This is a genomic window from Chryseosolibacter histidinae (assembly GCF_018598225.1).
GTDB lineage: Bacteria > Bacteroidota > Bacteroidia > Cytophagales > Cyclobacteriaceae > Chryseosolibacter > Chryseosolibacter histidini.
The window spans coordinates 1-57671 of sequence record NZ_JAHESF010000011.1 but is presented as its reverse complement, the minus strand read 5'-3'; the positions used below and the strand labels follow the sequence as shown (position 1 = coordinate 57671).

The following is a 57671-nucleotide window of genomic DNA, read 5'->3' as shown; positions in this document are numbered from 1 at the left end:
AAGTTTTCTGAAATTGCCGCCCGTCATTTAGCCTTAGTTCGTAATAACGCTGTCGGCCTGCCATGTTACACGGAATGGATTGTGCTCGCTGTACTGAACGATCTTGTTCGGTGATACGATATGCATGATCCTGAAATTCACCTGCTCTTCCACCCTCTGGTTAGGCGCAAGCGCATTCAGGTATTTATACTCAACTTCATGCAACGTTTCTCCGAAGGCATCGATGAAAACGAATTTGCCTTTCAGCGCCCGGATGTTCTTTTCTGATGTGTTGTGGATGGACACTTTATATGGCAGCGAGCTTGACCATTCTGACTGCTGGATCTTTTTCGGATCTGGCGTCGCTTCTATTTGTACCAACGCATTGCTTTCACTGTGTTTTGCTTTTCCGTTCCGGGTATGCTCGGTCCTGTTCCAGTAGTTCCTGGATTCTGCGAGTATATCGCGATACGTGGCGCCGATCTCCAGCACCTGCGCGCCGATGAGCTCATGTTCAACCATAAAATGCGCCATGATCGAGGCGTCGGTTGAATCGAGCTTTCCGAGCTTCACCAATCGTGTGAAATCAGCTTCAGCAGTTTCGCGGTTGAATTCCTTGTCGAGCGGGTTGCTGCACGAAGCGAGCAGAAATGAAGCGCCGAGACAGGAGAGGGCGAGGTAAAATTTACGGCTCATGGGGTCAGGCTTTTACAAATTCGTTAACGGTGGGTTGGATCAATATTTCGTTCACTGATTTTTTCAGCGATTTGCAGATGGCATCGAAAGGAAGGTCGTTCTCGTCCTGGCCGAACGGATCTTCGATCTCTTCGCCGATCACATCGAGACCTACCATGGCATAGAAGATGAGCATCACAATGAGGATACACCAGTAACCGAGATCGTGAATGAAACCGAACGGCAGGATGAGCACGAACGCGAAGAGAAATTTTTTCAGGTGAATGGCGTACGAAAACGGGATAGGCGAGGTGTGGATCCGTTCGCAGCTGCTTACCACTTCAGAAGCATCGTCGATGTGTTTGCTGAGCTCCAGGAACTGCATGTCGGTGATGACACCTCTCTTGTACAGCTCGTTGAATCGGTTGCAGATGCCTGCTGCAAAATAATTCGGAACGTGGTAGATCTTGTCGAGGTTGTCAAGCATACCCGGCTCGGCTTCCACCAGCTCGTGCTTCTTCACACCATTGCGCAGACTCTCTTTCAGGGAGTAACTGTGGTTGGCGATCATGGCGGCGAAATATTTACGGTTCTCCTGGTCGTTGGCAGGCAGAAACGCATTGAGCTTCAGGGCTACATTCTTCCAGTTATACCCCAACTTGCTGAGCAGCTTGCGGCCTTCCCACCAGCGATCGTAGGCCGTGTTGGTCCTGAACACCAGCAGAATACCCAGCACAATGCCAAGCATGGAGTACACATACGAGGGCGGCCTGAAGTCGATGTGAAGCATTTCGCTTTCGATATAATCCACCACAAAAGCATATGCTCCTACCAGCAGCATACTCACCAAAAGCCTCTTGAGCGTTTTGGTGCGGTGAAAGTCAAAGAGTACAGAGAACCAAACGGATTTTTCTCTGTTTTTAAGTTTTGGGTCGTTCATATTGAGGGGGGTAGGGGGAGGTTATTGCATCTATCCTTTTTTCCACAAGGTCAGTGAGCTGCGCCACGGGTATGTCGTTCTCATCGAAGCCAAAGGGGTCTTCCATTTCATCACTCACCATTTCGAGCCCTGCATAGAAGTAAAAGAACACCACCAGGAACAACAGCACCCATGCTTCGAAATGCCCCATGAAACCGAAAGGGATCATGGCGGCGTAAGCGAGAATGAATCCACGGATGTGGAAGATATACGTTTTCGGTGGCGGTGAGTCTTGTAACGCCTCACAAGTGGATACAATTTCGGTATTCTTATGAATGATCCTGCTCAGGTCGAGGAACTGAATGCGGGTGAGCTTGCCATCGTTGTACAGCGCGTTGACCCGTTGCACGAGCAGGCTGGTAAGCCGGGTGGCCAGATGTTGCGAGCCTTCCATTTTGCTGCTGTAGCCCGGCCTGGGTTCGATCAGGTTTTTAGGATTTTGAAATCCGCGTACGAGGTCGCGCAGGGCACGGTAATGGTTCTTGACCATGGTGGCCAGGAATTTCAACTCCTCCTCATCGCCGCCAAGGTAGGTCCTGGCTTTCATCACGAACGATTCGTTCAGCGCCCGCAGCTGTGCCATGGCCTTGTTACCATCATTCCAGCGGTAGTAGGAATTATTGAGTCTGAAATAGAACAGGATGGCGATCACATAGCCCAGCGAATAGATCACGAAGCCAGGGATCTCAAATTCGAAATTGATGAAATGATTAACCAGGAAATACAGTGCCAGGTAGTAAGCTGAGATCAGCACCATGCTCAGGGCCAGCGCTTTCCAGGTGGGCGTCCGGAAGGCATGCCTTAGATCCAAAAACCAGATCGTATCCTTAAGCCTGGATTTCATAATACAAACGTATTAAACCCGGGCGTGTTATCAATACAGGATGCGGAACTTTATTGTGTGCTCGATCTCGCGCAGCGCTTTTACAACCTCCTTATCGTATTCCTTGTTGATATCAGTGATCACGTATCCGATCGATTCAGTGGTTTTCAGGTACTGGCCCACGATGTTGATACCATGGGCAGCCAGGATCTGGTTGATCTTGGCAAGGATACCCGGCACATTGTTATGGATATGGATCAGGCGGTGTGCATTTTCCAGTATGGGCAATGTCAGGTTAGGGAAGTTCACGCTGTTGGAAGTGCTTCCCGTGTTGATGTACTCCATGATCTTGCCCGGCACGAAATTGCCGATGTTCTCCTGCGCCTCCAGCGTGCTTCCGCCGATGTGAGGTGTCAGGATCGTATTAGGCAGTCCACGCAGCTCCGATTTAAATTCCTCGTCGTTGCTCACAGGCTCGTAAGGGAAAACGTCGATGGCAGCGCCTGCTACTCTTCCGCTGAGAATATTTTCACGCAGGGCCTGGATGTCTACCACATGGCCGCGGCTGAGGTTGATGAAGATCACACCTTTCTTCATGATGGCGAATTCTTTCGCACCGATCAGGTTGGTGTTGGATTTTCTTCCGTCAACATGCAGCGACACCACATCAACCTGCTCGAGCACCTCTTTCATGGATTTGCACTTGACAGCGTTTCCAAGTGAAAGTTTTTCTTCGGTGTCGTAGTAGTAGACCTTCATGCCCAGCGATTCAGCGATCACGGAAAGTTGTGTGCCGATATTGCCGTAACCGATGAGGCCCAGTTTCTTTCCGCGCACTTCGAAGCTTCCTTTGGCCGACTTGTCCCACACACCCTGATGCATCTTCACAGACTTGTCTACGATGTTGCGCATCAGCATGATCATCTCCGCCACCGCGAGCTCTACAACGGAGCGGGTATTGCTGAACGGCGCGTTGAACACGGCGATGCCCTTGCGGGTGGCCTCCTTGAGATCGATCTGGTTGGTACCGATACAAAACGCACCGATGGTCATCAGGCGGTTCGCGTTCTCAAGCACTTTGGCCGTTACCTGTGTTTTGGAACGGATACCCAGCACAGAGACGTTCTTGATCTTTTCACACAGCTCTTCTTCGGTTAACGCCGCGTGATACGTCTCTACATTGAAACCTTCGGCTTTCAGCAGTTCAATGGCTACCGGATGGACATTCTCCAACAGCAGCACGTTGATCCTGTTCTTGGGGTAGGAGATGGCGGTATTCAATTTGTTGAGGTATAAAAATTCGTCGAGGCTGGGGGTAATGTGGTCGGCCTTGCTCTTCACGTTCTCACGCGCCACGTTTTCAGTGAAGGCGTAGAACTTGTTGGCCAGACCGGCGTGTTTGATCTCGTAATCGGTATACCCGTCACCGATCACGTAAACGTCGCCCGGAAGATTAAGTTTCTTCAGCTGTGCCACTTTCCCGCCGTTGGCAGAAAGCGGGTTCTCCACATCGAAACCCACAACCTTACCTTCCTTGTCAAATTTAAACTCATTGGCCAGAATATTCTCCGATTTGATGCCGAATTCCGTCACGATCGGTTCAATGAACTCCCTGAACCCATTGGAGATAATGTAGATGTTATCCGCATACCGGGTGAAGAAATCGCGGTTGCGCTTGAATGATTCCGATACGCTTCCCTTCAGCTCGCTGATCAGCGGGTTGAGATGCTGCTTGCTTGGTGCGAGCAGGTTCAGCCTTCTTTCGAGCGATTCCCGGAAGGAGATCGAACCGTCCATACCCTGGTTCGTGATCTGAACGATCTGTTTTTTACGCTCTTCTCTCTCAGGATGGTCTTTCAACGAGATATCCGCCAGCACGTCAAACGCTTCTACTTTGGTGAATGTGCTGTCGAAATCGATTACGAAGTACTTATTCAGTTTCATGCAAGCTCTATGAACCGCAAATGTAATAAGCCCCGTGTCAACAGTCCACGGGAGAGGGAAATATTAATTGAAGGGCTAACGATTGATAGTTGACGGATGGTCCACGGTCCACTGTCGACGGACCACAGCAGGTTAGTGTGGAGTACCGAAATCGTACTTCGTAATTCGTACCTCGTACCTTCAATTTGAGAGGGCGCACCAGATGGCTGTGGACTGTCGACTGTGGTCTTTGGACTCTTCAATTAATTGGCAATACCATCACCACCGCTGTTACAGGGCACACCTGTGAGAACTCAGAGGAAGCCTTGACGTCGGCGGGGACTTCATCGCGCTGCACTTCTGTGAATCCTTTTTTCAGAAAAAAGCCACGGGCAGTTTCGGTGAGCAGGTAGATCGCTTTCAGTTTCTTCTTCCGGGCCTCATCGAGCAGGTACTCTGTGATGGTGGTACCCACGGACTTGCCGCGGATGCCGAGCTTCACTGACAATGATCGCAGCAAGGCATAGTTGCCATGGATCTCGAGCGCACCGGTGCCTACAAGCGAGTCCCCTTCGTAATAGCCCACGAGAAGGTCCCTTTTGTAGTTGAGGTCATCGGCTGGAAGGCTGGAGGCTTTCAGCAGCGAACGGAAAGCTTCGAAGCTCGCCGTGTCATCAATGAGTCTGTACGTCAGTTCCATACCGTTTCAGTTGCAGCATCAAGATAAACCGAGAAAACCTCATTTCGTAGCGTTATCTTTTTTCTTTTTGCTTCTCACCGGTCGCGAACAAAACATCGTTCTTACAGCGGTGACGGATCCTGGCCGCGTTGTCAACCCGGCTTGTATACGCTTCAATGGCCTGCGATACAACAGTGATCTGTTCCTGCGCTCCGGTGCAGTTGCGCTGTTCGGGGCTTTCTGATCCCCCGAAAGGGGTAACACCTGATGCCCAATTCCCAGTGCCTTTAACCGGGCATTAAATTATTAGTCAGTGATGGAAACAATCTTTGACTTGAGCCAGACTACGTCATCCAAGAAAAGCTGGGCCTGGGAAATCAAACCGGAATCGTTCTGGTGGAAAGGGCAGTTTTTGCAGTTGTGGAGCTACCGGCATCTGCTTCTGAGGCTTGTGCGAAGGGATTTCCTGATCCATCACCAGCAAACCCTGTTGGGACCTCTCTGGATCGTTTTTCAACCTGTGATCGTGCTGATCATCTATGTGCTGATCTTTGAAAAGGCGGTGGGACTTTCTACCGATGGCCTGCCACCTTCGCTTTTTTACCTGTCGGGCATCATCCTGTGGACTCTTTTCGCCGAATGCTTCACCGGCACCTCCTTCACTTTTATCCAAAACGGGTCGCTGTTCGGCAAGGTTTACTTTCCACGCCTCATCATGCCCCTGTCAGTGATGCTGGTCAACTTCATCCGCTTCGGCATCCAGTTCTTGATCTTCTTTGTGATGCTGCTGGTGGTAGACCCTCGCCAGGTGATCGACCATCCGCTGCGATGGTTCTCAGCCATGATATTTTCAACGGTTGTTGTTGCCAGCTTCGGCCTCGGCATGGGGCTGATCTTTTCGATCCTCACAGCCAAGTACCGCGACCTGGTCAACGTGATCCACCTGATTGTGCGGTTGCTCATGTTTGCCACACCCATCATTTATCCGTTGTCGATAGTTGACCCTGCTTTCCGCCTTTGGGTAAGCCTGAACCCGATGTGCCCCGTAGTTGAGTTCTTCAGGTTCGGGTTCATGGGGCAGGGCACTTTCACCGGCGTGCAATTGCTTTACAGCGCCGGAAGCACACTGTTGTTGGTGCTGGCGGGCTCACTGCTCTTTAACAAGTTCGGCAACAGGTTGCAGGATGTTATTTAACCATTAAACGTATGGCAGAACCCATCATCCAGGTTGAGGCACTTTCCAAGCTCTATGCGCTGGGAAAAGTAGGTACCGGGTCTTTCCGTCAGGATATCAAACGGTGGTGGCTCTCTTCGGTGCTGAAGAAAAACGATCCGTTCTTTTCGGAGACCGGTGCTGCAGACGATTCGCACATCTGGGCGCTCCATGATGTGTCGTTCGATGTCAAAGAAGGCGAGGTGTTCGGGATCATTGGCAGCAACGGCGCGGGCAAATCGACACTGCTGAAGATCTTATCGGGAATCATCAATCCTACGCGGGGCATCGTGCGCGGGAGGGGGCGCATCAACAGCCTGCTCGAGATCGGCACCGGGTTCAACGATGAGCTGTCGGGTCGCGAGAATATTTACCTCAACGGTTATTTTCTAGGTATGCAGCGCCGCGAAATAAAAAAGAAGTTCGACGAGATCGTTGCGTTTTCCGGGGTGGAGCAATTCATCGATACGCCGGTGAAACGTTATTCATCGGGCATGTATATGCGACTGGCATTTGCCGTGGCAGCGCACCTCGAGCCCGACATTCTCATCGTAGATGAGGTGCTGGCCGTGGGTGATGCCGATTTTCAGAAGAAATGCCTGGGCAAAATGCAGGAGGTGTCGTCGCGGCAGGGGCGAACCATTCTTTATGTGAGCCACAACATGCAATCGGTGATCAGCCTTTGTCATCGCGCCATGCATCTGCAGAAAGGAAAAATGATCGACATCGGTACGTCACTCAAAGTGGTTAACGCTTACATGAGTCGGCATCAGCAGAAACGTTATCGTCAGTCGTGGGATGATATCAACCACTCACCGGGAAATAACTTTATCCGGGTCAATTTCGTGGAGCTAATTCCACATTTAAAAAACGCAGATGACCCTGTCGATATTCGCACACCGATAACGATCCGCTTTAAATTCTGGAATTTGATAGAAGGCCAGAACATCTGCGTGGGGTTACACTTATTCACGCAGAGTCGGGAATGCATTTTTGATGTAAGCTCAACACCACAAGAATTTAGGAAGGGGTTGGCAGAAGGCCAGGTTGATATCCCCGGTAATTTTTTGAACGATGGCAGTTACTACTTTTCATTGATCTTCGTGAAAGACACATCAGTGGAGCTGTTCTATCTGGAGGATTGTCTTTCGCTGGAGGTTGAAGATTACCGGGAAAACATGAATTGGTTTGGGAAGTGGTCAGGACATGTTCGTCCGAAGTTTCCTTTTCGCGTGCGGCAGCTTGCCCACGCCAAGGAAGCGGTGCCAGGATCATGATCTTTAATACATATAAAATTCATCACCTCGATCTCGCAGCAGATAACGTGCGTGTTGACCTGGGCAGTGGCGCGCACTACTGCGTATTCTGGTACAGATCGATACCCCTGGGTGAGCGCTACCTGAGAGCATCCGTTTCAGAAGATCTTTTCTGGCGTGAATGCCTGGATGCCATCTGGCCGGCGTTGTCGTGGTATTACGATGAACAGGGAATATCACCATTACCCGCAAAGCCTTCATCGCCCAACGCAGCATCATTGAAAGCCTTGTGTGATGATGCCGTAGCGCACCTTCATCCCGTTAACATTCCCCGCCAATGCGATGTATCCATCGTCATTTGCACCCGTAATCGTGCTGCTTTTCTGCGCGAATGTTTAAAACACCTGCAGTTGCAGCAGTGCCGGCCCGCCGAAATTGTGGTGGTGGACAATGCTCCCTCCAACAACGACACAGAGAATGTTGTGGCGGAATTTGAAGGCGTTCGATATGTACGGGAAGACAGGCCGGGGCTTGACATTGCACGCAACCGCGGTGCATTGGAGGCGGAGAGCGCTATTGTAGCCTACCTTGACGATGATACCATTCCCGATATCCACTGGACTTACCGCGTCTTTGAAACATTCCGTGATCCGTCGCTGGCAGCCATGACGGGGCTGGTGATCGCAGCATCGCTGAGCACGGAAGCTGAAGTGATCTTTGAAAAGTACTGGCCTTTCAACCGCGGATACATCAGCAAACAATACGACCATCATTTTTTCAACGCAACGCTTGAAGCGGGACCACCGGTTTGGGAGATCGGTGCCGGCGCCAACATGGCATTCCGCAAAGCGATCTTTGAAGAGGTAGGGTATTTTGATGAACGACTGGATGCCGGCGCGGCGGGTTGCAACGGAGACTCGGAGCTTTGGTACAGGATACTCGCCAACGGTTTTACCATCCGGTATAATCCGAAAGCTGTGGTCCAGCATCATCACAGGCATTCTATCCAGGAGCTGAAAGGTCAGCTGTATGCTTATATGAGAGGATTCACCGTTGCCATACTGATTCAGCATCAGCGCTTCGGTCACCGTGGAAACTTACTGCACCTGCTGAAGGTGGTGCCGCTCTATTACCTGAGTCTGATCCGCAAAGGGTTTCCATATTACAAGTTTCAGTATCGCACATTGCTCTCGGAGATGCGCGGCATTGTGAGCGGTTTGTTTTATTACTGGCGCCATCGCAACACGAATTCGAAGATCTATGGATGATTATAGAGAGACAGCTCCGCAGATACAACCCGTGGTATCGGTCATTATCACCTGTTATAACCACGGGAGATACCTGGCTGACGCCATACAAAGCGCGCAACGGCAAAGCTATCCTCACATCGATATTGTGGTGGTGGATGATGGGTCGACAGACAACACACGCGAGGTGGCATCGTCATTCACCGGTGTGCATTACGTTCATCAGCCCAATGCAGGACTGTCAGCAGCGCGAAACAAAGGTATCGACGAAAGCACGGGAAGTTTCCTGGTGTTCCTCGATGCCGATGACTGGTTATATCCCGAAGCGGTTGCCACTCATTTGAAATACCTGGAGCAGCATCCCGGGTGTGCTTTTGTTTCAGGATGGCATGACAAGGTTGACGAGTGGGGTTATCCGCTGGATGATGAAGTACAACAGACGGTCAGTGAGAAACATTATCTGAGCCTGTTAAAAGGTAATTATATCGGCATGCATGCGGCGGTGATGTATCAGCGATGGCTCTTCCAGCACTTCAGGTTTGACACCACGCTGAAGGCATGCGAGGACTATGACCTGTATTTCCGGATCGCTCGCAGGCATCCCGTTGGATCACATGACCGGAAAATAGCGGCCTACCGTATTCACGGCACTAACATGTCGGCCAACGTTGTATTTATGCTGCGGCATGTGATGAAGGTATGCAGAAGGCAGAGATCGCTTCTGAAAAACCAGGAGGAGCGCGCAGCGTACCAGTCAGGGCTGAAGACCTGGCGTGCCTACTATGCATCACGCCTGTTCAGCAGATTGTGGGAGGAGGCAGGAGGAGGCCGCTGGCCATCGTTGCAATCGCTGACTCTTTTGGCCCGCGAAAAACCGAAGAAATTTCTCGTGTATCTGATCAAGAAAGCCGGCGTTTCCGCAAGGAGTGCGCTGAAGGGATCTCTGCCGGATGTATTGTTGAAGTTTTTGCATCGCAAGGGATACTACAGACAATACGTACCTGCGCAAGGGAATGTACAGCCCGGAGACTTTGACCGCATGACGCCGTTCAGCAATGATTTCGGTTTCGAAAGGGGTGGCGCGATCGACAGATTTTATATCGAGAGCTTCCTCGGCGCCAGCAGCGATCACATCCGGGGCTCGGTGCTCGAGATCGGTGACAATGAATATACGATGCGCTTCGGGAGAGACTGCGTTCAGCAAAGTGATATCCTTCACATCGACTCTTCCAATGCAAAAGCCACCATCGTAGGCGATATCAGTCACGTGCCGCAGATCCCGTCAGGCCGTTTTGATTGTATCATCTTCACACAAACGCTGCACCTCATCTATGATTTCAAAAACGCATTGAAGACCTGCTACCGCATTCTGAAACCCGGTGGTTGTCTTCTGCTCACGGTGCCCGGTATCAGCCAGATCGACCGCGGCGCATGGAAAGACTACTGGCTCTGGTCATTCACGGATACGTCTATGAAAAGACTGATGCAGGAAACTTTCAACGGTTCGAAAGTAGACGTCCAGACCTATGGCAATGTTTACACGGCGGCGGCATTCCTCTATGGCATGGGACTACCTGAGGTCAGAAAGGATGCGTTGTATCGTCACGATCCGGACTACCAGGTTATCATTTCAGTAAAGGCGGTTAAAGCTTAAAGTATGTTGTGTAACCTTTGGAACCGGATCAGGAATGCAGGCGCGAAAAAAGCCATTATACTGATGTATCATCAGGTATGCGAGAAGCGAAGTGATCCCTGGGAGCTGGCGGTGTATCCTGACAGGTTCGAGCAACAGCTTGACAGGTTGAAGCGAACGTTCGATGTAGTGTCCATCGACGAGCTTGTGCACAGCTTGCTTCAAAAAAGACTACGAAAAAATATGGTAGCCATTACGTTCGATGATGGCTTCGCAGACAATTACAGCAACGCCGCCCCGCTGCTGGAATGGTACCGGTTGCCGGCAACTTTTTATATCGCCACCCATGCGTTGAAACATCCGCAGATGTACTGGTGGGATGAGCTTCAGGCCATCATTCTCAATAGCCAGCACCTTCCATTCTGTCTCGACATCCGCATCGGCGGTGAGGATTTCAGTTTCCATTTCAGAAGACACTCTCACCTGAGCTGCAAGGTCATCCAGGAGATCAGCTGCTGGCGTTATGGTATGCAGGTGCCCAACGAGCGAATAGCCCTGTATCTTGGACTGTGGCAGCGGATGCAGCCCTTAACACACGAAGATCAGCGCGCCGTACTTGACCAGCTTCGTGCATGGGCGGGCACGTCAAGGGTTTGTGATACACACAGTGCTGTGATGGACACTTACCAGGTGCAGAAGCTCAATGCCAATGGGCTGTTTTCCATCGGCGCACATACGGTAAACCACGCCATGCTCGGGGAGCAGGATGAGGCAGTGCAAGCTTATGAGGTGCAGCAGAGCAAACGCGAAATTGAAAAGCTGCTGGGAAAAAATATCCATGGCTTTGCGTACCCCTATGGCAACTACAATGCCACGACAAAATCATTGCTGCGCGAGGCTGGATACCAGTATGCGGTTTCAACAGAATCGCGTGCAGTAACTTCCGCGGCGGACCTTTATGCACTGCCCCGCGTGCAGGTAAAGAATTGGCAGGCAGCGGAATTTTCTTTCAGGATACAGCAACTCATGAATTGATACGATATGGAAGCGACAGACAAACCACTTGTTTCGGTGATCCTTTGTTTTTTTAACGAAGAGCGATTTATCGAAGAGGCTATCGACAGCGTGCTTGCCCAGGATCATAACCGTTGGGAATTGCTTTTGGTGGATGACGGATCCGTAGACCGGAGCACCGCTATCGCAAAGCAGTATGCTGCGCGTTATCCTGACAAGATCCGTTACATGCATCACCGGGGGCACTGCAACGAAGGCCTCAGCGCAAGCCGGAACCTTGGTATCGAAAGCGCCCAGGGCGATTACGTGGCCTTCATCGATGCAGACGATGTATGGTTGCCCGACAAGCTCAGCGCGCAGCTGAAAATCTTCAGAAGAACCAACGTCACCGTGGTGCTGGAAGCTTCACAGTACTGGAACAGCTGGAACGACCCGTCTAAACCCGACGTGATCGTTCCGGTGGGTGCGCAGGAAGGCATCTACAGGCCGCCGCAGCTGAGCCTTACACTGTATCCGCTGGGGGCCGGTGCTGCGCCGTGCCCATCCGGTATGATGGTGCGCCGTTCAGTGCTGGATAATTATGGATTTGAAGAATCATTCCGGGGCATTTATCAGATGTACGAAGACCAGGCTTTTCTCTGCAAGGTGTATCTGAAGGAGGTTGTATACGTATCCGCCGCATGGCATAACCGATACCGCCAGCGCCCCACATCACTGGTGGCTTCCATCAGCAACGGTGGGAAGTATCACATGGTGAGAAGTTATTTTTTGCAATGGTTCTCTCAGTATCTGAAATATCAGAAGATACCTTACCGGCGGGTGAAAGCGCTGGTGCAGCGTGCCCGAATGCCTTACATTGAGCCGTTCAGATACAAGGTTATGGTTGATTACCCGAAGATGGCCAAAGCGCTGGCAGCAAGGGTGCTGGTCAAGCTCGGAATTCTTAGCTACAGCAAGACATGAGCACACCGAAGGTCACCGTTCTGATGCCGGTATACAACGCCGGACCGTTTTTACGTGAAGCGATGGAGAGCATTCTTCGCCAGACGTTTGCGGATTTTGAATTCCTGATCATCGACGACGGCTCTACTGACGATAGTGTAGCCATCGTTGAGTCGTATAACGATGCCAGGATCAGGCTGTTCAAAAACGAAAAGAACCTTGGCATTTCGGCCACCCTCAATAAAGGGATCGCGCTGTCATCGACAGAGCTGATCGCCCGTATGGACGCAGATGACATCAGCTATCCCACACGGCTTCAGAAGCAGTATGATTACATGTTGCGTCACCCTGCCTGCGCGCTTTTATCAACCTGGGCGAGGGTGGTCACCGAAGACAAAAAATTTGTACGCCTGGAGCGGTACAGAAGCAATTTTTACTACTACAACCTGACGTTCGAGTGCTGGATGTATCATCCCACGATCATGTTCAGAAAAAAGGCTGCGGAGCGCGTGGATATGTACAGCATGCCATACTCCGAAGATTACGATCTGTTCTGGAAGCTCTCCACCCGTTTCGAGATCGGCAACCTGGCAGAACCTTTACTGGATTATCGGCTCTCTTCTTCCAGCCTGAATGCCGTGACGAAGAAGAAGGAATATGACCTGGCCAATGAGCAGAATGTGCTCCGTAACATCCGGTACTATATGGGAGATGATTTTACCATCTCCATGCCCGTGCTGGAATGCCTCAGGCACAACTTCGGGCCGGTAGTTGAAACTGGAGATATGGCCGAGATTCTGGCGTGTTTCTCAGTGCTTGACGCGATCACTGAACGGATCCTGCGAACAGAAAATCCCAACGGGGATCCGCGCTCGATCAGGGCTGCACACTATTTCAAAAAAAGATTTATGCTCATGGAGCTGGGAAAGGCGCTGCCGAAAGCACAATCGGTTGGGCTGTTGCTGCGAACCAACGCATGGCCAATACTGTGTGCGTTAGCCCTGCATTCGCTGCGGTGGCGGATCAAGGAAGCCATCCGGATAGTAGGTAACCCTTTGAGGGTTCTGAACCCTCAAAGGGTTGTTTAGAAACAAAGCAGGAACAATGCGTACAGCAGAAAGAATACCGGACAAACCTCCTGTGATCAGGGCCATTCCACCGGGCGTGAAGAGGCCTACATGGTCGGTGATGATCCCTGTTTACAATTGCTCGGCTTATCTCCGCGAAACACTCGTGAGCGTTTTATGCCAGTACCCCGGTGCAGACCACATGCAGGTGGAAGTGATCGATGATGCGAGCACCGACGCAGATGTTAGAGCCATAGTGGAAGAAGTAGGGAAGGGCAGGGTATTGTATTTCAGGCAGCCGCAGAACGTGGGCAGCCTGAGAAATTTCCAGACCTGCATCGATCGTGCGCGCGGCCACCTGGTGCACATCCTGCATGGCGACGACCGGATCAGAAACGGTTTTTATAACCAGTTTGAACAACTGTTCACCAAATATCCGGAAGCTGGCGCCGGTTTTTGCCGTTACGCTTACATCGATGCCCAGGGTCAATTCATGTACAACCATGAGCAGGAGATGGATCAGGAAGGCATTCTGCGCAACTGGGTTTCAAAGCTCGGCGAGCATCAGCGGATCCAGTATGTGGCCATGGTGGTAAGACGCGCCGTATATGAAAAGCTGGGCAGTTTTTATGGCGTTGAATATGGCGAAGACTGGGAGATGTGGATGCGCATAGCCTCACAGTATCAAACGGCCTACATCCCGAACGTACTGGCGGAATACAGGAGGCATTTTTCTTCTATCTCGGGCAAATCGTTTCTCACCGGGCGGAATATGAAAGAGCTTTCGCTGGTGATGGAAAGGATCCAGCAGTACCTGCCCCCGGACAGGCGTACCACGATCATGAAGCGCAGCCGCAGGTTCTATGCGCATTATGCCCTGCGCACGGCCAACACGTTATGGAAGCATTTAAAGCACAGGGGCGCAGCCGTGGCACAAGCGCGTGCCGCCTGGACCATGAGCAGAGACTTCGGATTGTTCTATAAGATCCTCAAGCTTTATACACGAATGACCTTGAATTTATGAGCTGGCATGGCGTCTCCATCATCATTTGCTGCCACAACGGCGCAGCACGGCTTCCTGAAACCGTCAGGCACATAGCCCGTCAGGCAGTTCCGCGGTATGTGCCGTGGGAGTTTATCCTGGTTGATAATGCTTCCACAGACCAATCATCGGCGATCGTTGAATCGATCTGGAATTCCCTTGATCCTTCAGGGGAGTTGCGCATCGTGTACGAGCCTGCACTGGGATTGAGCCATGCCCGCGCCCGGGGATTTGCAGAAGCCAGGTATGAGTTTGTGATCTTATGTGATGATGATAACTGGATCGAAGAGAGCTACGCCGCCACGGCCTACGAGATCATGATGGGAAACGCCCGTATTGCCGCGCTGGGAGGACTCGGTAAGCTCGTGTTTGAAGTGGAGCCACCCGAGTGGGTCAAGCACGCGGGCATCTTTGCAGCGGGCGAGCAGGCAGACCGCCCCGGGAAAGTGATGAAGAACCGCATCTATGGCGCGGGTTGCGTGATCAGAAGGTCTGCCTATCTCCAGTTGAGGGAGCTGGGCTTCAGAAGCTTGTTGACCGACCGTAAGGGAACGGAATTAACCTCGGGTGGCGATCATGAGCTTTGCTTCGCGTTGTCCATCATGGGCTACGATATTTGGTACGACGACCGTCTTTGTTTTTCGCACTTCATCACCAAAGATCGCCTCACCTGGCAATACCTGATGCGGTATGCGCGCGAGAGCTCGCGTTGTTTTGATGTGCTTACTTCTTACAAGATGATCGCTGCTGACACGAGCACCAGTAAATTCTCCATCATTACCATGATCAGGGATTTCTTCTTCTGCTTGCGGCAATTCATCAGGGTCAATGGCAGGAGGCTGGTGACGGCGCCAATGTCTGTGCAGGGAAGGTTGTTATACTTCAGGCATGTGATCCTGAAATGCAAGCTGGTGGCCTATTTCAAGGAATTCAATGCCATTGTGAGAACGCACGAAGAGATCCTCAAATTCAAGGATGCGTGCGTTGAAGCGCAGGGGATAAAAAGAAAAGAGCCGCAATTTGCGGCCCGTTTCAGAATTACTTTCTTTTTAAAACTCTTTGCACTGCGTCAATGATATTCTCAGGACCCAGTCCGTATTTTTTCAGAAGCTGTGTAGGTGTACCGCTTTCGCCGAAAGAATCGTTCACGGCAACCATCTCCAGCGGAGCAGGAGCGAAACGTGACAGCACCTGGGCAACACTATCGCCAAGGCCACCATTGATCTGATGCTCTTCGCAGGTAACGGCGCATTTTGTTTTTTGTACCGATGCCAGAATAGCTTCCACGTCCAGCGGCTTGATGGTGTGGATATTGATGAGCTCAACGCTGATACCTTTTTCGGCAAGTTTTGCTTCCGCTTCGATGGCCTGCCATACCATGTGGCCACAGGCGAATATGGTTACGTCTTTGCCTTCGATCATCTTGTCTGCCTTACCGATGGTAAACGGGCGGTCAGGCGCGATGAAGATCGGCCAGCTGGGTCTTCCGAACCTTAAATAAGCTGGACCAACGTGATCTCCCAATGCCAGCGTGGCTTGTTTGGTCTGGTTGTGGTCGCAGGGAACGATCACCGTCATGCCGGGAAGCATTTTCATCATGCCGATGTCTTCGAGGATCTGGTGTGTGGCACCGTCTTCGCCCAGGGTAAGCCCGGCGTGCGAAGCACAGATCTTTACGTTTTTACCGGAATAGGCGATGGACTGACGGATCTGGTCATACACCCTTCCGGTGGAGAAATTGGCAAAAGTACCCGTAAAAGGGATCTTACCCCCGATGGTCATGCCCGCAGCAAGTCCCATCATATTGGCTTCCGCAATGCCCACCTGGAAGAACCTTTCGGGAAAATCTTTCTTGAAGGCGTCCATTTTGAGCGATCCGGTAAGGTCGGCACAAAGGGTCACTACGTTCGGATTTTTCTTGCCAAGCTCATGAAGGCCAGCGCCAAAGCCTGAACGGGTGTCTTTCTTCTCGGTAAAGGTGTATTTAGTCATGATTTTGTAAAAATGCTCCGCGAAAGTCGTAAAATAATTTTGAACTGCCAGCAGTCTGCCTGCCAATCTGTTAATGATTTGTTAAAGAACCTAATATACCCCAAAACGGAAGGAACCCGCTCCACCACAGCCCCGTAAAGGCATCCATAAGCGAATCCTTAACCTATGACTTCCACCGATAACACAAACCGCAAATATCTGCTCTGGTTTATTATAGGATTGATCATTATGCTGCTGCCCTGGTTCGTGCTGGATTAGAATGCATTGCCCGCAGATTGCGCAGAAATCCGCTGATAAATGCTCAACAAAATCTGCGCTCATCCCCGAAATCCGCGGGAGAAAATATCAGCACCCTTTTACTAATTAAACATATTCAGATTCAGCGTCTGTCCTGACTTCAGCTCAAAGGTCTTGATGGCGGTGTATTTGCTGCCCGCCGCCTGACGCACCCGGAAGGCGATCTTGTATTTTCCTGGCAGCAGGTTGTAGGAATGTTGCGCGGCTGTTTCTTCGAGGTGGCACACCCACCGCGTTTCGCCCGATTCCAGGATCTCGAACAGGCTGCCGATACCTGGTGATAGCGTATTGATATTCACCAGGCCGGTAGAAGGCAACATAATGGTTTCAGTCTGGTCTGCTTTGATAGAAACGGCAAAGATCCTTCGTGGCAGGGTGAGTGTTTCCACTTCGTATTCGCCTGCCAGGTACCGGTACAATTCTCCACTGCGCTGCTGGTTCAGGATCTCACTTCGCCCTTTCTGCCGAACCACGAACGAGAACGCGTTGCCTCTTCCTTCGGGCCGTGCTACGAGCCTTCCCTGAGGCACCGCGATGGTGATCACGTTATGTGTACCGTTAACGATCTCCGGATTTTTCACGATCACGGGGGGCACGGTGTTTACGGTGATGTCATAGGTAGGCACCGGGTCAACCTGCACCGAGTCGGGGCGGCCCTGCTTGTCGCGATAATGTACAAATTCATAGGCAGCTACATTCGTGATGGCATTGGTAAACGTTACGTTCACGCTGGTCTCCACAGGTTTGCCGTCACCGTTCAACAGCTCAACGCTCACGGTGGTCTTCGCAAGGCTGGTTTCGATGCTTTTGTTCAGCACTTTATTGAACGAGCGCGAGTTATCCGAATCGATATACTTCCCAACGCAGTCGAGCACCCTTCCGCCCTGAAGTCCCAGCCCGATAACGTAAGGTCTTAGAAAAACACCTTTGCGCTGAAGCTCCAGCGACACCGCGCAGGGATCGCCGCCGCACGACTCAATACCATCGGTGATCAGGATCAGGATATTCCGGTACCCCGCCGTAGCAGGAAAATCTTTCGCCGCCTGCAGCAACGAGAAAGTGATCGGAGTGACGCCCTTGGGTTTTATCGCTTTGATCTTGCCGATGATGGTGTTGTGATTCTTCGGCGCAAACGGTACCTCCAGATTGCTGTCCTGGCAATTGTTGGCCTGGCGTGAGAACCGGTGGCCATAGACCCTGAGGCCGAGCTCGAGGTCATTGTTGATGCGCAATGAATCGACCAGCTTCGTCAGGATATTTTTCGCCACATCCATTTTAGATTGCTGACCATGCCAAAGGGCTTCCATGCTGCCCGAGCCATCCAATACAAACAGGATCCGCGTTTTTTCCGGAACCTTCTGCTGCAATTTGTTCTGACCCCATGCGGCAGTGACGGCAAACGAGGCAGAAATAACGAAGCATAAAAAAAAGAAGCGGGGACGTTGTATGGTCTTGTAAAGTGGCTCCATGTTCAAGTATAACTCAAAAATGCGAACATCATTGCGTGGAGCGATGGGAAATAAAGATGCCTTCACAAGATCGGTCTCGTGAAGGCATCAGACTAAAGCAACTAAAACCGACTTTTAAATTATTCCTTTGATGGAAGTGGATACGTTGAGTGATGTAGCGGCCTTCACCTTGATAATGCTTGCTACCGTTCCATCGACACGTGTTTCGGATTGAAGCATGGCATCGAACGAAACCCTTCCTGTGGATGAATTTTTAGAGTACGCGGCAAAGTACAACTCATAATCACCTTCCTGCAAAAAAGCGAGGGTGTATACCTTGCCGGTGAGACCATCTTTCACTTCAGCGCTGGCAACGGCATTTTTAAAGTAGATGCCGTCGGTGCCTTGTGCCTGCGTTTCTGTGGTGGCGTTGAACGTTCCCTTTTTATAAGCGTACACAATGATCTTTTCGGCGTTCACTTCCGAGCTCTCCTGGAAACTTCCCTTCAGCGTGCCCGACTGCTCACGCGCCACCAATCTTACGGCAGCCTGCAGGTTGTTGTCGCTCACAAAGCTGTAACGAACCGCGGCATCATCTGAATAACGGATGGCTTTGCGCAGATCGAAGTCCATCACAATTTTTGTTTTCGTGTCTTTGGCCGCCCTCCACGACTGGTTGAGAATGATATCTGTTTTTCCGGTGGTGGTGCTCTTGAGCTTGTACTTCACGTTATCCTGACCCAGCACGTAACATCCAGGACTGTTACCTTGTGCATCGGCATCGAGGTCAAGCACGAGCGCAACATTGGAATACGCGCGGGCATCCATCACGGCGCTTCCAAGGATCTTGGTGTTGCCGTCGAAGTAAGCTTTCAGGTCAATGGTTTGTTTGGTGAAACCCGCCAGTGACTGGCCATCCACTTTTACATCGGCTACTGTCACCACCACACTCTTAACACTGGCATCGTCAACGGGGGCATCCGTGATCTCGAACTCAACTTCTCCCTGCCCCATGGGCTCATTTGAATCATTATCGCAGGCTGTGAACGTAGCTACTGCACAGCCAAATAAAAGCCCTGTAATCCAACTAAGACTGTTCTTTCTCATAAACATTGTTTGTTTTGGTTGTGTAATATTTATGATCACTTATACGGCAAAACATTGTGGCGTAACTGTGGAAAGCGGGTGCTGAGCGTCGAATCGTTGCTTAAAAACAACTAACAGCCTAAAACAGGCGTCGAGCTGCTGTCAGAAAATGGATGTAATAAATTTGGGGAAAAGTGTGGATATTTTCTACAGGGAAGAGAGGTACGAGGTACGAGGTACGAGGTACGAGGTACGAGGTACGAGGTACGAGGTACGAGATGGGGGCTGATAAGCAGGAGCAAAACAAGGACATGAGAATTTCCCGAGACTGCATTGTCTCAAATCTCATATCTAAAACTCATGTCTAATTTTAGTAGTCGCCGAGGGTTTCTTCGAGCTGTGCGAGGGCTTTCTTCAGCTCTTCGTCGTTGGGGGCAACGCCGTGCCATTTGTGAGAACCCATCATGAAGTCTACGCCGAAGCCCATTTCGGTTTTCATCAGGTTCATCACAGGCTTGCCTTGTTTGGCCAGCGATTTTGCTTTTTCAAGTCCTGCAATGACTTCTTCCATCTTGTTTCCGTTGAACGATTGTACGATCCAACCGAAAGATTCCCATTTCGCTTTCAGGTCGAGCAGTGACATGATCTTGTCTACGGGGCCGTCTATCTGTTGTCCGTTGACATCGATGGTGGCGATCAGGTTATCAACCTTGTGGTGGGGAGCATACATGGCGGCTTCCCAGATCTGACCTTCCTGCTGTTCGCCGTCACCCATCAGTACATAAACGAAACGATCGTCGTTGTTCAGCTTTTTTGCCTGCGCGGCACCGGTTGCCACAGACAATCCCTGTCCCAGTGAACCGGAGGCTACACGAATGCCAGGAAGGTGCTCATGTGTGGCAGGGTGACCCTGAAGCCTTGAGTCGATAAAACGGAATGTCGACAGCTCTTTCACATCGAAGTATCCGGCCCGTGCCAGCGTAGCATACCAGACAGGTGAAATATGGCCATTCGACAGGAAACAAAGGTCTTCGCCAGTACCATTCATGTTGAACTTCGGATCGTGCTTCATCAGGTGGAAGTACAATGCCACAAAATATTCCGTACAGCCCAGCGATCCGCCCGGGTGACCGGACTGGCAGGCATGTACCATACGTACAATATCCCTGCGGATCTGGGTAGCAAGTTTATTCAGGCGGTTCAAATCAGGTTGGCTCATGAATGGCAAATTTTGGCGCGAAGATGGAGGAAATTTAGAAACCACGCAAAGTTTTATGCGGCGAATGCCGTGTATTTCCCAAAATCCCCATCCCGGGGGCTAATCTGAGCCCGTTGCTGTGGCAATGCACAAAAAACTGCTACTTTGGAATAATAAACCACCTCCTCATCATGAAAAAGCTTGTCTTCCTGCTCCTGATCGTTCACGTTTCTTATTCCGGCCTGCACGCTCAGGCAGACCTGAAAAAACTGGATGCCTATTACAGCAAGGCCCTGAAAGACTGGGGCATACCCGGCATGAGCATCGCCATTGTAAAAGATGGCAAAGTAGTTTTCAGCAAAGGTTATGGAGTTAAGGAACTGGGCAAGCCTGAAGCGCCTGACGAACATACGCTGTTTGCCATTGCCTCTAACTCGAAGGCCTTTACCTCCGCGGCCATCGCGCAGCTTGTGGACGAAGGCAAGCTGGGCTGGAACGACAAGGTGAAAAAGCACCTTCCGTATTTTGAATTGTACGATCCCTGGGTCTCGCATGAGGCCACCATCCGCGACCTGTTATGCCATCGCGTGGGGCTCGGTACATTCAGTGGTGACCTCATCTGGTATCGTTCAACGCTCAATGCTGAAGAGATCATTAAACGTGTGAAGTATCTTCCGAGGGCATATGATTTCCGTTCCGGATACGGTTATTCCAACGTAATGTACATCACGGCAGGAGAGGTGATGAGAAAGATCACAGGCCAGTCATGGGGAGAAACCATCCGCGAACGTTTCTTCACGCCGCTGGGCATGAGCAGGTCTGTTACCACAACAAAAGACCTCGCTAAAAAAGGAAACTATGCCACGCCCCACGCTTTGTTCGACAATGTGCACAAGCCTATTTCGTGGGAAGATTGGGAGCACGTGGCGGCTACCGGCGGTGTCATCTCCAGCGTGAGAGACATGGCGCAGTGGATGATGTTTAACCTCAACCATGGTATCTGGAATGGCGATACGTTGCTTTCGAAACAAGCACGCAATATGGTGTGGACTCCGCACAATACCTTCACCGTTGACCATACCGGTAAAGACAAGTCGGTGCACATGAGGGCATACGGGCTGGGATGGACCATCAACGATTACCGCGGAAGGCTGCGGGTAGGGCATACCGGTGGATACTCGGGCATGCTGTCAGCCGTAGCGTTGATCCCCGATGAGAACCTTGGTGTTGTTGTGCTCACCAATGGCATGAGGTCCGTGTTCGCGCCGCTGGTGAACTACACCATCGATGCATTCCTGAAAGCGCCCGAAAAAGACTGGTCGGCGGAAGCCTTGGCCAACGCAGCCAAAAATAAGGATACCCGGGTTGAAGACCGGAAAAAAGCGCGGGTAATGAGCACGAAACCTTCGTTACCGCTTGATGCTTATGCCGGCACTTATATCAGCGACAGCTACGGCAAGATCACGGTGAAGCAAGAGGCGGGAAAGTTGAAAGTGTCATTCGAACATACGCCCGATCTTGCGGCCTCGCTGGAGCACTGGCACTATGACGTGTGGGAGCTCAAATGGGAAAATCCTGAAGTGCTGGCGTGGTTCTCATTTGGAACGGTGCGGTTTGATCTTGATAACAACAATAAGATCACTGGCCTGACCTTCGATGTGCCGAATGATGATTTCTTCTTCGAAGAGCTGAAGGTGAGGAAACAGGAGTAAGAAGCCAGGAGCAAGGAGTCAGGAGGAGCAACAGAACTTTACAATGTGCAGGTGAAATGCAGTAAGTGTTACAGTCACCTGCACATTGCGTTGGTTAATACACTTAGAGGTCTGACGGGTTCACGAGTTTTCCCATGAACAGGATGACGCCGGAGTGTTTTTCACGGATCATGAAGAGGAAGGGTCTGTCGATGGTGATCACGCGTTCTATTGGCGCAGAAGTCAACTGAATGCCTACTGTAGTTACGGCGGCTGCTTCCGTGCCTTCTTCGTTCACATCGAGATAGGCCTGGTGATCAACCTTTGAGATCTCCAGGTTGTCGGAGATGGACTCAAACAGATTCGGGAACCCGTTTATCTTCATTCCCATACTCATAAGCGTTTCTTTGAGGTCCTTTTGCCAGCGCATTTTAAACCGTGGCATCCTGAGCGTTATCTTTGTGCTGTCGGCATGGGAGATCCAGCCTGTAAGTTGTGCTGCATCGAGAACACCTGTCATTTCATTAAGATTTGAAAAGGGTGCCACAATGGTGAAGCTGAACTGTCCATTCCCGTAAGGCACGTCTACAACCTGCACCTCGTCATTTTGATAAAGCTGCACAACAGCGTCTTTCGCATGCATCATGTCTGCTGTAACTGATGTACCGTCAACGGTCTTGAAAGGTGCCACGCTGGTTCGGGTTTTATCGAACTGCTGCGCCCAGCTTCCCTTGAAATAAATAGCGTTGATCAGGAACATCACATCTTCAGGGGCGATTCTCTCGATAACCTTGGTGATCTTTTCACGGGTTTTGTTTGCCACCCAATTGTTGATCGTATTCTTCGCGTCATCCGCGGAAAAATTAAGTCCTTCAACTTTGGCATCGTACTGTTGCCGTACGATGGATACGAAATCCCGGTTTACGGCGTAGTTACGATTGTGCCATACCGAATTGGCAACGTCCATGGTTACTGTCCGATCCATAGAAAGCAGCAGTTCTGTAAGGTCTTTGTATGCCTGGTTTACTTCAGCGGCAGTAAATTCCGAATAGTCTATCGTATTGAGAATGCTTTGCCGGGTTTCATCCGACGTGCCGTTCATAACCATGCCCAGTGCCATGCTCACGCTCAGCGGCGACATGAAAGAATTTTTTGCAGGCTCGTCTATACGCTTGAAGAGATCGAACGTAAAGTCGTTGACGCCTCGGGTTATCTGCACTTCTGCCGCAGACATCGCCCGTAAATTCGGCGTATTGTCTGGCTGGACATGAGCGGACTCGCAGGCCATAACGAAAATGATCAGTACAAATGGAATTATCTTTTTCATGCATTTGGTGTTAGTCTGTTATTAAGACACGGCCGCTTGCTGAAAGGTTGGAATGCCCGCTTCGTTATTTTTTTCTCGCGATGATTTTTCTCATGTGATTCACATCACTTTCGTTTCGCGTGACTCATTTCTGCGGTACAAAATTTTATGCGAATCGAGTTTAAATTATAAATCATCAACTCATGTATTTTTATAAAAACCCTTCGTGGATCGACAAGCGCTTGCTCGCTGCCACTAAGCTTGAAGACTTTCCTGAATCTATTTTTTACGAGATCAATAAAAATCTCGGAACCATTCAAAGTGAGGATCCTATTGTATCGATCGTGATACCCGCGTTCAATGAAGAAGCGAACATCGTAAGAACAATTTATTCGCTGTCGCGAAACAGAACTTCTTTTCCTGCAGAGATCATCGTCATCAACAACAATTCAACCGACCGTACACAAGAAGTGTTGAATCGTCTCAACGTAAAATCTTTTATACAAACAAAACCCGGATGCGGACCTGCGAGACAACTGGGGCAACAGATGGCGAAGGGAAAATACATATTGATGGCTGACGGTGATTGCATGTATCCACCCGGATGGATCGAGAAAATGACCCGTACACTCGAGCGCGACAACACACCGTGCATCTACGGCCGCTATTCTTTTTTGGGAACAAAAGACAAACCGCGCTGGAAGTTGTTTGTGTATGAATGTCTCCGTGATGTTGTCGGCGAGCTGCGACATATCAATCGCCCTTGTATTAACGCCCTTGGCATGAGCATGGGCTATGTGAAGGAACTCGGATTAAAAACAGGTTTTGTCGATCGCAAGATCCGCGGTGAAGACGGAAGGATGTGCTTCCAACTCATGCGCTATGGTAAGATCAGGCAGGTGCGCGATCGCTCCATCCGGGTATGGACGCTTCCGAGAACACTGGATAAAGAGCCGGGACTCATCTACTCCATCATGGCGAGAGTGATCATCGAGCTCACCAGGGTAAAGCATTATTTCTATACACAACCCCAGCATGACGTGAAGAATTCGAAGAACTATGTTCCGCCTGCGCTGAAGTATTTCAAAAAATTCAGGACTATACACAAGGAAGAGCCGGAGACCGTTGAGGCCGGAGCTGTTAAAATGGGAGGGGAGTAAACGTTTACTTCTTTCTCTTTACGGCTGCTTTCCTTGCCGGCTTTGCTTTGGCTGAAGCCTTTTTCACCTTTTTGGGTGCGGCCTTCTTCACCTTTTTAACGGCGGAAGTTTTTTTGGCGGGACGTTCTTTAACCACTGCCTTTACAGGTGCTGTCGCTTCGTTCTTCAGGATCTGTGCAGCATGGTTTTTGGTATCTACTTTGCCAATGATCTCTTCGATGACGCCGTTCTCATCGATCACAAAGGTGACGCGGGCCGTGCCCATATACTTTCTGCCATACATGGATTTCTCCACCCATGTGCCGTAAGCGTCGTGCATCACTTTGTTTGTATCGGCCAGCAGGCGGAAAGGCAGTTTTTCTTTTTCGATGAATTTCCGGTGCGACTTTTCGTTGTCGGTGCTGACCCCCAGCACTTCATAACCCTGCTTTTGCATGAACCGGTAATTATCCCGGAGGTTGCAGGCTTCGGCGGTGCAGCCTGGCGTCATGTCTTTGGGATAGAAATACAGCACCACTTTTTTGCCTTTCAGGTCTGAAAGTTTTACAGGGTTGCCGTCCTGATCGTTCACTGTGAAGTCAGGGGCTTTGTCGCCAGCTTGCAGGGCCATGGGTGTTAGAATATTTTATGGGTATACGTTGCTTCGTTTCCCGCAAGATCGGTTACCACCAGCTTAAAATCACCCCTCAATGGCTCTGCCTTGTTCAGCTTCTCCGACCAGATCGTTGCTGTTTTGCTATCGTAGTGCATCAGCAGCCATTGGCCGTTAATGCTCGCTTCAAAGGTAGCAATACCTGAAAGATTATCACGGATCTTGAACCGTACGGCGGTATTATTCACGCCAACGGGTTTAATGATGGGGGCAACGGTATCGCGCAGCACCACGAACTGGCCGAACTCCCGGGTAGCGAAGTGAATGCCACCATTCTCCCAGCCACCGCCCAGGTACGTATAGGCTCTGCCGTTCACCCGGTAAACTGCCAGCGACTTATCCCACGTCAGTGGCTTCGCAGGCCGCAGCGTAATACTGATGCTCTTATCCAGCGGCGCCGTTCTGGGGCCCACGGTGTATACCTCGTTGCTGTCAGCTGTGATCTGGGTATCCACGTTCAGGTATACCGTATCATACAATGCCTTATCAGGAAACTGGATGTCGATCAGGTCACTGTAATAACTATAGTCACGGCCGGGCGGAACGCTTACCCTGATGTGCGGAACAATGGATTTTCCGCATACCACTATCGAGTCAGGAATATCTTTACGAAGGTCGATCAGATAAACTGACCTGAATGCGTTGGCGTAATCGGGCCCGATGGTTTGCTGTCCTGCTTTTGAGTATACGATGGCCCGGTTACTGTCGGTAGCACAGGGCTGTGCGGAGACCATCATTACGTTTTCAAGGATATCGTATTCAACAGCATTCTTCAGCGGCTCGAGAAGTTTTGCATTCCTGGAAGGAGCGGAGGGCTTCAGGCTGAAGGAGACATTGCTGGTGTTGCCATAGGTATCGCGCATGGTGATGCGTACTTTCGAGGCGCGCGCCGGATCGATCTTTATCTTTCCCCTTCCAGGCGACTTGTCATAGAACTTAAGGTCGTTTCCATCATCCACATACAATTTATAGAAGCGTGTACCGTGGGTGCGCAGCGTTTTAAAATCCATGAGCGTGTAGATGCTGCGGGTCTCGGCAATGTTGATCTTGTCGATCGATTGATTGAAGACCAGCTGGCTGTCTACCATCATCTCGATGTAGTTCACGCCGCCGTAGAACCTGCTCTTCAGGGCCAGCTTATCCTTTGCCAGGATCTCGACCCCGATATTGCCGCTTGCCATGATGGGAACCGGTAAAATGAAGTTTTGACCTACGCGTTGTGCGTAGAACTCGAACCTTCCAAACCTGTCGTTGATCCTTGAATTAATATCGAGGGTCTTGAGGGCGATCTTTTCGATGGCCGGCGGCAGGTTATCTGTGATCTCGGGAAACGACTCTACCAATAAAGGGTTCAGCGCAAAATTGTTGGGATCGCGGATGTCGAAGTGCAGGTGTGGTCCGCTGCTCGAGCCTGAATTTCCCGAAAGGGCAACGGTGTCGCCACGTTTCACCAGGAATTGGTTTTCCTTGAAGAACAGGTCGACATCACCCTGTTTCTGCCGGTACTGTTCCTGCAGCACGAAGGCCGCCACCGGGCCGCTGAATTTGTCGAGGTGCGCGTATAAGGTTGTGTTTCCGTCGGGGTGTGTGATGTAGAGCACGTTACCGTATCCCGAGGGGCTCACGGTGATGCGTGAAATGTATCCGCTTTTGGAGGCAAGCACCGGCAGCCCGATGATGTTGTTGGTTCTGATGTCGATGCCGGAGTGAAAGTGTGTGTTACGGAGTTCGCCCATGGTCCCAGCAAGCGAGCCTGGATATCCCGGATTGATCGGGTACAGGTACTTTTCTCCAGCAGGAAATTTTTCTTCCGGCCGGCTGAATTGTGCTGAGGAAAAAAATGGACAAACCGTTAAGAAAAGTATAACGGTTTTACTTAACGCTAAACTCCAGTAATGTTTCATTTTCAATCGAAGCAGATAAGGTGTCACCGATCTTAACCGGGCCAACCCCTTTCGGAGTTCCCGTAAAAATTAAATCTCCTGACCGCAGTGTAAAAAATCTTGAGAGATACGAAATTATATAATCGAAGTTAAACAACATAAGGCTTGTGTTTCCTTGTTGCCGAAGTTCCCCATTTATCGACAAGCTGAAGTTAATATCTTTCAAGTTCTTAAATTCCGATACCGGGATAAACTTATCAGAGACAGGTGCCGATCCGTTGAAGCCTTTCGCGATATCCCAGGGCAAGCCTTTCTCCTTTGCTTTCTGTTGCAAGTCACGTGCCGTAAAGTCTATGCCAACACCGATGGCATCGTAGTACTTGGATGCAAAATTCTCCTGGATGTTTTTGCCTTCCTTGCTGATGCGTACCACCAGCTCCACTTCATGGTGAATGTCTTTTGAAAAGTCAGGATAATAGAACGGCGCATTGGCCCGGAGCAGGGCGGTGTCAGGCTTGGTGAAGATCACGGGTTCGTCAGGCCTTTCATTGTTAAGCTCCTTAATGTGCTCAGCATAATTGCGGCCAATAGCGAAAATTCTCATCGAATAGGTTTATTTTGGTAAATAATTCTGGCACAAATCTAGTGAAACAATATCTGTATAGATTTGCACTTTAACTTAAAAATAGTACTATGATACGATACGCGGTAATTTTTTCTTTTCTCGGTCTGATTCTGTATGCCTGCGCCACGGTAGCGGTTACCGGCCGCCAGCAGCTCAACCTGGTTTCAAACGAGGAGATCATTCCTGTTGTCAATCACCAATATGATTCAATTGTTAAAACCGCCAAGCTCTCGTCCGACGCCCGGCAGACTGCCATGGTAAAGGAGGTTGGTGTCAAGATCCAGAAGGCCGTTGAAAGGTACATGGCCGAAAAGAACCTCTCTTCCCAACTCGCCGGCTTCCAGTGGGAATTTAACCTGATAGACGACCCTAAAACCGTCAACGCCTGGTGTATGCCCGGTGGTAAAGTGGCTTTTTACACGGGTATTATGCCCATTTGTAAAGATGAGGCGGGAGTAGCCGTGGTAATGGGCCACGAAGTAGCGCACGCGATTGCGAACCATGGCCGTGAGCGCATGAGCCAGGGCATGGTGGCCAATGGCCTGTTGGGCACTTTTGGGGCGGCCTTGGGCCAGAATCCCACATTGACCAAACAACTGCTGTTCCAGGCGGTGGGTGTTGGAGCGCAGGTAGGTATGCTCAAGTTCTCACGTCAGCACGAATCCGAAGCCGATAAGATCGGTTTGATCTTTATGGCCATGGCTGGCTACGATCCCCACGAAGCACCCAAGTTCTGGGAAAGGATGTCGTCTGACAGTGGCGGAGGCGCGCCCCCGGAATGGTTGTCGACCCACCCTTCACACAGCACCCGCATCAAAGACCTGAATGATGCCATTCCTGAAGCGATGCAGTACTATAAGAAATAGTTGACAGTTGACAATGGGGCAGTTGACAAGGGCTGCCAGAATTGGGAAGGGCTCGAGATATTTGCTCGGTCCGTTGTCAATTGCCATCTTGTCAATTGTCAACTTCTTTAATGAATGATAGATCTAAAAACACATATCCGGTCAGGAGCAACCCTCATTCTCCTGGCCTTTTCTTTGTCCGCACTTCATGCCCAGGATGAGGCTATCGCGCGAAAAGAGATCGAAGACCATCGCGAGAAACAGCAGAAAGAGTTTAAGGATAAGAAAGGTTCGCCCTTGCTGCCTGCCGACCGGAGAAAATTTAAAGGACTGAAATATTACCCGATCGATCTGAAATACCGGGTGAATGCAAAGTTTGTCAGAACGGAGAACATGCCACTGTTCAAAATGAAGACTACCACCGAGCGTTTGCCAGAATATGTCAAATACGGTGAGGTGCACTTCTCGATCGACAGCCAGGCTTTCAAGCTTGAGGTTTACCAGAATCCCGAGATCATGAAACGGCCCGGTTATGAAGATTATCTGTTCATTCCTTTTACAGACCTGACCAACGGGCACGAAACGTACGAGGTGGGGCGGTACCTTGAATTCAGGATCCCCAAAACCGAAGATGTTATTGTGGATTTCAACCAGTGTTACAATCCCTATTGCAGTTACAGTCCCCGGTTTTCATGTCCTATTCCACCCGCTCCCAATCAGCTTTCCATTGCCATCCCGGCAGGGGAGAAGAAGTTTAAAACTACCCACTAGTCCTGCGCGCAGAGTCCACAGTCCATGGTCGACAGTCCACAGCCGTATGTTGCTGTGTCTTTAATTTGCCTACTTTTCATTGCCTACCGCCTACTTCGTGGAGGTACGAGGTACGATTTTACGAGGTACGATTCTCCAATGTCATACCACACTACTGTGAACCGTGGACCGTCGACTGAGGACTATTTCTTAAATCCTCTCAACTTGATCTCGGTGAGCTTTCGTTTGGTGTCTTGCGGGAAATCGCCGTTCATCATCCAGTCGTAGTAGGCGGGTTCTTCTTTCAGCACGGCGGTAACTTTTTTGCTTTTGTGCTTTCCGAAGTTGAAGATCTCTTCTCCTTTTTCATTTTTGATCATGCGGCCGGCGAGGTCCACCATGTCTGCGGCGGTGAGCTTGCTCAGCACTTCCATGTCGTTTTTGATCTCGCCGATCTTTTTCCCGGAGATATCGGTCACGTCCTGTCCATCGTACTTTTCAACCTGGGCGAGCAATACCTCCATGGAAGCTTCTGCATCCGCCTCGGCAGTATGTGACTCCTGCAGCTCTTTGTTCATGTAAAAACGATAGGCGGCAGCGAGCGTTCGCTTCTCCATCAGGTGAAAGATCTTTTGGGCGTCGATGATCTTCTTGCGCTGGTAGTCGAAATCAACTCCGGCGCGCAGGAACTCCTCTACCAGCATGGGCACATCCATTTTCAGGATGCTGAAACCTGAGAGGTCGGCGCCTTCAATGAACTTCGCATATTCTTTCGCCACTTCTTTAAAGGTGGGCTTGTCTTTCACATCCTCATCGTAAATGCCGTGAAATACGGAGCTCTCCGGCGGAATGGGAATGCCCGGGTTCAACAGGTTGGTTTTGCGATGAACCTCTCCGTTGGGCATCACCTTGATCACGGCAATTTCGATGATACGGTCATGTGTGATGTTCACGCCCGTTGTCTCAAGATCAAAAAAGCAAATAGGGTTGCGTAAATTCAGTTTCATTCCTTCGTCAAAGCGATGATGCCGTTATTTTATGAAGCCAACAGGTTTAATGTGTCATTGTGTGAGTCTACGTTCAACTGGCCCGGTGCTCAGGAAAGTATTTTTTCAGAAAGCTTGCCGATGTCTATGCCGCCGAAGTTTCCGGAGCTCATCATGAGCAGGTTCTTATTCTTCCATGATTGTTCCATCAGAAAATTCTCCAGCTTTTCGGTATTATCAAAAACCCTGATGTTCGGGTTGGCAAAGGCCGATTTGATGTCTGACTCAGCGAGTGGTTCGAGCTTTTTCGCTTTTACCTTCTCGGGGTTGTAGTACACCACCGGCACCTGGGCGTTCTTCAGACTGTCCTTGTACTGGGGCAGGAATTTTTTATTCAGGCTGCTGAACGTATGAAGCTCCACGCATGCCAGAAGCTCGCGTGAAGGATGGATCTCTTTGACAGCTTTCACGGTGGCCTTTACTTTAGAAGGTGCATGGGCAAAATCTTTGTAGACCGTTGCAAGCGTGTTTTCTTTGACCACTTCAAGCCGGCCCGCTGCGCCCTGGAAGCTTGTGATGGCTTCGAAGAACTGTTCGTTGGTGATGCCTACACGTTTCAGCACTTCCTTGGCCCCGCTGATATTCTGGTAGTTGTGGCTGCCGAATATTTTTATGGGGAAACGGTCTTTTCCATCGGTCAGGAAGAACTGGCCGTTGTTATCGGAGGTGTGCGCATGACTCTTGTAAGTGATCTCGGTCACGTCTGCGCGTTCTTTTTTGCCGATCATGAGGGCCATGGAATCCTGCTCGCAGTAAATGAGGATGCCACCTTTCGGGGTCTGGTCGGCAAACAGGTCGAACTGGCGCACATATTCTTCTTCGGAAGGAAAAACGTTGGCGTGGTCCCACGCGATGCCGCTGATCAATCCGATATGGTGCTGGTATTCCAGGAATTTCGGTGTGGGGTCGAGCGCTGAAGCGAGGTATTCATCACCTTCGATCACGATCATGGGGGCGTCGGTGAGCCTTACCGTGTTTTCGATGCCCCTTACACGGGCGCCGATCACGTAGTCGAACTTCCGGTTAAAATAATTGAGCACATGAATGATGATGGCCGTGATGGTGGTTTTGCCGTGGCTGCCCGCGATCACGATCCGCTGTTTATCTTTGGCGTGCTCGAAAATGTACTCAGGAAAGGAGAGGATGTTCAAACCCAGCTGCTGTGCTTTCAGAAGCTCGGGATTATCCTTTGCCGCATGCATGCCCAAAATGACCATGTCGGTTGAAGCATCCAGCTTCTCCGGTTGCCAGCCATCTTTCGCGGGTAATAATCCGTGCTTGGCCAATGCAGCGCGTGAAGGCTCAAATATCTCATCGTCAGACCCGCTAACCTCATGGCCCGCCTGCTTCAGGGCGATCGCCAGGTTATGCATCACACTTCCACCAATAGCTATAAAGTGAATTTTCTTTTTCTGCATGGACAGTAAAAATTCGAGCTTAAAGTAAATGAAAAAAACTCAATAGTCACTAGCTGGTGGTGCGGGCCCGGGCGTATTTTTTCATGGCGGCTTCGGGCTGGCAGCTCATGGTCAGCACATTAACGAATTCACCGGCGGGTATGCTGGGGTGCATGACCGGCCTGATCCTTTGCGTTTTCGCTCACTGTTTTTGGGGATATGACGATGCAAAGATTTGGATTGTCACAAATTGTCACAGCGGTGAATGTTATTTGTTAACATCCTTTTGTGAATCTTTTGTTAACAAGTTGTGTGTATTATGAAGCTTGTTGTCCGTACGTTTGTCGCCCTGATAAAATAAAACACGTACAACAACCACTGTATGGAGCAAGGCCGATCAACGTCACTGAGGTTCAGCAACAAGTCTAACAAACTGATTCCGAGAGAAATCTCGGAGGGTTTGGGAAAGTTGCCACCTCAGGCGCTTGATCTGGAAGAAGTGGTGCTCGGTGCGCTCATGCTCGAGAAGAACGCGCTGAATGCCGTGGTCGAGTTTCTCAAGCCCGATCACTTTTATGACGACCGGCACAAAGAAATTTACACGGCCATCATCGATCTGTTCAAGGCCACTGAGCCTGTGGACATGCGCACAGTGGTCAATCAGCTGCGCAAGAACGGAAAGATCGAGCTGGTAGGAGGGGCCTATTACATTGCAGAGCTCACCGCCAAAGTAAGCTCCGCGGCCAACATCGAATACCACGCCCGTGTTATTATGGAGATGGCCATCAAGCGTACGCTGATCGAAGTGGCCTCCCAGATCCAGAGCGATGCTTACGAAGACACCACAGACGTGTTCGAGCTGCTCGATAAAACGGAGCAGTCGGTCTTTGAGATCTCCGACTCCAACCTGCGCAAGAACTATGATAACATGCGCAACCTCATGGCGCAGGCTATCAACGAGCTTCAGCTTTTGAAGGATCATAAAGACGGGTTGACCGGTGTGCCCAGTGGTTTCACAGCGCTGGACAGGATGACCTCCGGCTGGCAACGGTCTGACCTTGTGATCATTGCAGCAAGGCCTGGTATGGGTAAAACCGCGTTCGTGGTCTCTTCGCTCAGAAATGCCGCGGTCGATTTCAAGATCCCCGTAGCGATCTTCTCGTTGGAGATGGCCTCGATTCAGCTGGTGAACAGGATGATCTCCGCAGAAGCAGAGCTGGAAGGTGAGAAGCTTAAAAAAGGTCAGCTGGCTGACCATGAGTGGGCGCAGCTTGTGCATAAAACAAGCCGCCTGTCTTCAGCCCCGATCTTCATAGATGATACCCCCGCGCTTTCCGTGCTCGAGCTGCGTGCCAAGTGCCGCAGGTTGAAGGCGGAGCACGGCATCCAACTGGTGGTGATCGATTACCTCCAGCTGATGCGTGGCGACCAGGGTGGTAACCGCGAACAGGAGATCGCTTCCATCTCCCGTGCGTTGAAAGGCATCGCCAAGGAGCTTAACGTACCGGTGCTGGCGCTGTCACAGCTCAGTCGTAGCGTTGAAACCCGTGGAGGAGATAAACGCCCGCAGCTCGCCGACTTGCGTGAATCCGGTTCCATCGAACAGGATGCCGACATCGTAATGTTCCTCTATCGTCCTGAATACTACAAGATCACCGTTGACGAAGAAGGCTTACCAACGCAGGGGGTGGGCGAAGTGATCATCGCCAAACACAGGAACGGTTCTACCGGAACAGCCAAACTGAAATTCATAGGCAAGTTCACCAAGTTCGGCGACCTGGATGAACCCAGCTCATTCGATAATCCATTCTCTGGCATGATCACCCGTGAAAGCAGGCTTAACAGCTTCCCGGGAGATGACGCACCGCCGATGCCACCGCGGAATGATGACGAAACACCGTTCTAGGCACGATCCCGATAGCTATCGGGAACGATTTGTCAAGGTACGAGATACGAAGTACGAGGTACGGTGATGCATTACTATATTAAGATCGCAGTCCCGATGAGGCGCAGATCATCATAAAGTTTGGACTCCTTACTCCTGGCTCCTTACTTCTGGCTCCTAGTCAAAAGTCTACTAATTATTCAAAGCCCCCCCATCCACCCAGCAGGCAATGAGATCGATCTCATGTTGAGGCAATGGCCCGTCGAACGGCATGCTTCGGTCCTGGGTTTTCTTTTTGATGGAGGCCGCATATTGTTTCACTTCATTGTAGTTGCGCCAATCGCGGCGTGTAATCCCATCGTGGCATCCACTGGTAGCGCAGGCGTTTGTCATGATGGGAAGAATATCGTTTTGCCAGCTGGTCGTTGCCGGATCACAAACAGGCTCAACTGGTGGACTGTCAGGCGAAAGGTCGTGATAGACGCAGGAGGCCAGAACGAAGCAGTATACACCTAATCTGAAGATTCTAAGCATAGAGGCAGACACGCTAAAATAGCGTAATTCTCCAAATAGTGAGTAGGTGTGTTCGCCAGAAGTCAGAAGCCAGAAGTCAGAAGCCAAAAGAGGGAGTCCTTCGAATGAATGTGGTGTGCTTGCTAGAAGTCAGGAGCCAGAAGCCCTTCGAATGAACTATGTGTGTAAATCTAGTATGGGGCTTCCGAAGTAGTGATCACGCAAACTCCGTTCGAAGCCTTCCCCCTCCTGACTCCTGGCTCCTGACTTCTGGCTCCTTGCTTTTTACTCCTTACTCCTTACTCCTAATTTTCTCATTCAAACATCATCTCATCATACGCCGACTGCAACTCCCTCGCCGCTTTCAACTCATTGAGCTTCTTTGCTATCGCAATTCCTTTTTCATAAACTTCTGCGGCCTTCTCTTTTTCGTCGAGGTCCTGGTAAAGTTTGGCTGCGTGATAATAGGTGGCAACATAACCTTCGTGTTCCTTCAGCAACAGGTCGAAATACGCTTTCGCTTTTGCCACATCGTGTTTCAGGTATTCCAGCGCAAGCGCATAGATGTTGAAAGGATCGCTGGGATCTTCCTTATAATAAGCGAGTAGCTGGTCTAACCGGTTTGTAGTCATGATCAATTCGATAAAAAAAGTGGGCTTAAGGTATAGTTTTTTATCAACCCGGGTCTGCAATTGGCCAAACCGTTAAAATTTTGAACAATTCGAAGCATGACTTTGAGATTTTTGTATCTTGAGCCCTGTTTCCAAAGAAATTGCATACAACATATTGATTTAGAATGAGATGAAGATATTAGTTTGCATCACTCACGTACCGGACACTACCTCCAAAATCAATTTCAAAGATAATAATACCCGATTCGACACCACTGGTGTTCAGTTTATTATTGGTCCTTACGATGACTACGCCCTCGCGCGCGCCATCGAGATCAAGGAAGCTTCGGGTGCTACCGTTACGGTGCTCAATGTAGGACCTGCCGATACAGAGCCTACCATCCGTAAGGCCCTGGCCATCGGTGCTGATGATGCCATCAGGGTAAATGCCGAGCCCACCGATTCATTTTTTGTGGCCTCGCAGATCGCGGAGCATGCCAAGGCGGGAGGCTTTGACCTGATATTGATGGGAAGAGAGTCCATCGACTACAACAGTGGTGTGGTTCACAGCATTGTTGGTGAGATGCTGGGCATTCCCTCGGTTTCGCCGGTGATGAAGCTCGACCTTGACGGAACCAAGGCCAAGCTGGCGCGCGAGATCGAAGGCGGCAAAGAGTATCTTGAAGTGAACCTGCCTTTTGTGGCTGGCTGCCAGGAGCCCATCGCTGAATGGAAGATCCCCAACATGCGTGGCATCATGTCTGCCCGCACCAAACCTTTGAAAGTTGTTGAGCCGAAAACCGCGGAGAGCGGGGTGAAGACTCAGAAATTTGAGCTTCCGCCACCCAAAGGCGCCGTGAAGATGATACCAGCCGATAATGTTCCGGAGCTGGTGAATTTATTGAAGAATGAAGCAAGAGTTTTATAATTTCAGCCAACCGTCTGTTCAATCATTTATAAAAATTTAACCTCCAATGCCAATTTTAGTTTTTGTTGAGAGTGCAGAAGGAAAGATCAAAAAGACCTCGCTTGAAGCAGTGGCTTACGCGCACGCCATGGGTGGTCCGGTTACCGCGATAGCACTGGGTGCTGCGGAAAAAAGCGAGCTGGAAAATCTTGGCAAGTACGGTGCACAGAAAGTGCTCCATGCCAGTGATGAAAAATTGAATCAGGGCATCATTCAGGCTTACGCCGAAGTGCTGGTCAAAGCGCTGCAGGATGAGAACGCCGATGTGCTGGTGCTGGCAAACTCTTCGCTGGGTACGCCGGTTGCCGCCCGGGTTGCCGCCAGAACAGGCGCAAGCCTCGCAACCAATGTGGTCAGCCTGCCAGAGACCGCTTCCGGTTTTGTGGTCAAGAAAAGCATCTATACTGGTAAGGCCTTTTCGTTTGTCGAGCTGAGCAACAAGAAAAAAGTTATTGCACTGAAAAAGAATGCTGCTGAGCTGAAAGAAGTAGGTGGTGCTGCCCAGGTAACGCCTTATACTGTTCAGCTTCCCGATGCTTTGTTTGCCGTGAAGATCCTTTCTTCCGAAAAAGCTACCGGCGAAGTGCTGTTGCCCGAAGCGAACATTGTTGTTTCCGGAGGCCGCGGAATGAAAGGCCCCGAGCACTGGGGTATGCTGGAAGGTCTTGCCAAAACGCTGCACGCCGCCACAGGATGCAGCAAGCCGGTATCGGATATGGGATGGCGGCCGCACCATGAGCACGTTGGCCAGACAGGGGTAAAAGTTGCACCGCAGTTGTATATTGCTGTGGGCATTTCAGGTGCCATCCAGCATTTAGCGGGTGTAAATTCCTCGAAGTGCATCGTGGTGATCAACAAAGACGCTGAGGCACCATTTTTTAAGGCAGCCGACTATGGTATCGTTGGTGATGCTTTCGAAATTATTCCTAAATTGACCGAGGCGATCAAAGCCGCGAAGTAAGTGAAGAAGATCAAACTAGAAATATTAGGACTTTCTTCGAGCCAGTCGCAAACTGGTTCGTTTGCACTGGTACTGGGTGAAACCGAAGGCAACCGTAGACTTCCCATCATCATCGGCATGTTCGAAGCACAAGCGATTGCCATCGAGATCGAGAAGATCATTCCCAACCGGCCAATGACCCACGACCTCTTTAAATCGTTTGCGAACAATTTCCATTTCACTGTTGAAGAGATCATTATCTCTGACCTGAAGGAGGGAGTGTTCTTTGCAAAGATCGTTTGCTCTGACGGACTCAAGAAGTCTGAAGTAGACGCAAGACCGTCTGATGCCATTGCCATCGGCCTGCGTTTCGATTCTCCCATCTATACCTACGAGAACATCCTGGCAGAAGCGGGCATTGTGCTCACTGACGAAGCTGAGGAAGAAAAAGCCGAGCCCAAAGCCGAAGCCAAGGTCAAAGCCAAGAAAGAAAGCGTTCGCAAAGACGACTTCAAGAACTATTCCGTTGAAAAGCTCAACGACCTTCTCAAAGATGCCATCGATAAAGAAGATTATGAGCGTGCCGCCAAGATCCGCGACGAGCTGAGCAAAAGAAACTGATATCACCACAAAAAATATAACGCAGGAAGTTTGAGTGATCAGGCTTCCTGCTTTCTTTTTTCGGCCAACGTTTGCTGTGAGCGAAATAAAAAGATACAGCCTTTTGCTTTCGGCTTTTTGCGTTTAGCTTTAAGTTTTAAACCCTGACCTATGGATTATCTGCGCGCCCTCATCGGCCTGTTATTCATTATCGGTATCGGCTACCTGTTCTCGAATAATCGCAAGGCCATCGACTGGCGCCTGGTGATCGCCGGGGTGATCCTTCAGATCGTGTTCGGCCTCCTGATCGCTAAGATCCCCGCCGTTCAGCTGTTCTTCGAATACGTCAGCGCCAAGTTCATCACCTTCCTCAGCTTTGCCCAGAAAGGCGCGGAGTTCCTGTACGGCGATCTCTCCAAGAACTCTGACGCAAACCAGGGTGTGCGCCATAACCTCGGATTTCTTTTTGCCTTCCAGACATTGCCTTCGGTCATTTTCTTTTCTGCTGTCACTGCCGGCCTCTATCACCTGGGGGTGCTGCAGAAGATCGTATACGGATTTGCCTGGGTGATGACCCGCACCATGCGCATGTCAGGTGCCGAAAGCCTTTCCGTTGCGGGCGATGTTTTTATGGGACAAACCGAAGCCCCGCTGCTGGTGAAACCCTTTATCCCGAGCATGACAAGATCGGAGCTGCACTGCCTGATGACGGGCGGAATGGCCACCATTGCCGGAAGTGTGTTCGGTGCCTACGTCTCCTTTCTCGGTGGCGGCAGCCCCGCGGAACAAACGAAGTTTGCCACGTACCTGCTAACAGCTTCCATCATGAGCGCACCCGCTGCAGTAGTGTTGGCCAAGCTTTTTTTGCCTGAAACTGAAAAGATAGACCGGTCGCTGAAGCTCACCAAAGATCATGTAGGGGTCAACCTGATCGATTCAATTGCCACGGGCGCTGCCGATGGCCTCAAGCTGGCCCTCAACATCGGCGCCATGCTGCTGGCCTTTATCGCGGTGATCTACGCTGTCAACTGGATCCTGGTGGATTTCATCGGCGCATATTCAGGTTTGAATGAGTTTGTGGTGACCAGCACCAACGGCGCTTACAACGGATTTTCGTTACAGTACATTCTCGGCCAGGTATTCCGTGTTTTCGCCTTTTTTATCGGCGTGGAATGGAATGAGACCCTGTATGTGGGCAGCCTGCTGGGACAAAAAATGGTGATCAACGAATTTATCGCTTACTATGACCTCGGCACCATGAAAGCTGCGGGCACACTGAGCGATAAATCTGTACTTATCTCCACTTATGCGTTGTGCGGTTTTGCAAACTTCAGCTCCATCGCCATCCAGATCGGCGGCACAGGAGGTATGGCACCTTCCCGGCAGGCCGACATTTCCAAACTCGGTATGCGTGCCATGATCGCCGCAACGCTGGCTACCATGATGACGGCTACCATCGCCGGCGCACTGTTCGGATAAGATCCTGATCTGGCTTTTTGGTCGGAAATCACCGGGCGAAAATTGGGATCGCCGGATCCTGAAATTCCTGATTTTCTCAGGAAAAAGTGTTAACTTTTTGTAACACAATTTTCGTTATGAAGCCACCATTCATACTTGCGGTACTGATTGCGCTGACCATACCTGCACACGCGCAGAAAGAGATCCAGAAAAAATTCCAGACACAGTTCATAGAGGCTGCCAACGGCTCCACTATTGAACTTCCGGCAGGTCGTTTCCAGATGGATGCCAGCCTCTGGCTCGATGGCAAAAAGAACGTGACCATCAAAGGAGCCGGTGAAGACAAAACCATTATCAGCTTCAAAGGCCAGATCTCCGGCGCTGAAGGCATCAAGATCACCAACGCTTCAGACATCACCGTGCGCGACCTCACCGTGCAGGACGCAAAAGGCGATGGCATTAAGACCCAGCTCGTAGACGGCATGTCGTTCATTAACGTAAAGGCTGAATGGACGCGGGGCAGCGATAAAGACAACGGCGGTTATGGGCTGTATCCCGTGCAGTGCACCAATGTGCTCATCGACCACTGTACGGCTGTGGGCGCCAGCGACGCCGGGATCTACGTTGGCCAGTCGAAGTACATCATCGTGAAGAACTCCAAAGCCTACCAGAACGTGGCCGGCATCGAGATCGAGAATTCGTGGTATGCCGATGTGTACGACAACGAAGCGTACGATAACACGGGCGGGATACTGGTATTCGACCTGCCCGACCTGATCCAGAAAGAAGGCGGATATGTGCGTGTGTTCAGGAACAACATCCACGACAACAATCACATTAACTTTGCGCCCAAGGGTAATACCGTAGGCAAGGTTCCGCAGGGAACAGGCCTCATGATCCTGGCCACACGGCATGTGGAAGCTTTCGATAACAAGATCGTCAACAACATCACAGCCAGCACTGCGATCGTCAGCTATTACATGACGGAGAATCCCATCAACGATAAGTCCTACAACCCGTTCCCCAGCGATATCTACATCCACGACAACTACTACGAAAGGCCGCGTGTGAAGGCCACCGGCAAGGGAAGAATGGGCAAGATGTACCGCTTCAAGCTCAGGTTTGGAAAGGATGTTCCCCACATCCAGTATGACGGCATTGTGGACAAGAAGATGACGAACAGAAATATCTGCATCAGGAATAACACCAATGCCAGCTTTGTCAACATCGATGCAGAAAATGGTTTCAAGAACAAATCACGGGATGTGAAACCGCATGAATGCGAGCAGCAGCCGATCAGTCCTGTGGTGTTAACGGCGCGTTAGGATCCTGCTTATGAAAACAGTGCTGATCGTAGGGGTGTTGTTGGCGATTTTTCAGGCTTCTTTCCAGCAGCAGACGCTTTTTGAAAGAAAGGAGAAACTTTCGGATTATGGATTTTTTCAGGGCAGGCTGGCAGACCTGAAGCCCGCACAGGGTGTTGTACCTTACACCCTGAACTCGGCGCTGTTCAGCAACTACGCCGAAAAGCTTCGTTTCGTCAAATTGCCCCCCGGAACAACGGTTGAGTATAATGACTCCGTTGTGTTCGATTTTCCCCCGGGAACCGTGCTCATCAAGAATTTTTATTTTCCTGCTGATTTTCGTAAACCTGAGAAGGGAAGGAGTATCCTCGAAACAAGATTGCTGGTACATGAGTCAGACGGCTGGCAGGCTTATCCCTACATCTGGAACGAAGATCAGACGGAAGCTTACTACGATCCCGCAGGGGAGACGAAGACCATTTCTTACATCAATAGCTCCGGCAAAAAGATCACCACGCCGTACGTGATCCCTAACAAGAATCAGTGCAAGGGATGTCATATCCGCAACGAGAAGCTTGTTCCGGTGGGACCTTCGGCCAGGCAGCTGAATGGCGACCATTCTTATGGCGGCACAGTGGAAAACCAACTGCAGCACTGGAGCACGTCAGGACTGCTGAGGGGGCTGCCCGCCCGTGAAAATATACCGCGACTTGCCGCATGGGATGATCCGAAAAGCGGGGACCTCAATGCGAGGGCTCGCGCTTATCTCGACGTTAACTGCGCCCATTGTCACGCACGCTCCGGCCCCGCCAGCACCTCGGGACTGTTTCTCGACATCCGCGAAAACGATCCTGCCCACCTCGGTGTTAACAAAGCCCCGGTGGCGGCAGGACGTGGCGCAGGTGATCTGCTGGTGGATATCAAGCCGGGCGAACCGCACAACTCGATCATGATCTTCAGGATGCGAACCAATGATCCGGCCATCGCTATGCCGGAGATAGGCAGGGAGCAGATCCATAAAGAAGGCGTTGCGTTGATTGAAGAATGGATCAGGAAGAATACCTTTGCCAAGCATCAATATGATAAATAAGGAAGCGCTATTGTTCGATCACCTGGCGCAGTTTGTTTCTGATCACAAAAAATCTTTTGTGGACAAAGTGCTGAACGAGCGTACGCGTTACGTGACGGTAGTGCTTGAAAATATCTATCAGTCGCAAAATGCAAGCGCCGCGGTGAGAACCTGTGAGTGCATGGGGTTGCAGGATATTCACATTGTGGAAAATACTGCCAAGTATCAGCTTAACGTTAGGGTATTGAAAGGGGCCGACAAATGGCTGAACCTTGAGCGGTACCGTGAAAGGGGAGAGAATAACACGGAGACGTGCTTCAAACGCCTTCGCAGCGAGGGATACAGGATCCTGGTGGCAGATCCCGCGGAAGATGGCATATCAATTGATGAAGTGGATGTTGAGCAGAGCAGGATGGCGATCGTGTTTGGCAATGAGCTGCGCGGCGCTTCGTCATACGCACTGGATCATGGCGACCAGAAAGTGAAGATTCCGATGTATGGTTTTACCGAAAGCCTTAATATTTCCGTGAGTGTTGCCATCTGCCTCAATACGATCCTGGGAAAGCTCAGGCAATCGCAGGCATCCATCAGTTTATCTGAAGAAGAAAAGAGAATAATTAAATTATCGTGGTACAGAAAGATCGTGCGACGTTCGGATATACTCGAACGGGAGTTTTTACGTACAATTCAGTAAATTGCAATGGCTTAATGGGTGTCTATAGTTTATGCGTTGGGTGAAGAGAATTATTCTGGCTTTAATCTTGCTCTTTGTTGTAATCTTGAGTGTTTGCAATATCTGGATCGTTAAAAGTACTGAAGCTAAAGTTTATTCTGACCTGTCTAAGTTGCCTGAGCACCGGGTGGCGCTGGTGCTGGGAACCAGTCACAGGCTTGTGGGAGGAGGACCGAACCCCTTCTTTCACAACAGGATCAAGATGGCGGCGGCGCTTTACAGGCTGGGCAAGATCGATCACTTTATCCTCAGCGGCGATAACAGCACCAGGTATTATAATGAACCGATAGAAATGAGAAAGGCGTTGATAAAAGAAGGTGTTCCGGCAACGGCCATCACGCTTGATTATGCGGGGCTACGCACCCTTGACTCGGTTGTCAGAAGCAAGGCTATCTTCGGCCAGGACAAGATCACCATCATCACCCAATCGTTTCACAGCTATCGCGCCTTGTTCATCAGCAACTATTATAACATCGACGCCGTGGCCATGGTAGCGGAAGATCCTGACCTTGACCACACGCTCAGGGTACACATCCGCGAATACCTTGCGCGGACCAAAGCGGTACTGGACCTTTATATTTTTAAAACTGCCCCACGCTATCTGGGAGAAAAGGAGAAGATAAATGTTAACGCTTGAACGAAACCTCCACCAGATTTTACAGTTAATGAATAATTTTTAACACATTTTTGTGCGTATCGCCTTAAGACCCCTTTCACCGGCCTTTGCTTCAATACTTGTAATCATCCTTTTGCCGCAGGCCTCATGGGCGCAAACGGTTGTAAAAGGAAAAGTTACAGATGCCAATACAGGCGACCCAATACCTTTTGTGAACATCATGCTGCGTGGAACAGGCGCAGGCGCCACCACCGACTTCGACGGCAACTATTCTGTGAAGACCTCAGCTCCTGCCGATTCGATCATCGCCTCTTACATCGGCTATAAGTCCAGAACCAAAAAGCTCGAGCCCAACAAAAGCCAGGTGATCAATTTTCAGCTCGAAGAAGAGATCACCACGCTGCAAGAGATTGTTTTTGATGCCGGCGAAAATCCCGCCTATGCCATTCTCAGGAACGTGGTCAGAAACAAAGACAAGAACGACAAGCGCAAGCTCACCGCCTACGAATACGATACCTACACCAAGGTTGAGATTGACGTAGACAACATGTCTGACAAATTCAGGGAACGCAAAGTGATCAAGAAGATCACGCAGGTTCTTGACAGCGTTGAGCGCATTGCTGGTGAGGACGGAAAACCCATTCTCCCGCTGTTCATATCCGAAAGTGTTTCAAAGTTCTACTTCCGCGATAGCCCGCAGCTTCGTTATGAGAACATCCTCAAGTCGAAGATCAACGGTCTCGGTATCCAGGACGGCACGCTGATCACACAATTCGTGGGCACTTCTTTCCAGGAGTACAATTTCTATCAGAACTGGCTCAACATCGTGAGCAAGGATTTTGTATCGCCCATCGCAGACGGATGGAGATTGTATTACAACTACGATCTTACAGACAGTGTTTACATCGGCGATGACTTCTGTTACAGGCTCGATTATTCGCCCAGAAGCCCGCAAGACCTTGCCTTTACAGGAACGATCTGGATCACCAAAAAGGAATGGGCGCTGAAGCAGATCGATGCCGCCGTAGGACGACAGGCCAACCTCAACTTCATCGAAAAAATAAGGATCCAGCAAGAGCTCGAACCAACATCTGAAGGCCCATGGATCCCCGTGAAGAACCGTGTGCTGGTGGATGTCAGCGAGCTCACCAAGTTTTCAGCAGGCATGCTGGCGAAATTTTACACATCCAACAAAAATGTGGTGGTCAACAAACCGTACGAGCCATCTTTTTATGAGCACCAGATCGTGATGGCCGAAGATGCACGACAGTTCGAGCAAGAGGAATATTGGGATACACTGCGGCATGAGCCCCTCACGGAGACCGAGAAGAACGTGTACAAGATGATCGATACACTGCAGAATATCCCTGTGGTGAAAACCTATACCGATATCATCAAGATCGCCGTGAACGGTTACTATTACACGGGCAAGTTTCACCTCGGGCCTTACATCTCCCTTTTTGCATTCAACAACGTGGAGGGTTTCAGGTTGCAGGGTGGTGCCAAAACAAGCATCGAGTTCAGCAACAAATGGGTGTTCGGAGGCAGCATCGGTTATGGCTTCGATGATGAGAAGGTAAAGTACTCGGGTTTTGTGCAGCGCATTTTGTCGCGCGAGCGATGGACAACCGCCAGCCTGAGGGTGAGAAGCGACCTGGGCAGGGTAGGGATCGACGACGAAAGCCTGGCCGACAACTATCTTTTTCTGGCAGCGCAACGTTTCGGCGTATTCCGGCGCGGTTATTATTTCGACGAATCGCGTTTCAATTTCCAGCGTGAGCTGTTCAGGGGCTTTACCCAGCGCACAGCCGTGCGATACACCACCTTCAAACCCGTGTTCAGCTTTGGCTATTACGAGAATCCGGAAGAACCAGCATCATCGGCCATCCTGAATACCTACGAGACCGCCGAAGTGATCATCGAATCGAAGTATGCGCGTGATGAGCTGTTCATCATGAACGATAACGAAAGATTGAGTCTCGGTACCACACGCTGGCCCGTGATCATCCTGCGGTATACCCACGGATTCAAAGGAGTGGCGGGCAGCGATTTCGATTATGATAAGCTGCGGATGACGGTAACCAAACGTATCCGTTTTGGCCCCCTGGGCACCGGTTACATGAACCTTACCGGCGAATATGTGTTCAATACCTTGCCCTACCCGCTGCTTTCGCTGCACCTGGGCAACCAGACTCCCATTTACGCCATGGTCACCTACAACCTGATGGATTATGGTGAGTTCATCAGCGACCGGTTTGCCTCCCTCCAGTATCAGCATCATTTCGAGGGATTGCTGCTCAACCGGGTGCCGCTCATGCGCAAGCTCAAGTGGAGGTTTGTAGGCACCGCCAACGTCATTTATGGCGGCATGGCCCAGGAAAACCGCGATCTTATAGCAGCTACCAACAGTAATGGCGAAGAAACCCTGCCCGTGGGATTCCTGTCGCCCGGGAAACCATACGTTGAAATGGGCTACGGCGTGGAAAACATCTTCAAGTTCCTGCGCGTGGATTTCATTCACAGGCTTACGTATCTCGAACGCGAGCCCGATGAACCGGCGCCCCGCAAGTTTGGCGTGTTCCTCAGCTTCCAGTTCACCCTGTAAGCCAAACACAGTTTCCGCTTTCTGCCTAAGGTTTCGGCCCGGGGCTTTCTGCTTTAAGCTTCTTTCCGCATATTTGTGCCCTGAATTTTGTATTTGACAGACCATGAACGTAAAGATTTCTCTTCCGGACGGAAGCCAGCGTGAATATCCGCAAGGTGTTAAAGGTGCTGACATTGCCTTGAGCATCAGCGAAGGACTGGCCCGAAATGCCCTGGCCATTGAAGTGAATGGAGAGGTCTGGGATCTTGCACGCCCCATCACCAATGACGCGTCGGTCAAGATCCTGACCTGGAACGACAAAAGCGGCAAAACCACGTTCTGGCACTCATCGGCACACTTGCTGGCAGAGGCATTGGAAGCCCTTTATCCGGGCGTGAAATTCGGCATTGGTCCGGCCATTGACAGTGGCTTCTATTATGACGTAGATCTTGGAGACCGTACCTTCGGCGAGGGTGATCTTGTGGCCATTGAGAACAAGATGAAAGAGCTGGCGAAGAAAGACAGCGCCTACGTACGCAAGGATGTCAGCAAAACCGAAGCCCTTGACTACTTTAACAAAAAAGCAGATCCGTATAAGATCGAGCTCATCAGCGGCCTGCAGGATGGAAGCATAACCTTCTACCAGCAAGGCAATTTCGTAGATCTTTGCAAGGGACCGCACATTCCGCATACAGGTTTTATCAAGGCTGTGAAGCTTACCAACGTTGCCGGAGCTTACTGGAGGGGCGACGAGAAGAACAAGATGCTGACCCGTATCTACGGTATCACTTTCCCCAAGCAGAAAGAGCTGGATGAGTACGTCCACCTGATGGAAGAAGCCAAAAAACGCGACCACCGCAAGCTTGGTAAAGAGCTGGAGCTGTTTGCGTTCTCCGAGAAAGTTGGTATGGGGCTACCGTTGTGGCTGCCGAAAGGTACCATCCTGCGTGAGCGCCTCGAGCAGTTCATGCGCAAGGCACAGGTCAGGGCAGGATATGATCCCGTGGTGACCCCGCACATTGGCGGCAAGTCATTGTACGTGACCTCCGGACACTACGAGAAGTACGGTAAGGATTCGTTTCAGCCGATCCATACCCCTGACGAGAACGAGGAGTTCCTGCTGAAGCCTATGAACTGTCCGCACCACTGCGAGATCTATAAAACCAAACCCCGTTCTTACCGCGACCTTCCGATCCGCCTGGCCGAATTCGGGACGGTGTACCGGTATGAGCAAAGCGGCGAGCTTCACGGCCTTACCCGGGTGAGGGGCTTTACACAGGACGATGCCCACATCTTTTGCCGTCCCGATCAGGTAAAGGATGAGTTCATCAAGGTGATAGACCTGGTGCTGCATGTGTTCAAGTCGCTGGGATTTGATAACTATACTGCTCAGGTATCGTTAAGGGATCCCGCCAACAAGCAGAAATACATCGGGCAGGACCATCTTTGGGATAAGGCTGAAAAAGAAATTCAGGAAGCTGCCGACGAACGCGGGCTGAAGACCGTGGCCGTGGAGGGAGAAGCTGCATTCTATGGTCCGAAGCTGGACTTTATGGTGAAAGATGCGCTTGGCAGAAGCTGGCAGCTCGGTACCATTCAGGTAGATTATAACCTGCCCCAGCGTTTTGAGCTGGAGTACGTAGGGTCTGATAACCAGAGACATACGCCGGTAATGATCCACCGGGCACCTTTTGGCTCGCTGGAGCGTTTTGTGGCGGTGCTGATCGAACACTGTGCCGGCAACTTCCCGTTGTGGCTGGCGCCCGATCAAATTGCCGTGCTGCCGATCTCCGAACGTTTCAACGACTATGCCGCCAAGGTATTTGATGCGCTGAAAGCACAGGATATCAGGGGATTACTGGATGATCGCGACGAAAAGATCGGCCGCAAGATCAGGGATGCGGAGACCAAAAAGATCCCGTTTATGCTGATCGTGGGAGAGCGGGAAGCCGCCGAGAACAGGGTAGCGGTGCGAAAACACGGCCAGGGCGACCAGGGAAGCGTTTCTTTGGACGAGTTTGTGAACAATTTTAAAGTGGAATGCGCTGCTCCTTAACCTTAAGGGCGGTCATGCGAACCGGGCGAGAATCATTTTAAAGCCCTGAAAGCCTTTCCAGTTGTAATAAATTAAAATTATTAACGATATTTGCACCCCGGTCTGCCCACCTGTGGGCAGGCTATGTTTTTTTGTAGGATCTAAATTTAAAGAGTATTAACAGTAGCAGTAACAGTAGACCAGGAGGTTTTGGCCGACCCATGAGACGAGGGCCGCAAAAACCGGAAGAGCCTTATCGCATCAACGAGCGCATCACAGCTCCCCGCGTGCGGGTGGTAGGCGAAAACATTAAAGTTGATGTTTACCCGATTCATCAGGCAATAAAACTTGCCCAGGAACAAAACCTGGACCTCGTAGAAATATCACCCAATGCAGACCCACCGGTTTGCAAAGTGGTAGATTATTCGAAGTTCAAGTACGAGCAGAAGAAAAAGCAGAAAGAGATCAAGGCCAAAACACAGAAGGTGGTGATCAAGGAGATCCGCTTTGGCCCGAACACGGAAGAGCACGATTTTAACTTCAAGGTAAAACATGCTTCCGGCTTTTTGCAGGATGGATCCAAGGTAAAGGCAACGGTAACCTTTTTCGGCCGCTCTATTGTGTACAAAGAGAGGGGAGAGATCCTCTTATTGAAATTTGCACAGTCACTGGAAGAGTTCGGTAAAGTAGAGGCCATGCCGCGCCTGGAAGGTAAGCGGATGAGCATGCTGCTGATGCCGAAAGTAGGAAAGAAGTAAGTCGATCATAATTTATACACAATGCCTAAATTAAAGACAAAGTCCGGTGCCAAGAAGCGCTTCAAGGTTACCGGCACAGGAAAGATCAAGCATAAACGTGCGTTCAAGAACCACATCCTGACCAAGAAGGAGACCAAGCAGAAAAGAAGGCTTGGAAACAAATCCCTTGTGAAGAAGTCGGATATGAACAACGTGAAAGCGATGCTTATCCTCTAATGGTTTAAATGTTTAACCCGGTTTTTGGCCCCTAAGATCCTTCAGCAATGACGGACGCCAACGATCAAAAAATGAAATGAAATGCCAAGATCAGTAAACAACGTTGCCTCCAGGGCAAAACGCAAACGCATCATGAAGCTGGCCAAAGGTTTCTTTGGCCGTAAAAAGAACGTGTGGACGGTAGCAAAAAATGCCATCGAAAAAGGATTGGTATATGCCTACCGCGACAGGAAACAAAAGAAAAGAGAGTTCAGAGCAGTTTGGATTCAAAGGATCAATGCAGGAGCTAGAATCCATGGATTGTCTTATTCCGAACTGATGGGCAAATTGAAAAAGGCAGGCATTGACCTGAACCGGAAAGTTCTGGCCGATCTGGCCATGAACCACCCTGAAGCCTTTACCGCAGTGGTTAATAAAGTAAAATAATTCAGTAAAAAATCGACTTACAAAATCAGGGGCCTTTACGCCCCTTTTTTGTTTTTATGGCAAATTTCTATAACTTAAAAAACGTGTTCTTTTAAGGTTATTATAATTTAGATTTAATATTTTTTAGTCATTTCTGAGTATAGATCACAGTATATAAACTTCAATTAGTTATCTTTCAAGTTCGAAAAAGGCGGCTATGTTGAAACAACCCCTATCATCCGGGGATTACGGGAAAAGGTCACCCGAAGTTCATCTTGATATTGAACTTAGGGGCGGTAACCCATTCCCTGGACTCAGGCCTTTTTCCCTTGACGAATGCCATCTTTTCTTTGGCCGTGAGGGCCAGGCCGATGAAATCCTCGTAAAACTTGCCGAAAACCGCTTCGTAACCGTGATGGGTTACTCCGGAAGTGGTAAATCATCATTGATGTACTGCGGTCTCATTCCCGTGCTCTATGGCGGTTTTATGACCCAGACAGGCCCTAACTGGACCGCCATCATCGTGCGCCCCGGAAGCGCTCCGATGGACAACCTCACCGAAGCCATCGTCGAGCACCTGGTAACTACTGGCCGCATCCAGGAAGAAGACAAGATCATCCATAAACCCATTATCGGTTCCGTGCTGCGCAGTGGTCCGCAAGGCCTTATCGAAGTATCACGGTATCTGCAGAACCAGAACGGCGAGAACGTATTCTTCCTGGTAGATCAGTTTGAAGAGATCTTCCGCTTCCGCGAGAACGTAGGAACGGAAGAGGCCCTGAACGAGGCACAGCTCTATGTGAACCTGGTGCTCACCGCTGTGGCACAGACTAAGATCCCCGTATACGTAGCGCTGACCATGCGGTCTGACTTCATCGGAAACTGCTCCGTGTTTCCGGCACTGACCGAGCTCATCAACCACAGCAACTACCTCGTTCCGCAGATGACGCGTGAACAGAAAAAGATGATCATCGAAGGCCCCACAGCGGTAGGGGGTGGAAAGATCTCACAACGCCTGGTCAAGCGGTTGCTCACGGATGTAGGCAACGACCAGGATCAGCTTCCCATTCTGCAGCACGCCCTCATGCGCACCTGGGATTACTGGGTCGCCAACCGCGAGCCCGGTGAGCCCATCGATATCCGTCACTATAACGCCGTAGGAAGGATCCACGAAGCCCTTTCCCAGCACGCCAACGAAGCCTACGACGAGCTCAATACGAAGCAGAAAGAGATCGCCGAGATCCTTTTCAAGAATATCACAGAAAAGAACCAGGACAACAAAGGTATGCGCAGGCCCGCGCGCCTTGGCCTGGTCACCGAGCTGGCAGAAGCGGAAGAAGAAGATGTGGTGTTTGTGATCAACCACTTCCGCAAACCGGGGCGTTCATTGCTGATGCCCGCCGCCAACGTGCCGCTGAACAACGATTCCATGATCGAGCTTTCACACGAAAGCTTGATGCGTATATGGAAGCGGTTGAATACCTGGGTTGACGAAGAGTTTGAATCGGCCCAGATGTACAAAAGGCTTTCGGAGGCCGCAGCCATGTACCAGATCGGAAAAACCGGTCTCTGGCGGCCACCCGACCTGCAGCTGGCGCTCAACTGGCAGAAAAAGCAACGCCCTACCCGCGAGTGGGCACAGCGTTATGATGAGACCTTTGAACGGGCCATCGTGTTCCTGGATACAAGCCGCATCACCTATGAGGCGGAATTAAAGAACCAGGAAATGATGCAACGGCGTGTGCTTCGCAGAACGCGGGCCACAGCCGTGATCCTCGGTGCCGCCTTTGTGGTGGCCATCGTGTTTTTTGTGCTGGCGTATATCCAGAAGATCGCGGCCGATAGCCAGCGCATCATTGCAGACGCCCAGCGACTTGAAGCGGAAAAGCAGACAGAGCTTGCCGAGAGCAGCAGGGTGGAAGCCGAGAAGCAAAAGAACCTGGCCATGCAGCGCGAGGCCGATCGCGCCAAAGCCCTGAACCAGGTTGAAGAAGCACTGGGACAGTTGCGGGTAGCGCTTCGCGAAGCCAGTATTGCCAAGAAACAGGCTGAGGATAACCTGATCGAAGCTAACATCCAGCGCGATACAGCACAGGTGCAGCGTGGAAAGGCACAGTTCCAGTACTCCCGCGCCGAACAGAACCTGGCAAAAGCCAATCAGCTCTATGTGCTGGCCATCGCCCAGAACCTGTCTACCAAATCGGTGCAGGAAACAGACGATGAAATACTGGCGGGACTGCTGGCCATGCAGGGTTATAATTTTCACAAGCGGAACAACGGCAAATCCTATGACCCGTACATCTATGAAGGTCTGTATTCAGCGCTCACCAAGCTCAGGAACCTGACCTACAACGCCATTAAGGTGCAGGGCCCCCCACATGTTCACATCAAATCCGTTGCCGTCTCGGCCAGCAACAGCACGTTTTACACATCAGGCGCCGATGGAAGGATCCTGAAAGGCGACTACAAGGCATTGAAAGCGACGCCGACTGGCTTCAGCACACCCCATCTCGGTAAAGCCATAGCGCTCAGCAAAGACGAACGGTACCTGGTGAACGGAAGCGATTCGAGCTATGTGCAGGTGTATGACCTTAACGGTACCGGTACCCGCCCTTCGCTTACCGTGAGGGGATTCCAGGGCGCTACCAACGACCTTGAGTTCATGCCCGATGGCTCGGGATTCATCGTTTCCAGCGCCGGCAACACACTCTCCCTGGTAAATCACAAGACGGGAGCTGTCAGATCACTGGCTTCATTACCCTTCGAGATCAAGAGCTTCAACATCAGCGCAGACGGAAAAAAGCTTGCCGGTGCCACATGGTCGGGCCAGGTGATCATGCTCGACCTTCAAACCAGCGCTTTCGAAGTGCTTCAGGAGGACAGCACCCTTCGGATACTTTCTGTGAAATTCAGTCCTGACGGTAAGTTCCTGGCGTATGGCGTAGACGATGTGACCAACAAACGCGGTCTTGTAAGGACCTACGATCTTGCCACGGGCGAAGTACGGCAGTTCACAGGGCACAGGGCTGGCGTGAACGACATCGAGTTCAGTCCCGACGGCAAGTTGCTGGCCAGTGCCGGCGCTGACAGGCGTTTGCTGCTGTGGTTGCTGGACCGCCCGGAAGACCTGCCCATCATCATGGATAACAACAGCGGTTTTATTTGGGATATTGCTTTTTCACCGGGTTCACAATACCTGATCGCTACCTGCAGCGAATCTGAGATCAGGGTGTGGCCCACAGACCCTGCGTTGCTGGCAGAACAGATCTGCCCCATGCTGAAACGCAACATGACCCAGGAAGAATGGAAAAAATATGTGGGTGACGCAGACATCAAGTATGAATATACCTGCATCAACCCGCTCATAAACGATCATTGATCCCCATGGCCATAAGAAAACGATGTCTGCCTTTGCTTATGCTCATGTTTTGCGCCAGCCGTTTGGTTGCACAGAACGATGATTGTGAAGTGACCATTAACAGGGCGCTGGAGGAATTTAACAGCGGTCATTTCTACACCATTCCCTCGGTACTAAGCCCGTGCCTCGAACAATTCACCAAAGAGCAAAGCCAGCGTGCTTATCTGCTGCTCACGCAAGCTTACCTGTTGCTTGACGATCCCATCAGCGCCAGGCAAAGTTACCTTTCACTTTTAAGGGCAAATCCTGAGTTTCAGACAGACACAGCTTTGCACGCCATCGATGTGATCTACCTGAGCAAAAAATTTACAGCCACGCCCATTTTTTCATGGATGGTAAAAATGGGATCCAACATCACCATGCCCCGGGTAATCTATGATCGCGATGTTTTTGCGGAACCTGGTGTAAAGGAGGATTACAACCTGAAGATCGGGTACCAGGCGGGAATTGGCGGCGACTACAATTTCACGGACAGGATCCAGGCCCGCATGGAAGCGGTCTACTCCCTGGTAACCTATCAGCATCAAACTGTGAATTATTTCGAGCAGGACTCCAAACAACTGATCGATCGGCAGAACTGGCTCAGTATTCCGCTCACGGTAATGTACGGAGATAACAAGGGCAAATACAGACCTTATGCCTACCTGGGATATTCCGTTGAGTACCTTGTCAGGGATAAAGCGAACATAACATTAAGCAATAACCGCCCTGTGCTCAGCAGCGGAGAGGCCGGCGATGACGGAAGGAGGGAAGATGCCCGTGAGGAAAGTCCTACGTTCGATTTTTTGAACAGGCGGAACCGGTTCAACCAATCCATCCTCGTCGGGGGAGGCACCAAGATCAAGATCGGACTTGATTTTATCTTCATCGATGTACGGTACAGCATGGGCCTGAAGAACATTGCTTCTGTGTCGGGGAGTTATACCGATGCAGATGCCAATCCTATTTCCAATGGATTTGTGACAGACCAGGAGGCGGCAGTGCGATTCGCCCACGTGGATGATCTTTTCCGGCTCGACAACGTGATGGTCTCCTTCGGTTTTTTGCGGCCACTCTATAAACCCCGCGAGCTGAAACGGGCGCGAACAGGATCTGTGATGAAACAATTGAAAAGATGATGCGATCGAGAATTTATATTACCCTTATCGCGGTCATTTGCTCGGTACTGCTGGCAGCGTGTGATACAGACAGCAACATCCCGTCTCCGGAGAAGAATTTTTTCATGAAGCTCTACGGCGGTGACGGCGATCAAAGCGGTGTCGACCTTGTCGCGCTCGATGATGGCAATTTTCTGCTGTTGGGAAATTCAATGCTGGGTGTGACCAAACGGATCTACCTGGTAAAAGCAGACAGTGAGGGCAAGATCCTCTGGCAAAAAAAGTTTGGAGATGCTTTACAGGTAACAGAAGCGAAAGACATAGAGCCGATCAGTGATGGCAATTTTGTGATCCTGGCCACAGTGGAGAATGGCCCCGATAACCTTGACGTGAAGCTCATCAGGATCACTGCCGAGGGACAAGCCATAGACAGCGTTACCTATGGCTCGGGCAACATGAAAAATGACAATGCCCGTTCGGTAACACCGCTGCTGGATGGTGGTTTTATCATCACAGGTTCAACACAGCATGACACCGCCAGGGTAAGCACCGTAGACCCGGATGCATTTTCCAATATCTTTCACTTCAGGTGCAATGCCAGCCTGAAATTTGATCCTAACTGGTACGAGTTCTACGGCGCTACAGGCAAGCTGGACTTCGGTACCAAAGTGATCCAGTCTACGAATGACAGGTTTTATGTCTTCGGATCGTCGAACCAGGATCATCCCGGCAATCAGATCGGCAAGATCAACATGCAATATTATTCTATCAGCGGAGGCGGGATCGTGAGCAGCAATGTGGGATACCTGGGGCAGTTCAACCAGGATACACGTTCCTCTTTCGTCTGCAAAGTGCCCGCAGCACTGGGTGAAGGATACCTGATCATAGGAACAAAAACGAGCAACACGGGAGCCACAACGCTGCAGGTCTCCAAGCTGCGCTCACCACTTCGTTTCAACTCTATTGATGATGTGCAGCTGGACGAAGATATTTCAATTGAGAACAGAACCCTCGATGCGGTGTCTGCTGCGCCATCAGTTGCGGCACCCAGCGGATATTTCCTGTTGGCGAACGAGCTGAGAAGTGTGGGAACGACCAATATCTGGCTTACGAAGATCGATCAGAGCGCGAGACTGCAGTGGTCGGTAAGCCTTGGATCGGAGGAGGAGAATGACAAAGCTGCGGCGGTTCAAGAATTACCGAACGGAAAGATAATTGTATTAGGTACTGTAGGGATAGGAGACAATCAGACCAAAATGGCTCTTTTTAAGCTCAATTCCTCAGGACGCCTGCAGGATTAAATGTTAAAACATTTATCTTGCAAGGTTACCTAATCGGAAAAACAAAAATATAACCGATAGTTGGCTGCCTTACCTATGTCTGGAGTCCCCAAAATTTACAGATCAGGTCTGTTAATGTCCCTGTTTTCGGGGTTTTTCATTTATATTTTAAGGAAGCAGCTCACCGGAAGGAACCCTCATCCTGAGAAAACTTTAATTCATTTCCCGTTCAGGGAAAGTTTTCCAGCCGGATTGCCCGGCCTGGCAGACCGCGGAAGGCCCGCTGTTAAAATGTTGTACGCATTAACAGCAACGATTTGAAAACAGTCTTTACACATTTTTTCTTTCGGAATAGTTTACGAACGCTGGGCGCGATGATGCTCCTGGCATTGGCCACCGAAGTCTCGGCCCAGGCCACATATACCTCTAACGCTTCGGGCAACTGGAACGACACCGGAAGCTGGACAATAGGAGGTACTCCCGATGGAGACACGGATGGTATTCCAGATGCTAATGATGATGTCATTATCACCAGCGCCCATGTCATAACCGTAGATGCGCTTTCAAATGCGTTGTCTGTCACCATCAATGCCGGTGCCACCCTCGATCTTAACGGCTTCACTTTTATATCTGCTGTACCGCTTACGCTCGATGGCGGATCGCTGATCAATGGTTCGGTTACGGGTGTCACATACAGCGGCGCCATCACACTCGCGGGTGCCGGTAGTATCATTGCAAATTCAGGAACGATCGATGTGACCGGGAATATCGACACCGGAGGTTTTGTGCTCACGCTCGACGGCACAGCTGACGGTGAGGTCTCCGGTGTGATCAGCAATACAGGCGCCGTAACGAAGACAGGCACAGGAACGTGGACGCTCTCCGGCGCAAACACCTTCAGTGGTGCCACAACTTTATCGGACGGAACCCTTAACATCGGTCACGCCACCGCCATCGGGTCAGGAACACTGGTCATCAATGGCGGTACCATCGATAATACCAGCGGGGGCACCATTACCCTCAGCAATAACAACCCGCAGACCTGGAATGCAGACTTCACCTTTACGGGAACAAACGCATTGAACCTAGGCACTGGTGTTGTGACCATGGGTGCCAGCAGACAGGTTACTGTATCTGCCAATGCCCTTACCGTTGGAGGTGCGCTTTCCGCGCCGGGTGCCGATCTCACAAAAGCCGGCAATGGAACACTGAGCTTCGATGACAATGCCGTTACCCTTGATGGACTTACCATCAACGGAGGCACATTGATTGCGCCGACCAGCTCCGGCTCGCTGACCCTGGCTTCGGATCTTACGAATAATGACACCTTCGACCACAACGATGGAACGGTGACATTCAATGGTGTGACGCAAACAATTGGCGGCAGCGCGGCTACAACACTGAACAACGTTGTTACTACGGGTGCCACCAATACCAGCACAGGAGTTTCAACCACCATTGCAGGTAATCTTTCCGTGGGAGCGGGAACCACTTTTACGGCGGCAGGTTTCAACCTCACCGTAACGGGTACCACTTCCATAGCAGGAACCCTGGCGATCTCATCGGCCGTGGGCGTCAAGACGTTTACCGGTCTGGTGACCATTGACGCAGGAGCAAGCTGGAACAACAGCGCAAATGCTGACGTGACTTTTGGAGGAGGCATTACGAATAACAACGTTTTTAACGCGGGTTCAGGCGTTAACACTTTCAACAACACGCGTTTCCTCACGGGCTCTTTTTCGATTCCCAGGGTTGTGGTATCAGGCATCCTTGCCAATACCAACACGCTGACGGTTAGTACCTCTCTCAGCGGATCCGGAACATTGATTCAGGAACCCAATGCAATACTGAATATCGGAGGAACGACATCGCTCACAGCATTGGATGCAACAGCTTCAGACAATACTGTCAATTATACTGGCGCCAGCCAGCCCATCTTCGCTACTCCCTATCAGAACCTGGGCATCAATCAGTTGAGCGGACAGGCTTTGCTGGATGGCGATCTTGCTGTCAACGATCAGCTGACGATGACCAGCGGTCATTTGAACCTGGGTGGTTATGTGCTGACGCTTGGACCCTCTGCGGTGATCACAGGTGCGGGTGCTTCAAGATTTATCATTGCTTCAGGCAGTGAGGTGCGGAAAGAATTCACCGCTGGAGGAGCGTTCACTTTCCCGATCGGTGATAATACAGGTATGATCGAGTATTCGCCGGTAGCAGTGACTGTCACCGGTACGGCGTTTGGTGCCAACGCTTACATTGCTGCATCCGTGGTGGATGCCAAACATTCGTCCAACGCCAGTGCAGCCAATTTTTTGACCCGGTACTGGGCCATCGAGCAATCTGCGATCACGAATTGTCAGGTGGATGTTACGGGCACTTATCTGAATGCCGATATCAGTGGCATTGAAGCCAACCTCGGAGCAGCAACACTGGAAGGTGCATTCAATCAGACCACCAACCCGTGGGTAAAAACTGGTTTTGTTGTTGATGCTGCCAATAATGAGCTGGAGTATACGGGCGTGGCGCTGACTGCAGGCCTGACTTCTGTCTTTACTGGGATCAGGGGAGCGAGCCCTACCGTTTCGATCGATCAGGGTGCTACAGCCCAGCTTTGTCCGGGTGGATCGATAGCGTTGACGACTACTGTTACTGGCGGCGACCCGACCATTATTTATTCATGGACTCCTGCCGCCGGACTGAGTGCTACCACAGTGTCTAATCCGACGGTTACACCATCGGTGAACAACACGTATACTGTAACGATCAGGGATGGGAATGGGATTACAGCAACCGATAACATTAATGTAACGATCAATCCTGCGCCAGCGATCACATCACATCCTGTAAGTGTAACGCAATGTGCAGATAACGGAACGACGTTCACGGTTGCAGCTACTGGCACCACGCTTACCTATCAGTGGAGAAGGAACGGAGTAAACCTGACCAATGCAGGAGTTTACAGCGGCGTGAACACATCAACGCTGACGATTAGCAGTGTAGCAGGCGTTGGTGGGAATTTTGATGTAGTGGTGACGGAGACAAGTGCGACACCGAACTGTCCTGTGACGAGCAACGCAGCCACGCTTACGGTTAACCCTCTTCCGACGGGTCTTGCTGTAACCACAGCAGCATCGGCGGTTTGTTACGGCACTTCAACCAATATCCAGATCGCGGGAAGCCAAAGCGGTGTCACTTATCAGCTTCGCAACGATGCTGGTGACATAGCGATCGGCTCACCGGTAGCAGGCACAGGCGGACTGATCAATCTCCCGACAGGCAATTTGACGGCGAACACGACCTTCAATGTATTTGCTACCATCACGGCTACAGG

General features: G+C 50.7%; 47 protein-coding genes and 1 pseudogene. 31 read left to right on the top strand and 17 right to left on the bottom strand.

The annotated features are described in order from the left end of the window. Positions 1 to 33: 33 nt before the first annotated feature. The 5 genes from KK083_RS12755 to arsN2 all read right to left on the bottom strand — a co-directional run bounded on the left by KK083_RS12755 (position 34) and on the right by arsN2 (position 5079). Entirely contained in the window at positions 34 to 675 is a 642-nt protein-coding gene (locus tag KK083_RS12755) for a hypothetical protein (RefSeq protein WP_254163626.1), read from the bottom strand. A 4-nt stretch (positions 676 to 679) separates the two neighbouring features. After that, entirely contained in the window at positions 680 to 1594 is a 915-nt protein-coding gene (locus tag KK083_RS12750; RefSeq protein ID WP_254163625.1) for a bestrophin family protein, read from the bottom strand. After that, on the bottom strand, positions 1575 to 2477 hold the full coding sequence (locus tag KK083_RS12745) for a bestrophin family protein (RefSeq protein ID WP_254163624.1): 903 nt from the start codon (positions 2475 to 2477) through the stop codon (positions 1575 to 1577). The genes KK083_RS12750 and KK083_RS12745 overlap by 20 nt, the downstream gene beginning before the upstream one ends. Positions 2478 to 2507: 30 nt before the next feature. Continuing rightward, positions 2508 to 4400, bottom strand: a complete 1893-nt coding sequence (gene serA / locus KK083_RS12740; RefSeq protein ID WP_254163623.1) for a phosphoglycerate dehydrogenase — start codon at positions 4398 to 4400, stop codon at positions 2508 to 2510. 238 nt (positions 4401 to 4638) lie between these two features. Further along, positions 4639 to 5079 (bottom strand): arsenic resistance N-acetyltransferase ArsN2, encoded by a 441-nt coding sequence (gene arsN2 / locus KK083_RS12735; RefSeq protein ID WP_254163622.1) that lies wholly within the window; start codon positions 5077 to 5079, stop codon positions 4639 to 4641. 295 nt (positions 5080 to 5374) lie between these two features. Between arsN2 and KK083_RS12730 the strand changes: the two genes are divergently transcribed. From KK083_RS12730 to KK083_RS12690, 9 genes are read left to right on the top strand one after another with little or no spacing between them, the layout of a single operon-like run. Further along, positions 5375 to 6253 (top strand): ABC transporter permease, encoded by an 879-nt coding sequence (locus KK083_RS12730; protein WP_254163621.1) that lies wholly within the window; start codon positions 5375 to 5377, stop codon positions 6251 to 6253. A gap of 11 nt (positions 6254 to 6264) precedes the next feature. Further along, positions 6265 to 7548, top strand: a complete 1284-nt coding sequence (locus KK083_RS12725) for an ABC transporter ATP-binding protein (protein ID WP_254163620.1) — start codon at positions 6265 to 6267, stop codon at positions 7546 to 7548. After that, positions 7545 to 8795 (top strand): glycosyltransferase family 2 protein, encoded by a 1251-nt coding sequence (locus tag KK083_RS12720; protein ID WP_254163619.1) that lies wholly within the window; start codon positions 7545 to 7547, stop codon positions 8793 to 8795. Before KK083_RS12725 ends, KK083_RS12720 begins: the two co-directional genes overlap by 4 nt. Next, the gene (locus tag KK083_RS12715) at positions 8788 to 10428 is read left to right on the top strand and encodes a glycosyltransferase (RefSeq protein ID WP_254163618.1); all 1641 of its coding nucleotides are present in this window, start codon (positions 8788 to 8790) and stop codon (positions 10426 to 10428) included. The genes KK083_RS12720 and KK083_RS12715 overlap by 8 nt, the downstream gene beginning before the upstream one ends. A 3-nt stretch (positions 10429 to 10431) precedes the next feature. After that, the gene (locus KK083_RS12710) at positions 10432 to 11442 is read left to right on the top strand and encodes a polysaccharide deacetylase family protein (protein ID WP_254163617.1); all 1011 of its coding nucleotides are present in this window, start codon (positions 10432 to 10434) and stop codon (positions 11440 to 11442) included. Positions 11443 to 11448: 6 nt separating this feature from the next. After that, positions 11449 to 12384 carry a glycosyltransferase family 2 protein gene (locus tag KK083_RS12705; protein ID WP_254163616.1) on the top strand — a complete coding sequence of 312 codons (936 nt, stop codon included), beginning with the start codon at positions 11449 to 11451 and terminating at the stop codon, positions 12382 to 12384. After that, positions 12381 to 13451: a glycosyltransferase family 2 protein gene (locus KK083_RS12700; protein ID WP_254163615.1), complete on the top strand. Its 1071-nt coding sequence runs from the start codon at positions 12381 to 12383 to the stop codon at positions 13449 to 13451. Before KK083_RS12705 ends, KK083_RS12700 begins: the two co-directional genes overlap by 4 nt. Positions 13452 to 13467: 16 nt before the next feature. Then, a complete protein-coding gene (locus KK083_RS12695) occupies positions 13468 to 14454 on the top strand; it encodes a glycosyltransferase family 2 protein (RefSeq protein WP_254163614.1) in 987 nt (328 codons plus the stop codon). Then, positions 14451 to 15548 (top strand): glycosyltransferase, encoded by a 1098-nt coding sequence (locus tag KK083_RS12690; protein ID WP_254163613.1) that lies wholly within the window; start codon positions 14451 to 14453, stop codon positions 15546 to 15548. The genes KK083_RS12695 and KK083_RS12690 overlap by 4 nt, the downstream gene beginning before the upstream one ends. On the opposite strand, the gene KK083_RS12685 is transcribed toward KK083_RS12690, so the two are convergent. The 4 genes from KK083_RS12685 to KK083_RS12670 form a co-directional block, all read right to left on the bottom strand. After that, on the bottom strand, positions 15511 to 16464 hold the full coding sequence (locus tag KK083_RS12685) for a transketolase family protein (RefSeq protein WP_254163612.1): 954 nt from the start codon (positions 16462 to 16464) through the stop codon (positions 15511 to 15513). The genes KK083_RS12690 and KK083_RS12685 overlap by 38 nt on opposite strands. A 359-nt stretch (positions 16465 to 16823) precedes the next feature. Beyond that, positions 16824 to 18230, bottom strand: a complete 1407-nt coding sequence (locus KK083_RS12680; protein ID WP_254163611.1) for a vWA domain-containing protein — start codon at positions 18228 to 18230, stop codon at positions 16824 to 16826. A gap of 114 nt (positions 18231 to 18344) precedes the next feature. Continuing rightward, entirely contained in the window at positions 18345 to 19316 is a 972-nt protein-coding gene (locus KK083_RS12675; protein WP_254163610.1) for a DUF4382 domain-containing protein, read from the bottom strand. A 349-nt stretch (positions 19317 to 19665) separates the two neighbouring features. Continuing rightward, positions 19666 to 20514, bottom strand: a complete 849-nt coding sequence (locus KK083_RS12670) for a transketolase (RefSeq protein ID WP_254163609.1) — start codon at positions 20512 to 20514, stop codon at positions 19666 to 19668. Between the two features lie 170 nt (positions 20515 to 20684). Between KK083_RS12670 and KK083_RS12665 the strand changes: the two genes are divergently transcribed. After that, a complete protein-coding gene (locus KK083_RS12665; protein WP_254163608.1) occupies positions 20685 to 22205 on the top strand; it encodes a serine hydrolase in 1521 nt (506 codons plus the stop codon). A 103-nt stretch (positions 22206 to 22308) separates the two neighbouring features. Here KK083_RS12665 and KK083_RS12660 read toward each other — a convergent pair whose 3' ends face one another. Next, positions 22309 to 23511: a serpin family protein gene (locus tag KK083_RS12660; protein ID WP_254163607.1), complete on the bottom strand. Its 1203-nt coding sequence runs from the start codon at positions 23509 to 23511 to the stop codon at positions 22309 to 22311. A gap of 182 nt (positions 23512 to 23693) precedes the next feature. On the opposite strand from KK083_RS12660, the gene KK083_RS12655 reads away from it, so the two are divergent. Continuing rightward, entirely contained in the window at positions 23694 to 24650 is a 957-nt protein-coding gene (locus KK083_RS12655) for a glycosyltransferase family 2 protein (RefSeq protein ID WP_254163606.1), read from the top strand. A gap of 163 nt (positions 24651 to 24813) precedes the next feature. Here the strand turns inward: KK083_RS12655 and bcp are convergent. The 3 genes and pseudogenes from bcp to KK083_RS12640 all read right to left on the bottom strand — a co-directional run. Then, positions 24814 to 25260, bottom strand: a pseudogene (gene bcp / locus KK083_RS12650) (thioredoxin-dependent thiol peroxidase); the annotation flags it as partial. A gap of 5 nt (positions 25261 to 25265) precedes the next feature. Beyond that, complete coding sequence (locus KK083_RS12645; protein WP_254163604.1) at positions 25266 to 27038, bottom strand: M23 family metallopeptidase; 1773 nt, start codon at positions 27036 to 27038, stop codon at positions 25266 to 25268. A gap of 136 nt (positions 27039 to 27174) precedes the next feature. Continuing rightward, complete coding sequence (locus KK083_RS12640) at positions 27175 to 27789, bottom strand: fumarylacetoacetate hydrolase family protein (protein WP_254163603.1); 615 nt, start codon at positions 27787 to 27789, stop codon at positions 27175 to 27177. Between the two features lie 89 nt (positions 27790 to 27878). On the opposite strand from KK083_RS12640, the gene KK083_RS12635 reads away from it, so the two are divergent. Together KK083_RS12635 and KK083_RS12630 are read left to right on the top strand one after the other, a co-directional pair. Continuing rightward, the gene (locus KK083_RS12635; protein WP_254163602.1) at positions 27879 to 28676 is read left to right on the top strand and encodes a M48 family metallopeptidase; all 798 of its coding nucleotides are present in this window, start codon (positions 27879 to 27881) and stop codon (positions 28674 to 28676) included. A 114-nt stretch (positions 28677 to 28790) separates the two neighbouring features. Further along, positions 28791 to 29426: a DUF1684 domain-containing protein gene (locus KK083_RS12630; protein ID WP_254163601.1), complete on the top strand. Its 636-nt coding sequence runs from the start codon at positions 28791 to 28793 to the stop codon at positions 29424 to 29426. Between the two features lie 182 nt (positions 29427 to 29608). On the opposite strand, the gene KK083_RS12625 is transcribed toward KK083_RS12630, so the two are convergent. Then, the gene (locus KK083_RS12625; RefSeq protein WP_254163600.1) at positions 29609 to 30412 is read right to left on the bottom strand and encodes a 3'-5' exonuclease; all 804 of its coding nucleotides are present in this window, start codon (positions 30410 to 30412) and stop codon (positions 29609 to 29611) included. An 89-nt stretch (positions 30413 to 30501) separates the two neighbouring features. Continuing rightward, positions 30502 to 31869 carry a UDP-N-acetylmuramate--L-alanine ligase gene (locus KK083_RS12620; RefSeq protein ID WP_254163599.1) on the bottom strand — a complete coding sequence of 456 codons (1368 nt, stop codon included), beginning with the start codon at positions 31867 to 31869 and terminating at the stop codon, positions 30502 to 30504. Between the two features lie 361 nt (positions 31870 to 32230). Between KK083_RS12620 and dnaB the strand changes: the two genes are divergently transcribed. After that, positions 32231 to 33754, top strand: coding sequence for a replicative DNA helicase (gene dnaB / locus KK083_RS12615; protein WP_254163598.1), 1524 nt, complete (start codon positions 32231 to 32233; stop codon positions 33752 to 33754). A gap of 171 nt (positions 33755 to 33925) precedes the next feature. Here dnaB and KK083_RS12610 read toward each other — a convergent pair whose 3' ends face one another. Together KK083_RS12610 and KK083_RS12605 are read right to left on the bottom strand one after the other, a co-directional pair. Then, entirely contained in the window at positions 33926 to 34267 is a 342-nt protein-coding gene (locus KK083_RS12610) for a hypothetical protein (RefSeq protein ID WP_254163597.1), read from the bottom strand. A 293-nt stretch (positions 34268 to 34560) separates the two neighbouring features. Then, on the bottom strand, positions 34561 to 34878 hold the full coding sequence (locus KK083_RS12605; RefSeq protein ID WP_254163596.1) for a tetratricopeptide repeat protein: 318 nt from the start codon (positions 34876 to 34878) through the stop codon (positions 34561 to 34563). A 169-nt stretch (positions 34879 to 35047) separates the two neighbouring features. Here KK083_RS12605 and KK083_RS12600 point away from each other — a divergent pair, with 169 nt between their 5' ends. From KK083_RS12600 to KK083_RS12520, 17 genes are all read left to right on the top strand, one after another. Continuing rightward, positions 35048 to 35785 (top strand): electron transfer flavoprotein subunit beta/FixA family protein, encoded by a 738-nt coding sequence (locus KK083_RS12600; RefSeq protein ID WP_254163595.1) that lies wholly within the window; start codon positions 35048 to 35050, stop codon positions 35783 to 35785. Between the two features lie 46 nt (positions 35786 to 35831). After that, on the top strand, positions 35832 to 36785 hold the full coding sequence (locus KK083_RS12595) for an electron transfer flavoprotein subunit alpha/FixB family protein (RefSeq protein WP_254163594.1): 954 nt from the start codon (positions 35832 to 35834) through the stop codon (positions 36783 to 36785). Continuing rightward, positions 36786 to 37385, top strand: coding sequence for a bifunctional nuclease family protein (locus KK083_RS12590; protein WP_254163593.1), 600 nt, complete (start codon positions 36786 to 36788; stop codon positions 37383 to 37385). It begins immediately after the preceding gene. A 150-nt stretch (positions 37386 to 37535) separates the two neighbouring features. Continuing rightward, positions 37536 to 38843, top strand: a complete 1308-nt coding sequence (locus KK083_RS12585; protein ID WP_254163592.1) for a NupC/NupG family nucleoside CNT transporter — start codon at positions 37536 to 37538, stop codon at positions 38841 to 38843. 116 nt (positions 38844 to 38959) lie between these two features. Then, on the top strand, positions 38960 to 40147 hold the full coding sequence (locus KK083_RS12580) for a parallel beta-helix domain-containing protein (protein ID WP_254163591.1): 1188 nt from the start codon (positions 38960 to 38962) through the stop codon (positions 40145 to 40147). A gap of 10 nt (positions 40148 to 40157) precedes the next feature. Continuing rightward, positions 40158 to 41216 carry an SO2930 family diheme c-type cytochrome gene (locus tag KK083_RS12575; protein WP_254163590.1) on the top strand — a complete coding sequence of 353 codons (1059 nt, stop codon included), beginning with the start codon at positions 40158 to 40160 and terminating at the stop codon, positions 41214 to 41216. Then, a complete protein-coding gene (locus KK083_RS12570; protein WP_254163589.1) occupies positions 41206 to 41889 on the top strand; it encodes a TrmH family RNA methyltransferase in 684 nt (227 codons plus the stop codon). Before KK083_RS12575 ends, KK083_RS12570 begins: the two co-directional genes overlap by 11 nt. 67 nt (positions 41890 to 41956) lie before the next feature. After that, the gene (locus KK083_RS12565; RefSeq protein ID WP_254163588.1) at positions 41957 to 42565 is read left to right on the top strand and encodes a SanA/YdcF family protein; all 609 of its coding nucleotides are present in this window, start codon (positions 41957 to 41959) and stop codon (positions 42563 to 42565) included. Positions 42566 to 42677: 112 nt separating this feature from the next. Continuing rightward, positions 42678 to 45149, top strand: a complete 2472-nt coding sequence (locus tag KK083_RS12560) for a DUF5686 and carboxypeptidase-like regulatory domain-containing protein (protein ID WP_254163587.1) — start codon at positions 42678 to 42680, stop codon at positions 45147 to 45149. Positions 45150 to 45252: 103 nt separating this feature from the next. Further along, positions 45253 to 47184: a threonine--tRNA ligase gene (gene thrS, locus KK083_RS12555; protein ID WP_254163586.1), complete on the top strand. Its 1932-nt coding sequence runs from the start codon at positions 45253 to 45255 to the stop codon at positions 47182 to 47184. A gap of 200 nt (positions 47185 to 47384) precedes the next feature. Continuing rightward, positions 47385 to 47921 carry a translation initiation factor IF-3 gene (gene infC, locus KK083_RS12550; protein WP_254163585.1) on the top strand — a complete coding sequence of 179 codons (537 nt, stop codon included), beginning with the start codon at positions 47385 to 47387 and terminating at the stop codon, positions 47919 to 47921. Between the two features lie 21 nt (positions 47922 to 47942). Beyond that, positions 47943 to 48137 carry a 50S ribosomal protein L35 gene (gene rpmI / locus KK083_RS12545; RefSeq protein ID WP_254163584.1) on the top strand — a complete coding sequence of 65 codons (195 nt, stop codon included), beginning with the start codon at positions 47943 to 47945 and terminating at the stop codon, positions 48135 to 48137. 81 nt (positions 48138 to 48218) lie between these two features. Further along, on the top strand, positions 48219 to 48563 hold the full coding sequence (gene rplT / locus KK083_RS12540; protein WP_254163583.1) for a 50S ribosomal protein L20: 345 nt from the start codon (positions 48219 to 48221) through the stop codon (positions 48561 to 48563). A 196-nt stretch (positions 48564 to 48759) separates the two neighbouring features. After that, complete coding sequence (locus KK083_RS12535; RefSeq protein WP_369074970.1) at positions 48760 to 51921, top strand: WD40 repeat domain-containing protein; 3162 nt, start codon at positions 48760 to 48762, stop codon at positions 51919 to 51921. Positions 51922 to 51926: 5 nt separating this feature from the next. Beyond that, a complete protein-coding gene (locus KK083_RS12530; RefSeq protein WP_254163582.1) occupies positions 51927 to 53078 on the top strand; it encodes an outer membrane beta-barrel protein in 1152 nt (383 codons plus the stop codon). After that, complete coding sequence (locus KK083_RS12525; RefSeq protein ID WP_254163581.1) at positions 53075 to 54358, top strand: hypothetical protein; 1284 nt, start codon at positions 53075 to 53077, stop codon at positions 54356 to 54358. The genes KK083_RS12530 and KK083_RS12525 overlap by 4 nt, the downstream gene beginning before the upstream one ends. A gap of 296 nt (positions 54359 to 54654) precedes the next feature. After that, positions 54655 to 57671, top strand: a 3017-nt coding sequence (locus tag KK083_RS12520) for a beta strand repeat-containing protein (RefSeq protein WP_254163580.1), incomplete at its 3' end; no start/stop codon positions are given.

Excerpts from the sequence above, each read along its gene's own strand:
- KK083_RS12580 (WP_254163591.1), top strand. The coding sequence starts at position 38,960 with ATGAAGCCACCATTCATACTTGCGGTACTGATTGCGCTGACCATACCT.
- KK083_RS12575 (WP_254163590.1), top strand. The coding sequence starts at position 40,158 with ATGAAAACAGTGCTGATCGTAGGGGTGTTGTTGGCGATTTTTCAGGCT.
- KK083_RS12665 (WP_254163608.1), top strand. The coding sequence starts at position 20,685 with ATGAAAAAGCTTGTCTTCCTGCTCCTGATCGTTCACGTTTCTTATTCC.
- KK083_RS12535 (WP_369074970.1), top strand. The coding sequence starts at position 48,760 with ATGTTGAAACAACCCCTATCATCCGGGGATTACGGGAAAAGGTCACCC.
- dnaB (WP_254163598.1), top strand. The coding sequence starts at position 32,231 with ATGGAGCAAGGCCGATCAACGTCACTGAGGTTCAGCAACAAGTCTAAC.
- KK083_RS12680 (WP_254163611.1), bottom strand. The coding sequence starts at position 18,230 with ATGGAGCCACTTTACAAGACCATACAACGTCCCCGCTTCTTTTTTTTA.
- KK083_RS12610 (WP_254163597.1), bottom strand. The coding sequence starts at position 34,267 with ATGCTTAGAATCTTCAGATTAGGTGTATACTGCTTCGTTCTGGCCTCC.
- KK083_RS12595 (WP_254163594.1), top strand. The coding sequence starts at position 35,832 with ATGCCAATTTTAGTTTTTGTTGAGAGTGCAGAAGGAAAGATCAAAAAG.
- serA (WP_254163623.1), bottom strand. The coding sequence starts at position 4,400 with ATGAAACTGAATAAGTACTTCGTAATCGATTTCGACAGCACATTCACC.
- KK083_RS12705 (WP_254163616.1), top strand. The coding sequence starts at position 11,449 with ATGGAAGCGACAGACAAACCACTTGTTTCGGTGATCCTTTGTTTTTTT.
- KK083_RS12730 (WP_254163621.1), top strand. The coding sequence starts at position 5,375 with ATGGAAACAATCTTTGACTTGAGCCAGACTACGTCATCCAAGAAAAGC.
- KK083_RS12750 (WP_254163625.1), bottom strand. The coding sequence starts at position 1,594 with ATGAACGACCCAAAACTTAAAAACAGAGAAAAATCCGTTTGGTTCTCT.
- KK083_RS12640 (WP_254163603.1), bottom strand. The coding sequence starts at position 27,789 with ATGAGAATTTTCGCTATTGGCCGCAATTATGCTGAGCACATTAAGGAG.
- KK083_RS12530 (WP_254163582.1), top strand. The coding sequence starts at position 51,927 with ATGGCCATAAGAAAACGATGTCTGCCTTTGCTTATGCTCATGTTTTGC.
- KK083_RS12625 (WP_254163600.1), bottom strand. The coding sequence starts at position 30,412 with ATGAAACTGAATTTACGCAACCCTATTTGCTTTTTTGATCTTGAGACA.
- KK083_RS12755 (WP_254163626.1), bottom strand. The coding sequence starts at position 675 with ATGAGCCGTAAATTTTACCTCGCCCTCTCCTGTCTCGGCGCTTCATTT.
- rpmI (WP_254163584.1), top strand. The coding sequence starts at position 47,943 with ATGCCTAAATTAAAGACAAAGTCCGGTGCCAAGAAGCGCTTCAAGGTT.
- KK083_RS12710 (WP_254163617.1), top strand. The coding sequence starts at position 10,432 with ATGTTGTGTAACCTTTGGAACCGGATCAGGAATGCAGGCGCGAAAAAA.
- KK083_RS12695 (WP_254163614.1), top strand. The coding sequence starts at position 13,468 with ATGCGTACAGCAGAAAGAATACCGGACAAACCTCCTGTGATCAGGGCC.
- KK083_RS12635 (WP_254163602.1), top strand. The coding sequence starts at position 27,879 with ATGATACGATACGCGGTAATTTTTTCTTTTCTCGGTCTGATTCTGTAT.
- rplT (WP_254163583.1), top strand. The coding sequence starts at position 48,219 with ATGCCAAGATCAGTAAACAACGTTGCCTCCAGGGCAAAACGCAAACGC.
- KK083_RS12690 (WP_254163613.1), top strand. The coding sequence starts at position 14,451 with ATGAGCTGGCATGGCGTCTCCATCATCATTTGCTGCCACAACGGCGCA.
- KK083_RS12660 (WP_254163607.1), bottom strand. The coding sequence starts at position 23,511 with ATGAAAAAGATAATTCCATTTGTACTGATCATTTTCGTTATGGCCTGC.
- KK083_RS12585 (WP_254163592.1), top strand. The coding sequence starts at position 37,536 with ATGGATTATCTGCGCGCCCTCATCGGCCTGTTATTCATTATCGGTATC.
- thrS (WP_254163586.1), top strand. The coding sequence starts at position 45,253 with ATGAACGTAAAGATTTCTCTTCCGGACGGAAGCCAGCGTGAATATCCG.
- KK083_RS12655 (WP_254163606.1), top strand. The coding sequence starts at position 23,694 with ATGTATTTTTATAAAAACCCTTCGTGGATCGACAAGCGCTTGCTCGCT.
- KK083_RS12630 (WP_254163601.1), top strand. The coding sequence starts at position 28,791 with ATGATAGATCTAAAAACACATATCCGGTCAGGAGCAACCCTCATTCTC.
- KK083_RS12745 (WP_254163624.1), bottom strand. The coding sequence starts at position 2,477 with ATGAAATCCAGGCTTAAGGATACGATCTGGTTTTTGGATCTAAGGCAT.
- KK083_RS12605 (WP_254163596.1), bottom strand. The coding sequence starts at position 34,878 with ATGACTACAAACCGGTTAGACCAGCTACTCGCTTATTATAAGGAAGAT.
- KK083_RS12715 (WP_254163618.1), top strand. The coding sequence starts at position 8,788 with ATGGATGATTATAGAGAGACAGCTCCGCAGATACAACCCGTGGTATCG.
- KK083_RS12675 (WP_254163610.1), bottom strand. The coding sequence starts at position 19,316 with ATGAGAAAGAACAGTCTTAGTTGGATTACAGGGCTTTTATTTGGCTGT.
- KK083_RS12720 (WP_254163619.1), top strand. The coding sequence starts at position 7,545 with ATGATCTTTAATACATATAAAATTCATCACCTCGATCTCGCAGCAGAT.
- KK083_RS12685 (WP_254163612.1), bottom strand. The coding sequence starts at position 16,464 with ATGACTAAATACACCTTTACCGAGAAGAAAGACACCCGTTCAGGCTTT.
- KK083_RS12645 (WP_254163604.1), bottom strand. The coding sequence starts at position 27,038 with ATGGGCGAACTCCGTAACACACACTTTCACTCCGGCATCGACATCAGA.
- KK083_RS12525 (WP_254163581.1), top strand. The coding sequence starts at position 53,075 with ATGATGCGATCGAGAATTTATATTACCCTTATCGCGGTCATTTGCTCG.
- KK083_RS12570 (WP_254163589.1), top strand. The coding sequence starts at position 41,206 with ATGATAAATAAGGAAGCGCTATTGTTCGATCACCTGGCGCAGTTTGTT.
- KK083_RS12670 (WP_254163609.1), bottom strand. The coding sequence starts at position 20,514 with ATGAGCCAACCTGATTTGAACCGCCTGAATAAACTTGCTACCCAGATC.
- KK083_RS12620 (WP_254163599.1), bottom strand. The coding sequence starts at position 31,869 with ATGCAGAAAAAGAAAATTCACTTTATAGCTATTGGTGGAAGTGTGATG.
- KK083_RS12725 (WP_254163620.1), top strand. The coding sequence starts at position 6,265 with ATGGCAGAACCCATCATCCAGGTTGAGGCACTTTCCAAGCTCTATGCG.
- arsN2 (WP_254163622.1), bottom strand. The coding sequence starts at position 5,079 with ATGGAACTGACGTACAGACTCATTGATGACACGGCGAGCTTCGAAGCT.
- KK083_RS12600 (WP_254163595.1), top strand. The coding sequence starts at position 35,048 with ATGAAGATATTAGTTTGCATCACTCACGTACCGGACACTACCTCCAAA.
- infC (WP_254163585.1), top strand. The coding sequence starts at position 47,385 with ATGAGACGAGGGCCGCAAAAACCGGAAGAGCCTTATCGCATCAACGAG.
- KK083_RS12700 (WP_254163615.1), top strand. The coding sequence starts at position 12,381 with ATGAGCACACCGAAGGTCACCGTTCTGATGCCGGTATACAACGCCGGA.